The organism is Streptomyces sp. NPDC041122 (assembly GCF_055592445.1).
This window is the reverse complement of sequence record NZ_JBVIYQ010000001.1, coordinates 947,190-1,004,860: the sequence shown is the minus strand read 5'-3', so window position 1 is coordinate 1,004,860 and position 57,671 is coordinate 947,190. Positions and strand designations below refer to the sequence as shown.

At 73.7% G+C, this 57,671-nt stretch carries 41 protein-coding genes; 15 read left to right on the top strand and 26 right to left on the bottom strand.

Features of this window, described 5'->3' with window-relative positions; all coding sequences use genetic code 11:
* Window positions 1-28 precede the first annotated feature (28 nt).
* A complete protein-coding gene (locus tag ACZ6B8_RS04350) occupies window positions 29-793 on the top strand; it encodes a SigE family RNA polymerase sigma factor (protein WP_471606233.1) in 765 nt (254 codons plus the stop codon).
* A gap of 142 nt (window positions 794-935) precedes the next feature.
* Here ACZ6B8_RS04350 and ACZ6B8_RS04345 read toward each other — a convergent pair whose 3' ends face one another.
* Window positions 936-1,574 carry a uridine kinase family protein gene (locus ACZ6B8_RS04345; protein WP_471084995.1) on the bottom strand — a complete coding sequence of 213 codons (639 nt, stop codon included), beginning with the start codon at window positions 1,572-1,574 and terminating at the stop codon, window positions 936-938.
* A 224-nt stretch (window positions 1,575-1,798) separates the two neighbouring features.
* Between ACZ6B8_RS04345 and ACZ6B8_RS04340 the strand changes: the two genes are divergently transcribed.
* Both ACZ6B8_RS04340 and ACZ6B8_RS04335 read left to right on the top strand, forming a co-directional pair.
* On the top strand, window positions 1,799-2,212 hold the full coding sequence (locus ACZ6B8_RS04340; RefSeq protein ID WP_471084998.1) for a hypothetical protein: 414 nt from the start codon (window positions 1,799-1,801) through the stop codon (window positions 2,210-2,212).
* A 242-nt stretch (window positions 2,213-2,454) separates the two neighbouring features.
* On the top strand, window positions 2,455-2,784 hold the full coding sequence (locus ACZ6B8_RS04335) for a hypothetical protein (protein ID WP_471085001.1): 330 nt from the start codon (window positions 2,455-2,457) through the stop codon (window positions 2,782-2,784).
* Here ACZ6B8_RS04335 and ACZ6B8_RS04330 read toward each other — a convergent pair.
* From ACZ6B8_RS04330 to deoC, 3 genes are read right to left on the bottom strand one after another with little or no spacing between them, the layout of a single operon-like run.
* Window positions 2,778-3,665: an aldehyde dehydrogenase family protein gene (locus ACZ6B8_RS04330; protein WP_471085004.1), complete on the bottom strand. Its 888-nt coding sequence runs from the start codon at window positions 3,663-3,665 to the stop codon at window positions 2,778-2,780. The genes ACZ6B8_RS04335 and ACZ6B8_RS04330 overlap by 7 nt on opposite strands.
* On the bottom strand, window positions 3,658-5,097 hold the full coding sequence (locus ACZ6B8_RS04325) for an aldehyde dehydrogenase family protein (protein ID WP_471085007.1): 1,440 nt from the start codon (window positions 5,095-5,097) through the stop codon (window positions 3,658-3,660). Before ACZ6B8_RS04325 ends, ACZ6B8_RS04330 begins: the two co-directional genes overlap by 8 nt.
* A 4-nt stretch (window positions 5,098-5,101) precedes the next feature.
* The gene (gene deoC, locus ACZ6B8_RS04320) at window positions 5,102-6,040 is read right to left on the bottom strand and encodes a deoxyribose-phosphate aldolase (protein ID WP_471606466.1); all 939 of its coding nucleotides are present in this window, start codon (window positions 6,038-6,040) and stop codon (window positions 5,102-5,104) included.
* Between the two features lie 226 nt (window positions 6,041-6,266).
* On the opposite strand from deoC, the gene ACZ6B8_RS04315 reads away from it, so the two are divergent.
* Window positions 6,267-6,905: a PH domain-containing protein gene (locus ACZ6B8_RS04315; protein WP_471606232.1), complete on the top strand. Its 639-nt coding sequence runs from the start codon at window positions 6,267-6,269 to the stop codon at window positions 6,903-6,905.
* Between the two features lie 105 nt (window positions 6,906-7,010).
* Here the strand turns inward: ACZ6B8_RS04315 and ACZ6B8_RS04310 are convergent, their stop codons facing one another.
* From ACZ6B8_RS04310 to ACZ6B8_RS04295, 4 genes are all read right to left on the bottom strand, one after another.
* Window positions 7,011-8,369, bottom strand: coding sequence for a hypothetical protein (locus ACZ6B8_RS04310; protein ID WP_471606231.1), 1,359 nt, complete (start codon window positions 8,367-8,369; stop codon window positions 7,011-7,013).
* A 268-nt stretch (window positions 8,370-8,637) separates the two neighbouring features.
* Window positions 8,638-10,290 (bottom strand): phospho-sugar mutase, encoded by a 1,653-nt coding sequence (locus ACZ6B8_RS04305; protein WP_471606230.1) that lies wholly within the window; start codon window positions 10,288-10,290, stop codon window positions 8,638-8,640.
* Between the two features lie 879 nt (window positions 10,291-11,169).
* A complete protein-coding gene (locus tag ACZ6B8_RS04300) occupies window positions 11,170-11,994 on the bottom strand; it encodes a purine-nucleoside phosphorylase (RefSeq protein ID WP_471088800.1) in 825 nt (274 codons plus the stop codon).
* Between the two features lie 126 nt (window positions 11,995-12,120).
* On the bottom strand, window positions 12,121-12,558 hold the full coding sequence (locus ACZ6B8_RS04295) for a gamma-glutamylcyclotransferase family protein (RefSeq protein WP_355803494.1): 438 nt from the start codon (window positions 12,556-12,558) through the stop codon (window positions 12,121-12,123).
* 120 nt (window positions 12,559-12,678) lie between these two features.
* Here ACZ6B8_RS04295 and ACZ6B8_RS04290 point away from each other — a divergent pair, with 120 nt between their 5' ends.
* Both ACZ6B8_RS04290 and ACZ6B8_RS04285 read left to right on the top strand, forming a co-directional pair.
* Window positions 12,679-14,127: an NAD(P)H-quinone dehydrogenase gene (locus tag ACZ6B8_RS04290; RefSeq protein WP_471088803.1), complete on the top strand. Its 1,449-nt coding sequence runs from the start codon at window positions 12,679-12,681 to the stop codon at window positions 14,125-14,127.
* 213 nt (window positions 14,128-14,340) lie between these two features.
* Window positions 14,341-15,285, top strand: coding sequence for a DeoR/GlpR family DNA-binding transcription regulator (locus ACZ6B8_RS04285; protein WP_471089174.1), 945 nt, complete (start codon window positions 14,341-14,343; stop codon window positions 15,283-15,285).
* Between the two features lie 173 nt (window positions 15,286-15,458).
* On the opposite strand, the gene ACZ6B8_RS04280 is transcribed toward ACZ6B8_RS04285, so the two are convergent.
* Window positions 15,459-16,022: a TetR/AcrR family transcriptional regulator gene (locus ACZ6B8_RS04280; protein ID WP_471606465.1), complete on the bottom strand. Its 564-nt coding sequence runs from the start codon at window positions 16,020-16,022 to the stop codon at window positions 15,459-15,461.
* Between the two features lie 303 nt (window positions 16,023-16,325).
* Window positions 16,326-18,098, bottom strand: a complete 1,773-nt coding sequence (locus ACZ6B8_RS04275) for an acetyl/propionyl/methylcrotonyl-CoA carboxylase subunit alpha (protein ID WP_471606229.1) — start codon at window positions 18,096-18,098, stop codon at window positions 16,326-16,328.
* Between the two features lie 387 nt (window positions 18,099-18,485).
* Here ACZ6B8_RS04275 and ACZ6B8_RS04270 point away from each other — a divergent pair, with 387 nt between their 5' ends.
* Window positions 18,486-18,941 carry a hypothetical protein gene (locus ACZ6B8_RS04270; protein WP_471088807.1) on the top strand — a complete coding sequence of 152 codons (456 nt, stop codon included), beginning with the start codon at window positions 18,486-18,488 and terminating at the stop codon, window positions 18,939-18,941.
* A 13-nt stretch (window positions 18,942-18,954) separates the two neighbouring features.
* Here ACZ6B8_RS04270 and ACZ6B8_RS04265 read toward each other — a convergent pair whose 3' ends face one another.
* The 4 genes from ACZ6B8_RS04265 to ACZ6B8_RS04250 all read right to left on the bottom strand — a co-directional run bounded on the left by ACZ6B8_RS04265 (window position 18,955) and on the right by ACZ6B8_RS04250 (window position 21,723).
* Window positions 18,955-19,563, bottom strand: coding sequence for a nucleoside triphosphate pyrophosphatase (locus ACZ6B8_RS04265; RefSeq protein ID WP_471088809.1), 609 nt, complete (start codon window positions 19,561-19,563; stop codon window positions 18,955-18,957).
* A gap of 94 nt (window positions 19,564-19,657) precedes the next feature.
* The gene (gene mmpB / locus ACZ6B8_RS04260; protein WP_471088811.1) at window positions 19,658-19,786 is read right to left on the bottom strand and encodes a morphogenic membrane protein MmpB; all 129 of its coding nucleotides are present in this window, start codon (window positions 19,784-19,786) and stop codon (window positions 19,658-19,660) included.
* A 71-nt stretch (window positions 19,787-19,857) separates the two neighbouring features.
* Window positions 19,858-20,064, bottom strand: a complete 207-nt coding sequence (locus ACZ6B8_RS04255; RefSeq protein WP_471088812.1) for an acyl-CoA carboxylase epsilon subunit — start codon at window positions 20,062-20,064, stop codon at window positions 19,858-19,860.
* Window positions 20,065-20,088: 24 nt separating this feature from the next.
* The gene (locus tag ACZ6B8_RS04250; RefSeq protein ID WP_471088813.1) at window positions 20,089-21,723 is read right to left on the bottom strand and encodes an acyl-CoA carboxylase subunit beta; all 1,635 of its coding nucleotides are present in this window, start codon (window positions 21,721-21,723) and stop codon (window positions 20,089-20,091) included.
* A 127-nt stretch (window positions 21,724-21,850) separates the two neighbouring features.
* Here ACZ6B8_RS04250 and ACZ6B8_RS04245 point away from each other — a divergent pair, with 127 nt between their 5' ends.
* The 5 genes from ACZ6B8_RS04245 to hutH all read left to right on the top strand — a co-directional run bounded on the left by ACZ6B8_RS04245 (window position 21,851) and on the right by hutH (window position 27,795).
* On the top strand, window positions 21,851-22,714 hold the full coding sequence (locus ACZ6B8_RS04245) for a biotin--[acetyl-CoA-carboxylase] ligase (RefSeq protein WP_471606228.1): 864 nt from the start codon (window positions 21,851-21,853) through the stop codon (window positions 22,712-22,714).
* Window positions 22,715-22,856: 142 nt separating this feature from the next.
* On the top strand, window positions 22,857-24,059 hold the full coding sequence (locus ACZ6B8_RS04240) for an adenylate/guanylate cyclase domain-containing protein (RefSeq protein ID WP_471088817.1): 1,203 nt from the start codon (window positions 22,857-22,859) through the stop codon (window positions 24,057-24,059).
* 90 nt (window positions 24,060-24,149) lie between these two features.
* Window positions 24,150-24,947 carry an enoyl-CoA hydratase/isomerase family protein gene (locus ACZ6B8_RS04235; protein WP_471606227.1) on the top strand — a complete coding sequence of 266 codons (798 nt, stop codon included), beginning with the start codon at window positions 24,150-24,152 and terminating at the stop codon, window positions 24,945-24,947.
* A 63-nt stretch (window positions 24,948-25,010) separates the two neighbouring features.
* A complete protein-coding gene (locus ACZ6B8_RS04230) occupies window positions 25,011-26,183 on the top strand; it encodes a GGDEF domain-containing protein (RefSeq protein WP_471606226.1) in 1,173 nt (390 codons plus the stop codon).
* A gap of 73 nt (window positions 26,184-26,256) precedes the next feature.
* Window positions 26,257-27,795, top strand: coding sequence for a histidine ammonia-lyase (gene hutH, locus ACZ6B8_RS04225; RefSeq protein ID WP_471606464.1), 1,539 nt, complete (start codon window positions 26,257-26,259; stop codon window positions 27,793-27,795).
* A 79-nt stretch (window positions 27,796-27,874) separates the two neighbouring features.
* On the opposite strand, the gene ACZ6B8_RS04220 is transcribed toward hutH, so the two are convergent.
* The 5 genes from ACZ6B8_RS04220 to ACZ6B8_RS04200 form a co-directional block, all read right to left on the bottom strand.
* Window positions 27,875-28,669 (bottom strand): PepSY domain-containing protein, encoded by a 795-nt coding sequence (locus ACZ6B8_RS04220; protein ID WP_471606225.1) that lies wholly within the window; start codon window positions 28,667-28,669, stop codon window positions 27,875-27,877.
* Window positions 28,670-29,831: 1,162 nt separating this feature from the next.
* Window positions 29,832-30,815, bottom strand: coding sequence for a UDP-glucose 4-epimerase GalE (gene galE, locus ACZ6B8_RS04215; protein WP_471606224.1), 984 nt, complete (start codon window positions 30,813-30,815; stop codon window positions 29,832-29,834).
* Between the two features lie 74 nt (window positions 30,816-30,889).
* Window positions 30,890-32,554 (bottom strand): glycosyltransferase family 2 protein, encoded by a 1,665-nt coding sequence (locus ACZ6B8_RS04210; RefSeq protein WP_471606223.1) that lies wholly within the window; start codon window positions 32,552-32,554, stop codon window positions 30,890-30,892.
* A 77-nt stretch (window positions 32,555-32,631) separates the two neighbouring features.
* Entirely contained in the window at window positions 32,632-34,173 is a 1,542-nt protein-coding gene (locus ACZ6B8_RS04205; protein WP_471606222.1) for a hypothetical protein, read from the bottom strand.
* A complete protein-coding gene (locus ACZ6B8_RS04200; RefSeq protein WP_471606221.1) occupies window positions 34,170-37,718 on the bottom strand; it encodes a bifunctional glycosyltransferase/CDP-glycerol:glycerophosphate glycerophosphotransferase in 3,549 nt (1,182 codons plus the stop codon). Before ACZ6B8_RS04200 ends, ACZ6B8_RS04205 begins: the two co-directional genes overlap by 4 nt.
* Window positions 37,719-37,885: 167 nt before the next feature.
* On the opposite strand from ACZ6B8_RS04200, the gene ACZ6B8_RS04195 reads away from it, so the two are divergent.
* On the top strand, window positions 37,886-40,006 hold the full coding sequence (locus ACZ6B8_RS04195; RefSeq protein WP_471606220.1) for a bifunctional glycosyltransferase/CDP-glycerol:glycerophosphate glycerophosphotransferase: 2,121 nt from the start codon (window positions 37,886-37,888) through the stop codon (window positions 40,004-40,006).
* On the opposite strand, the gene ACZ6B8_RS04190 is transcribed toward ACZ6B8_RS04195, so the two are convergent.
* From ACZ6B8_RS04190 to ACZ6B8_RS04160, 7 genes are all read right to left on the bottom strand, one after another.
* Window positions 39,973-42,810, bottom strand: a complete 2,838-nt coding sequence (locus ACZ6B8_RS04190) for a stealth conserved region 3 domain-containing protein (protein WP_471606219.1) — start codon at window positions 42,808-42,810, stop codon at window positions 39,973-39,975. The genes ACZ6B8_RS04195 and ACZ6B8_RS04190 overlap by 34 nt on opposite strands.
* A complete protein-coding gene (locus ACZ6B8_RS04185) occupies window positions 42,807-43,847 on the bottom strand; it encodes a hypothetical protein (RefSeq protein ID WP_471606218.1) in 1,041 nt (346 codons plus the stop codon). Before ACZ6B8_RS04185 ends, ACZ6B8_RS04190 begins: the two co-directional genes overlap by 4 nt.
* A 113-nt stretch (window positions 43,848-43,960) precedes the next feature.
* Window positions 43,961-46,213 carry a bifunctional glycosyltransferase/CDP-glycerol:glycerophosphate glycerophosphotransferase gene (locus ACZ6B8_RS04180; protein WP_471606217.1) on the bottom strand — a complete coding sequence of 751 codons (2,253 nt, stop codon included), beginning with the start codon at window positions 46,211-46,213 and terminating at the stop codon, window positions 43,961-43,963.
* A gap of 169 nt (window positions 46,214-46,382) precedes the next feature.
* The gene (locus ACZ6B8_RS04175) at window positions 46,383-47,264 is read right to left on the bottom strand and encodes a carbohydrate ABC transporter permease (protein WP_471088842.1); all 882 of its coding nucleotides are present in this window, start codon (window positions 47,262-47,264) and stop codon (window positions 46,383-46,385) included.
* On the bottom strand, window positions 47,261-48,541 hold the full coding sequence (locus tag ACZ6B8_RS04170; RefSeq protein WP_471606463.1) for a carbohydrate ABC transporter permease: 1,281 nt from the start codon (window positions 48,539-48,541) through the stop codon (window positions 47,261-47,263). The genes ACZ6B8_RS04175 and ACZ6B8_RS04170 overlap by 4 nt, the downstream gene beginning before the upstream one ends.
* Before the next feature lie 70 nt (window positions 48,542-48,611).
* On the bottom strand, window positions 48,612-50,006 hold the full coding sequence (locus ACZ6B8_RS04165) for an ABC transporter substrate-binding protein (RefSeq protein WP_471606216.1): 1,395 nt from the start codon (window positions 50,004-50,006) through the stop codon (window positions 48,612-48,614).
* A gap of 282 nt (window positions 50,007-50,288) precedes the next feature.
* Entirely contained in the window at window positions 50,289-53,855 is a 3,567-nt protein-coding gene (locus ACZ6B8_RS04160; RefSeq protein ID WP_471606215.1) for an FHA domain-containing protein, read from the bottom strand.
* A 437-nt stretch (window positions 53,856-54,292) separates the two neighbouring features.
* Between ACZ6B8_RS04160 and ACZ6B8_RS04155 the strand changes: the two genes are divergently transcribed.
* Both ACZ6B8_RS04155 and ACZ6B8_RS04150 read left to right on the top strand, forming a co-directional pair.
* A complete protein-coding gene (locus ACZ6B8_RS04155) occupies window positions 54,293-55,969 on the top strand; it encodes a serine/threonine-protein kinase (protein WP_471606214.1) in 1,677 nt (558 codons plus the stop codon).
* A 163-nt stretch (window positions 55,970-56,132) separates the two neighbouring features.
* Window positions 56,133-57,368, top strand: coding sequence for a serine/threonine-protein kinase (locus ACZ6B8_RS04150; RefSeq protein WP_471088850.1), 1,236 nt, complete (start codon window positions 56,133-56,135; stop codon window positions 57,366-57,368).
* The last annotated feature ends 303 nt before the right edge of the window (window positions 57,369-57,671 follow it).

Below are 57,671 nucleotides of genomic sequence, written 5' to 3'. Positions count from 1 at the left end.
GCCGGACTCCACCGACGGGGGGCGCGAGATGAACACGCTGCACAGCACCAGCTCGAGCGCAGTTGTCACGCGTCTCCACGACGTCGGGAGGGGCTCTGAGAAGTCCGGTGCCGTGAGCGGGCGGGGGTGCGCTCGCGGCGCCGGGCGTCAGCACACCGGGTTCATGACGGTGGTCGACACGTTCCAGCAGAGCCACGGGGGACACGCGGCTCACGGGGGAACGGACGGGGGAGCGTCGTACGGGGAGGGTTCGGGGGAGCGGAAGTCCCTGTCGGAGGCGGAGTTCACCGCCTACGTCCAGGAGCGCCGCACCTCCCTGTACGCGACCGCCTACCACCTGACCGGTGACCGCTTCGAGGCCGAGGACCTGCTGCAGAGCGCCCTCTTCTCGACGTACCGGGCCTGGGACAGGATCAGCGACAAGGCCGCGGTCGGGGGCTATCTCCGCCGCACCATGACCAATCTGCACATCAGCGCGTGGCGCCGCCGCAAGCTGAACGAGTACCCGACCGAGGAGCTGCCGGAGACGGTGGGCGACACGGACGCGATGCGTGGCACCGAGCTGCGCGCCGTGCTGTGGCAGGCCCTGGCCCGGCTGCCCGAACTCCAGCGCACGATGCTGGTCCTGCGCTACTACGAGGGCCGCACCGACCCGGAGATCGCGGACATCCTCGACATCAGCGTGGGCACGGTGAAGTCCAGCATCTGGCGGTCGCTCCGCCGGCTGCGCGAGGACGAGGTCCTCAGCTTCGGCCGTGACCAGGAGGAATCCTTCGGCGAGTTGGTCGCCTGAGGATCGGGGGAACACGGGGGCGCCGCTCCGGGGGGATGCGGCGGGCACGGGGGAAAGCACGGGGGGCACCAAGTGGCGGGACCGGAAGGCCGGGGGGTCTTTCCGGTCCTTCTGCTTTTCGCCACGCGCTCTCCCGCCTCGGCTAAGCGGCCTCCGCGCGGGCCTTCACGCAGCGGCCCGCCGCCGCGGCGGCCACCCGCCCCAGCGCCTCCTCCTTGCCGCAGGCGTGCGCTCCCAGCGCCGTGTGCCGGGCCACGATGGCGCGCTCGGCGCGCATCAGCCGCCAGCCGCGCCGCAGCAGGAACGGCACGGACTTGCGGCCCTCCCGCAGATCCCGCAGCAGCCGCCGCCGGAACGTGGTCGAGGGCCGGCCGCGCAGGCAGAGCGCGTCGGCGAGCACGCCGAGCTCCCGGCACCGCCGCACGATGTCCGCCGCGAAGATGCCCTCCGCGATGAAGAGCGGGGTGCGCTCGATGTCCAGCGTCTCCTGGCCGACACGGGCGCTGGTCGCGATGTCGTACACGGGGACGTTCGTGCGGCCCGTACGGCAGAGCTCCTCGATCGCGGCGACCGCCACGTCCGCGTCCCAGGAGTCGGCGGAGTCCCAGTCGATGTCCGAACTGCCCGGGACCTGCGGGAGCGTGGGGTCGCCGGCCTCCTTGTAGAAGTCGTCCAGGCACAGGACGGGCAGCCCGGAGCGGGCGGCGAAGGACGACTTGCCCGAGCCGGAGGGGCCCGCGAGCAGCACGACGCGGGTCGGTATCGGGGAGTGGGAGCTCAATTCCGGGCCTTTTCACCAGGGGTGGACCGCATCTCCCGACACGGCTCGTCAGCGTGGACGGGAGCCATTATCAACCGAGTCGCCCGGGGTGCCCAGCCCGGCGTACCGATGTGATGCGGCGTCAGCTCCCGGCCTGGCGAGTCGGCCTTTGGTCCCCGCGTCTCCCCTCAACTACGCTACGTGCTCGCTCGGTCACCCACTACGCACGGATATGGGCGGTACCCATGGCACGACACACAGCAACCTCGTCACCCCGGCCCGCCGCGCGCGCACTGCTGCGCGCGGGTCTCACCGTCACCGCCGCGGGCGCCGCCCTCGGCGTGGGCGGTGTGGGTGCCGCCGCGGCGGTGGAGCCCGCCCCCGCCGCGCCGCTTGAGGCCGTCGACCCGGGGATGCCGGTGCAGGCCCTCACGACGGCCCTGCACCACTCGACGGCGGGCGGCATCGGCGCGGTCAAGAAGCTCCAGCTCGACCCGCTGGCGAACACCACCGCCGACCCGCTCGACAACACGCTCGGCACCCAGGTCGCGGACTTCAAGCCGGTCAGCACGGCGTTCGCCACCGGGCCGCTCACCGAGGGCGGCTCCCTCACCGATCTGCCCGCGGTGGGCGGGGTGACCGACATCCTGCCGGGTTAGGGCCGGTCCGCCCCGTCGGTCGCGTTCGCCGCGCTCGCCGTGGTCGGGTGTGTGCGCAGTGCGGGGGACAGCTGGTGGCCGTGCGTGGGGCGCTCGCCGCCCGGGGCCGAGCCGGTCCGCGAGGGTGTCGGTCGTGCGGCCGGTGTGGACGGAGCCGAGTACCGCGACGCCGAGGGCTTCGCCGCCGTCACCATGCGCCGCCTCGCCTCGCCTCGCCTCGCCACGAGCTGGGCGCCGCGCCCGTGGCCGCGTACCGCCACGTCTGCGGCAAGGACGACCTGGGGGCGCCGATGGCGGACCGGGTGGCCGCCGAGACCGCCGTGCCGGAGGAGCTGACCGGCCGGCGCGAGGTGCTGCGCACGTACGCCGTGGCAATGGCCGCCGACTGGTGCCGGCGCACCTGGCTCGCCCGGCTCCCCACGCCGCACCTCGCCCCGGCGCCGAACCGGATGGCCGTGGCCGCACGCCAGGTGGTGACACGCGTCGCGGCGCGCACCCCGGACATGACGGAGCCCCGGCCCTTCCTGGACGGAGGAGGGCCGGGGCTTCGCCGTGCGGAGGCGGCTCAGTAGGCCGAACCGGAGGCGCCCAGCGAACCGGTGGGGTGCCAGACGGTCTTGGTCTCCAGGAAGGCCGTCAGGCGGTGCGTGCCGGGGTCGGCGGCGAAGTCCACAGGCTGTGGACGCAGCACGCGCTTGAGGTTGTCGGCAGCCGCGACCTCCAGTTCCCGCGCCAGGTCGGCCTCCGCGCCCGTCAGATCGATCGCGTTGACGTCCTGGTGGGCGGCGAGCGGGGCCGCGAGCTCGGCGGTCCTCCCGCTGAGGATGTTGACCACGCCGCCCGGCACGTCGGAGGTCGCGAGGACCTCGCCCAGCGACAGCGCGGGCAGCGGCGACGCCTGGGAGGCGATCACGACGGCCGTGTTGCCCGTCGCGATCACCGGGGCGAGCACCGAGACCAGGCCGAGGAGCGAGGACTCCTGGGGCGCGACGACGGCGACCACGCCCGTCGGCTCCGGCGTCGACAGGTTGAAGAACGGGCCCGCGACCGGGTTGGCCCCGCCCGCGATCTGGGCGATCTTGTCGGTCCAGCCCGCGTACCAGACCCAGCGGTCGATCGCCGCGTCGACCTGGACGGCGGCCTTGGCCTTGGAGACACCCTCCGCGTCCGCCACCTCCCGCACGAACTGGTCCCTGCGGCCCTCCAGCATCTCCGCGACGCGGTAGAGCACCTGGCCCCGGTTGTACGCGGTCGCGCCCGACCAGCCGCCGAACGCCTTGCGCGCGGCCACGACCGCGTCACGGGCGTCCTTGCGGGAGGAGAGGGGCGCGTTCGCCAGCCACTTGTCCTTCGAGTCCGTCACCTCGTACACCCGGCCGCTCTCGCTGCGGGGGAACTTGCCCCCCACGTACAGCTTGTAGGTCTTGAAGACGTCAAGTCGTGCGTCAGACATCGAGGTACGCCTCCAGACCGTGACGGCCGCCCTCGCGGCCGAAGCCCGACTCCTTGTAGCCGCCGAACGGCGAGGTCGGGTCGAACTTGTTGAACGTGTTGGCCCAGACGACGCCCGCGCGGAGCTTGTTCGCGACCGCGAGGATGCGCGAGCCCTTCTCCGTCCAGATGCCGGCGGAGAGCCCGTACTGGGTGTTGTTGGCCTTGGCGACCGCCTCGTCCGGCGTACGGAACGACAGGACCGAGAGGACCGGGCCGAAGATCTCGTCGCGGGCGACGGTGTGCGCCTGCGTGACGTTGGTGAAGAGCGTCGGCGCGAACCAGTAGCCGGAGGTGGGCAGTTCGCAGGCGGGCGACCAGCGCTCGGCGCCCTCCGCCTCACCGGTGTCGGCGAGGGCGGTGATCCGGGCCAGCTGCTCGGCGGAGTTGATGGCGCCGATGTCGGTGTTCTTGTCCAGCGGGTCGCCGAGGCGCAGCGTGGAGAGCCGCCGCTTCAGGCTGTCGAGCAGCTCCTCCTGGATCGACTCCTGCACGAGCAGGCGCGAACCGGCGCAGCAGACCTGGCCCTGGTTGAAGAAGATGCCGGTGACGATGCCCTCGACCGCCTGCTCGACGGGGGCGTCGTCGAAGACGATGTTCGCGCCCTTGCCGCCCAGTTCGAGCGTGACCTTCTTGTCGGTGCCCGCGACCTGGCGGGCGATCTGCTTGCCGACGGCGGTGGAGCCGGTGAAGGCCACCTTGTTCACGTCGGGGTGCGCGGTGAGCGCCGCGCCCGCGTCGCCGTATCCGGGAAGGATGTTGACGACGCCCTTGGGCAGGCCCGCCTGGCGGCAGATGTCCGCGAAGAAGAGCGCGGAGAGCGGGGTGGTCTCGGCGGGCTTCAGGACGACCGTGTTGCCGGTCGCGAGCGCCGGGGCGATCTTCCACGCGAGCATCAGGAGCGGGAAGTTCCACGGGATGACCTGGCCGGCGACGCCCAGGGGGCGCGGGTTCGCGCCGTACCCCGCGTGGTCGAGCTTGTCGGCCCAGCCCGCGTAGTAGAAGAAGTGCGCGGCGACGAGGGGGAGGTCGGCGTCCCGCGTCTCCTTGATGGGCTTTCCGTTGTCGAGGGTCTCCAGGACGGCCAGTTCGCGGCTGCGCTCCTGGATGATCCGCGCGATGCGGAAGAGGTACTTGGCGCGCTCGGCGCCCGGCAGCGCCGACCACTTCTCGAAGGCCGCGCGCGCGGCGCGCACCGCGCGGTCGACGTCCTCGGAGGAGGCCTGCGCGACCTCCGAGAGGACCTCTTCGGTCGAGGGCGAGACGGTCTTGAAGACCTTGCCGTCGGCCGCCTCGACGAACTCGCCGTCGATGAACAGGCCGTACGACGGCGCGATGTCCACGACGGAGCGGGACTCCGGTGCGGGTGCGTACTCAAAAGGCGAGGAAGTCATGGGTTCAGTCCACCGTGACGTAGTCGGGGCCGGAGTAGCGTCCTGTGGCCAGCTTCTGGCGCTGCATCAGCAGATCGTTGAGGAGCGACGAGGCGCCGAAGCGGAACCAGTGGTTGTCGAGCCAGTCGGGGCCCGCCGTCTCGTTCACCAGGACCAGGAACTTCACCGCGTCCTTGGTGGAGCGGATGCCGCCCGCGGGCTTCACGCCGATCTGCACCCCGGTCTGCGCGCGGAAGTCGCGGACGGCCTCCAGCATGAGCAGGGTGTTGGCCGGGGTGGCGTTGACGCCGACCTTGCCGGTCGAGGTCTTGATGAAGTCGGCGCCCGCGATCATGCCGATCCAGCTGGCGCGCTTGATGTTGTCGTACGTCGAGAGCTCACCGGTCTCGAAGATGACCTTCAGGCGGGCGGTGCCGCAGGCCTCCTTCACGGCGCGGATCTGCTCGAACACCGTCATGTAGTCCCCGGCGAGGAAGGCACCCCGGTCGATGACCATGTCGATCTCGTCGGCGCCGGCGGCGACCGCCTCGCGCACGTCACCGAGCTTCACGTCGATGGCGGCGCGGCCCGCGGGGAAGGCGGTCGCGACGGACGCGACCTTGACGCCGCTGCCCGCGACGGCCTCCTTGGCGGTGGCGACCATGTCCGGATAGACACAGACGGCGGCGGTGCGCGGGGTGCCGCGGTCGGTCGGGTCCGGGTGCACGGCCTTGGCGCCGAGCGCCCGGACCTTGCCCGGGGTGTCGGCGCCTTCCAGCGTCGTCAGGTCGATCATCGAGATGGCCAGGTCGATGGCGTACGCCTTCGCCGTGGTCTTGATCGAACGGGTACCGAGCGAGGCGGCACGCGCCTCCAGGCCGACCGTGTCGACGCCGGGCAGCCCGTGAAGGAAGCGGCGGAGCGTGCTGTCGGACGCGGTCACGTCAGCGAATGCAGTGGGCATGGTCACGAGGGGAGCATATCTACGCGCGTAGCTGCTGTACAGGGGCGGGTCCCGGAGCCTGGGGGCGGGACCGGGTCGGGGTGGGGCTGCGCGTTGGGGTGCTGTTGTCCGGGGCTCTGTGCGCGGTTCCTCGTGCCCCTGGTGGGTTGCTGGAGCCGTTCAGGGGTCCTGGTGGGTTTGCCGGAGCCGTTTCAGGGGGTCCGTGGGCGTCAGGCAGAATCAGGGTATGAGTGACCCCCAGAACCCCGTGGCGGAGCCCGCGTACAAGGACCGCACCTTCCGGTCCCCCGCCGGCATCGCCGGTGGCGTCCTGCTGCTCGGCCTGGGCGCCTGGCTCGGCATCGACGCGGTCGTCCGGGGTGAGGGCCGCACCCCGTGGCTCGCCCTCGCCGGGCTGCTCTTCGCGGTGCCGCTCGTCGTCGCGTACACCGTGCGGCCCGTCGTGTACGCCAACGACGACCGGCTCCGGATCCGCAACCCGTTCCGGACCATCACGCTGCCGTGGGGGTCCGTCGCGACGCTCCGCTCCGGGTACTCCAACGAGGTGCTGACCAACGCCGGCGCCAAGTTCCAGCTCTGGGCCATCCCCGTCTCGCTGCGCGGCCGCAAGAAGGCGTCGCGCCGGCGGGCGCAGGCCGCCGCGTCCGGCGACCCGACGAGCGGCGGCCGCCCCTTCCTCGACCCCACCACGACGCCGACGCGTGCCGCGGGCGACCAGTCCATGGACGAGCTGCGCAGCCTCGCCGAACGGCAGGCCACGGAGGAGTCCGCGCAGGGCGAGCCGGTGGTGCGCTGGGCGTACGAGGTCGTCGTCCCGTGTGTGGCGGGCGCGGTGCTGCTCGGGGTGCTGCTCGCGGTGACGTGAGGCGTGATGTGCGGGGCGACGTGAGACGTGACGTGCGGGGCGACGTGAGGCGTGACGTGCGGGGCGGGTCGGCCGTACGAGCCGGGGCTCCGGGTCCGGCTTCGGTCACGGCGGGCCGTGCCAGCCGAGGAGCATGTGACCGCCGCACACGGCCGAGCCGAAGGCCGCCGCGGTCAGGACCGTGACCATCACCCGTGTCCTCGCCCGCGCGAGCGCCACGGCGAGCGGCAGCAGCAGCGGGAAGCCCGGCAGCAGGAAGCGCGCCCGCGGGAAGTAGACCCCGCTGCTGCCCAGGACGATCAGCAGCAGCAGCCCGCTGAAGACCAGCAGCGGCAGGGGCTGGCGGTCACACGCGGAGAGTACGTAGAGGACCACCGCGCCCAGCAGCGTCGCGGTCACCATCGCCAGGAACAGCGGCGGACGCTCCGTCAGGAACAGGTCGCGCATGCGGCGCAGCGTCTCCACACCGCCGTCCCACTCGTTGCGCCACAGCTTCTGCACGGCGAAGTAGCCGTCCCACCGGCCCAGGCGCAGGCCCACCCACCCGACGTACGCGAGCCAGCCGAGCGGGGCGAGCAGGGCGCCCAGGAGGGGGCGCGGGGGAAGGGTGGGGAGGGTGGCCCCGCCTTCGAGCGTGGCCCTGCCTTCGAGGGTGGGGCCGGAGGGCCTGTCTCCGGGGGTGGGGCCGGAGGGCGTGCTCTTGAGGATGAGGGCGGTCGCCCGGCCTCTCAGGGTGAGCAGGGCCGTCAGCGAGACCGCCGCCGCGAGGGCGACGCCGGTGGGGCGGGTGAGTCCCGCCAGTGAGGCGAGGGAGCCCGCCCAGAGCCAGCGGCCGGTGAGCACGGCGTACAGGGCCCACGCGGTGAGCGCCGTGAACAGCGACTCCGTGTAGCCCATCCACTGGACGAGGGCGACGGGCAGACTGCCCCAGAGGAACGCGAGGACGACCCCGGCCCGGCGGCCGTACAGCCGGTCGCCCACCGCGAAGATGCCCCACGCCGCGAGGAACGAGCAGACCAGCGTGATCCCCAGGCCCGCCGCGCCGCGCGGCAGCCAGGGGAGCAGGGTGTCGGCGGCTCGGACGAGGGCGGGGAACAGCGGGAAGAACGCCAGGTTGTTGGCGTCGACCTGGGTGCCCAGGGTGTGCGTGTACCCGTGGTCGGCGATCCGCAGGTACCAGTCGCAGTCCCAGGACCGCATCAGCAGATGCCGCACCCCGAGGCGCCCGCGCGACCCGGGCCCGCGGTGCGCCCACTCCGTGAGGACCAGCAGGCCCAGGGTGCGCACGGCCGCGTACGCGAGGAGGGCGGGGGCCGCGTGGCGCAGGGCCCGGGTCAGGCGGTCGCCGAGGTCCCGGAGGCCCCGGAGGCCGTGGGGCGGGTGCGGGGGCCTGTCGGGGGTCCTGGACGCGGGTACGCGGGAGGGCGGGGCGGCGGTCGAGGGCTCGGAGATTCCGTACGGCACTGCGGCAGCTCCCGGAACGTGGTCGTGCGCTACCGGTCCTCCCTTCCTGGGGGACCGGCAGCGCACCGGGCCGCTGCGGCATGTGCGGGAGCGGAACCACTCTTACGGGTGCGGGACCACTCCTACGGAGGGTGTGTGGGGGTGCGGGTGCCTGTGGGTGTGGGTGTGGGTGTGGGTGTGGGTGTGCGAGCCGGGCGGTTCGGGGTGGGCCCGCGCGGGGGTGGCTCTGCTTTTCGCGTGCCCGCGCGGGCCGGGTGCTCCGTGCTGTTCAGATGCCCGCTGCCGCCGACAGGTCCCGCTTGATCGTCGCCAGCGTTTCGGTCGCCTGCGTACGGGCCTGCGGGAGGTCCGCCCTGGACGCCACCGGGACCACCACCTCCAGGTAGCACTTCAGCTTCGGCTCCGTGCCGCTCGGGCGGACGATCACCCGGGCGCCGTCGAGCGTGTAGCGCAGGCCGTCGGTGGGCGGCAGGGACTCCGTGCCCCGCGTCAGGTCCTCCGCCTTGGTCACCGGCAGGCCCGCGAGCTCCGTCGGCGGCTGCTCGCGCAGGCGGCGCATCGCGTCCGCGATCAGGGACAGGTCCTCCACACGGACCGACAACTGGTCGGTGGCGTGCAGGCCGTGCTCCAGGGCGAGGTCGTCGAGGAGGTCCAGGAAGGTGCGGCCCTGCTCCTTCAGCTCGGACGCGAGTTCGGCCAGGAGGAGGGCGGCGGTGATGCCGTCCTTGTCGCGTACGCCCTCGGGGTCCACGCAGTAACCGAGCGCCTCCTCGTAGCCGTACCGCAGGCCGTCCACACGGGCGATCCACTTGAACCCGGTCAGCGTCTCCTCGTACGGGAGGCCCGCCTTCTCGGCGATCCGGCCCAGGAGGGACGACGACACGATCGACTCGGCGAAGGTGCCGCGGGCGCCGCGGGCGACCAGGTGCGCGGCGAGCAGGGCGCCGACCTCGTCGCCCCGGAGCATCCGCCAGTCCGCGCCGTCCTTGACGGCGGCGGCGCAGCGGTCGGCGTCCGGGTCGTTGGCGATGATCAGGTCGGGGGCGGGGGTGGTACGGGCCGCCGTCGCGAAGGCCAGGTCCATCGCGCCCGGCTCCTCCGGGTTCGGGAACGCGACCGTCGGGAAGTCCGGGTCCGGCTCGGCCTGCTCGGCGACGAGGGTGGGCGCGGGGAAGCCGGCGCGGTCGAAGGCGGCGAGGAGGGTGTCCTTGCCGACGCCGTGCATGGCCGTGTAGACGGCGCGGGCGGTGCGGGGGGAGCCGGGGGCCAGGACGGCGTCCGTACGGGCCAGGTAGGCCGCCAGGACGTCGTCGTCCAGGGTTTCCCAGCCGCTCTCGGGGCGGGGCACGTCGTCGAGGCCGCCGATCGCGTCGATCTCGGCGGCGATCTCCGCGTCGGCGGGCGGGACGATCTGGGAACCGTCGCCGAGGTAGACCTTGTAGCCGTTGTCGCGCGGGGGGTTGTGGCTGGCGGTGACCTCCACGCCCGCGACCGCGCCGAGGTGCCTTATGGCGAAGGCGAGGACCGGGGTGGGGAGGGGGCGCGGGAGGACGGCGGCGCGCAGGCCGGCGCCGGTCATGACGGCGGCGGTGTCGCGGGCGAAGTCGGCGGACTTGTGGCGGGCGTCGTAGCCGATGACGACGGGGCCGTCGGTCCGGCCCTTGGCCTTCAGGTACGCGGCGAGGCCGGCGGCGGCGCGGATGACCACGGCGCGGTTCATGCGCATGGGGCCGGCGCCGAGTTCGCCGCGGAGGCCGGCGGTGCCGAACTGGAGGGTGCCGGCGAAACGTGCGGTCAGCTCGGCGGTGTCCTCGGCGTCGATGAGCTTGGCGAGCTCTTCGCGGGTGTCGGGGTCCGGGTCCTCGGCGAGCCAGGTCTGGGCGCGCGCGATGAGTTCGGAGGTGTCCTGCGCGGTCTGCACGGTTTCTTCAGCCTCTCCTGGGCGGATGGGGTGGGTCTGCGTATTTGGTCGGTGGTGGGGTGCGGGGTGCGGGTGTGCTTTGGGCTGGGGTCTGCGCCTTGGGTTCGGTGGTGGGTGCGGGGCCGTGGGGGTATGTGCGTACTCGCCATCCCTGCGGCGCTGCCTCGCGGACAATGTTGCTAGAGCGTGCTCGGTGCTCCGTGCGCACATACCCCCACGTCCCCTCCCGTCTCGTACGCGGGTGCGGTCCGGCCCGGCAGTCGCTGGGGGCGGCGACGACACGAGCTCGACGCGGGCCGCGCGGCCCCAACTCCTTGTCCCGCGCCAAGCCCCGACGCAAACGCCCGGGCCCCCTGGCAAGGCCCCGCTCCTGGTCCGGTACGACGCGAGGCCCCCTCCCGGTCCGGTACGACGCGAGGCCCCCTCCCGGTCCGGTACGACGCGAGGCAAGGCCCACCCCTTGGTCCGGCGTGTAACGCGAGGTGTACCCCACCCACCCCCCGCCCGAGTCGCCGGGCGACGAGTCCCACCCGCTCCTACCCCCGCCGTGCGTCGCGGGGTGAACGGGTGGGTGGGTGGGATACATCCGCCGCGGAGCGGCGGGCCTGTTCGTGCGGGGCGAGGCGGCGCGGGGCAACAGACCCTTACGCAGCCGGAGCAGAGGCGCCGGGCCACAGACGGTTCCGTACCCGCACGGCGGCACGGGGCCACCGACGGCGCGGGCACGGGCCCAGCCCCGGCGCCGGGACCCAGGACCCACGGGGCCGACCCCGGCACCGGCAAGGTCACCGCTCGAGGCGCCCCCGCCAGGCGAGGTCACCGTTCGAGGCGCCCCCGCCAGGCAAGGTCACCGCTCAGGGCGCCCCCGTCAGCGCACCGTCACACCCGGTCCAGCACCTTCTCCAGCAGCTCGCCCATGCGCGTCGCGCTGTCGCGGCCCGCCTGGAGGACCTCCTCGTGGTTCAGCGGCTCACCCGTCATGCCCGCGGCGAGGTTCGTGACCAGGGAGATGCCGAGCACCTCCGCGCCCGCCTCGCGCGCGGCGATCGCCTCGAGGACCGTGGACATGCCGACCAGGTCCGCGCCGATCGTGCGGGCCATGCGGATCTCCGCCGGCGTCTCGTAGTGCGGGCCGGGGAACTGCGCGTAGACGCCCTCCTCGAGCGAGGGGTCGACCTCCTTGCAGAGGGCGCGCAGCCGCGGCGAGTAGAGGTCCGTCAGGTCGACGAAGTTCGCGCCGACGATCGGCGACGTCGCCGTCAGGTTCAGGTGGTCGCTGATCAGCACCGGCTGGCCGGGCCGCATGCCCTCGCGCAGGCCACCGCAGCCGTTGGTCAGCACGATGGTCTTGCAGCCGGCGGCGACGGCGGTTCGCACGCCGTGCGCGACGGCGGCGACGCCGCGGCCCTCGTAGTAGTGGGTGCGGCCCAGGAAGACCAGCGCGCGCTTGTCGCCGACCTTGAAGGAGCGGATGCGGCCCCCGTGGCCCTCGACGGCCGGCGGCGGGAAGCCCGGCAGCTCGGTGACGGGGAACTCGGCCTCGGGGGCGCCGAGCGCCTCGACGGCCGGCGCCCAGCCGGAGCCCATCACGAGGGCGACGTCGTGGGTCTCGGCGCCCGTCAGCTCACGCAGGCGCGCGGCGGCGGCGTCGGCGGCGGCGTAGGGGTCGCCCTGGATGCTGTCCGGAATAACTGAAGCGTTCACGCGGACGAGAGTAGCCGTTTATGGCCTACGCGCGTAGATGACGATGCTCACGGGATTCCGATCGTTGTCTTGTCGTTTCCGACGAGAGCGTGACCGGGTTCCGGCGCGAGCGCGATCGGGCCGTGTTCAGCAGGGGCGCTTGCGCAGTTCCATCACGTAGTCGTGGGGTGCCCCGGCCGACTCCGCGGCGTCCGCGAGCTCGCCCAGATAACGCGCCGAGGGCAGCCCGCCCTCGTACCCGTTCAGCACGTACACCCAGGCCGGTTCCTCGGCCTCCAGCGTGTGCACCCGCACCCGCATGCGCCGGTAGATGTCCATGCCGACGCCCTCCCACCGGTCCATGGACTCCTCGTCCATGGGAGCGATGTCGTAGAGCGTGACGAAGACCTGCGAACGGGGGGCCTCCACGATCGTGGCGAGGGCCCCCTCCCATCCCATGTGCTCGCCGCCGAAGGTGAGCCGCCAGCCGTTCAGCCAGCCGGTCGCGCGCAGCGGTGAGTGCGGGGCGCGGCGTGACATGAGCCGCGGATCCAGATTGCCGGCGTACGCGGCGTAGAGCGACATGTGGTCGAGGGTACGGCAGCAATCACGTGTGCCCCTCACGCAATGGGAGGACCGCCCGGACGAGGGCCGTTCCACGGACGGCGGGCCCCGGCGCGTGACCACCTTGAAGCGTGCGGGACAATGGAGTACGTGACTCGGATCGTGATCATTGGCGGCGGACCCGGCGGATACGAGGCGGCTCTTGTGGCCGCCCAGCTCGGCGCGGAGGTGACCGTCGTCGACTGCGACGGTCTGGGCGGGGCATCGGTGCTCACCGACTGCGTCCCCTCGAAGACCCTCATCGCGACGGCCGAGGTGATGACCACCTTCGACTCGTCGTACGAAGAGCTGGGGATCATCGTCGCCGACGACACCCCGCACATCGACACCCCCGCGCGGGTCGTCGGCGTGGACCTGGGGAAGGTCAACCGCCGTGTGAAGCGGCTCGCCCTCGCGCAGTCCCACGACATCACCGCCTCCGTCACGCGTGCGGGCGCGCGCGTGCTGCGCGGCCGGGGCCGTCTCGAGGGCCAGCAGGACACCGACGGCTCGCGCAAGGTGGTCGTGCGGGCCGCCGACGGCAGCGAGGAGACCCTCGTCGCCGACGCCGTGCTGCTCGCGACCGGCGGTCACCCCCGCGAGGTCCCGGACGCCCAGCCCGACGGCGAGCGGATCCTGAACTGGACGCAGGTGTACGACCTCGACGAGCTGCCCGAGGAGCTCATCGTGGTCGGCTCGGGTGTGACGGGTGCCGAGTTCGCCGGCGCCTACCAGGCGCTCGGCTCCAACGTCACCCTCGTCTCCAGCCGCGACCGCGTGCTGCCGGGCGAGGACCCGGACGCCGCCGCCGTCCTGGAGGACGTCTTCCGCCGCCGCGGCATGAACGTCATGTCCCGCTCCCGCGCCGCGTCCGCCAAGCGTGTCGGCGACCGCGTCGAGGTCACCCTCGACGACGGCCGCGTCATCACCGGCTCGCACTGCCTGATGGCCGTCGGCGCCATCCCCAACAGCAGCGGCATGGGCCTGGAGGAAGCCGGGGTCAGGCTCAAGGACTCCGGGCACATCTGGACCGACAAGGTCTCGCGCACCTCGGCCCCCGGTGTCTACGCCGCCGGTGACGTGACCGGGATCTTCGCCCTCGCCTCCGTCGCCGCCATGCAGGGGCGCATCGCGATGTACCACTTCCTGGGCGACGCGGTGCAGCCGCTGAACCTGAAGGCCGTCTCCGCGAACGTCTTCACCGACCCGGAGATCGCGACCGTCGGCTACAGCCAGTCCGACGTCGACGCCGGAAAGATCGACGCCCGCGTCGTCAAGCTTCCGCTGCTGCGCAATCCGCGCGCGAAGATGCAGGGCATCCGCGACGGTTTCGTCAAGATCTTCTGCCGCCCCGGCACCGGAATCGTGGTCGGCGGTGTGGTCGTCGCACCGCGCGCCTCGGAACTGATCCACCCCATCTCGATCGCGGTCGACAACAATCTGACGGTCGAGCAGATCGCGAATGCGTTCACCGTGTACCCGTCGCTTTCGGGGTCGATCGCGGAGGTCGCGCGGCAGCTCCACACGCGCAAGACGGCGGGCGAGGCCTGACCCGGTACGGCGGCCGGGAACAACTCCCCGCAGGTCACGCACTGTTGTCGCTCATTCGCGCGGCATAGGCGGGGAGAGTAGGCACCTATACCACTTCCCACCCAGTCGTGCGAACAACTTCTGTAATTCGGCGCAAACTGCTGAAAGCAGACGGTCGTTGGGGTTACTGTCAGTTTCGTGTTCGCTGCAGAACGTCGCCAATTGATCCTCGAAATGGTGCGGGCCAACGGTGCGGTATCGCTCCGTGAGCTCGCCCGCGTCGTCCAGACCTCCGAAGTGACCGTACGGCGGGACGTGCGCGCGCTGGAGGCAGAAGGACTCCTCGACCGCCGACATGGCGGTGCGGTATTGCCGGGCGGATTCACGCGGGAGTCCGGCTTTCCGCAGAAATCACATCTCGCGACCGCCGAGAAGACGGCCATCGCCGATCTCGCGGCGGGCCTCGTCGAAGAGGGCGAAGCCATCGTCGTCGGGGCGGGTACGACCACGCAGGAGCTGGCCCGACGGCTCGCGCGGGTACCCGGCCTGACCGTCGTCACCAACTCCCTGCTGGTGGCACAGGCGTTGGCACACGCCAACCGGGTCGAAGTCGTCATGACCGGCGGCACCCTGCGCGGCTCGAACTACGCGCTCGTGGGCAGCGGTGCCGAACAGTCCCTCCAGGGGCTGCGGGTGACGCGCGCCTTCCTGTCGGGCAGTGGTCTGACCGCCGAGCGCGGCCTCTCCACGTCCAACATGCTCTCCGCGAGCGTGGACCGCGCGCTGGTCCAGGCGGCGGCCGAGGTCGTGGTCCTCGCGGACCACACCAAGCTCGGCACCGACACGATGTTCCAGACGGTGCCGACGGACGTCATCACCCGGCTCGTCACGGACGAGCCGCCGGGTCACGACGACCGGGCGGCCACCGAACTGCAGGCCCTGGCCGATCAGGGCGTGCAGATCACGGTGGCGGGCGGTGCCGCCGCCCCGGGCACGGCTCCTGGTGCCGAGCCCGCCCAGGCGGCGCGCCAGCAGCCGCGCAGGGAGCGGGACGTGCCCCTGCCGGGCCAGCGCCGCAACCACGGGGCGGGCCCGGGCCAGCAACTGCGCAGCGCACTTCTCGGGGAGCAGCCGCCCGGGGAGCGGGCCGCGCGCGTCGCCGACCTGCGCCGCCGCTGAACCGGGCGGCCGCGGGACCGCAGAGCGCGGACCCGCGGCCGCGACGATCAGGGACCCGTGACGGTCAGGGACCCGTGACGGTCAGGGACCCGTGACGGTCAGGGACCCGTGACGGTCAGGGACCCGTGACGGTCAGGGACCCGTGACGAGGGAATCGGCCGGGCGGTACGGTGCTACGACGCCGCCTGCCCGTCGGCCTTCAGGCCCCGCAGCGTCAGCATGAGCAGCCGGTCGGCCAACTCCGGGTCGTCCGGGGTCTCCTCGGCCGCCAGCGAGATCGCGTTGGTCAGCTGCAACAGGTCGGAGATGGAGACGTCGGGGCGGATCGCCCCCGCCTCCTGCGCGCGGGCGAGCAGCGCCGCGCCCGCCTCGCGCATCGGCATGCTGCACCGCGCCAGGGCCGAAGTGGCGTCGTGCGACGCCGACATGAGCGCGCTCGACAGGCCGCGGTACTCACCCGCATGAGTGATGATGGCGCGCAGCCACGCCACCATCGCGGCGCAGGGCTGCGGGTCGTCGAGCAGGGCGTGCGAGCGGGCGAGCAGATCGCTCACCGCGTCCTCCCAGACCGCGCTCATCAGCGCGTGCCGGTTGGGGAAGTGCCGGTAGAGCGTGCCGATGCCGACGCCCGCGCGGCGCGCCACGTCCTCCAGGGACGTGCCCGTGCCGTGCTCCGCGAAGGCCGAGCGGGCCTCGGCGAGCAGGCGGTCGTAGTTGCGGCGGGCGTCGGCCCGCATGGTCCGCGCCGACTGTGCCGTCTGCTGCGGCGCCTTCGCCTGCTGGCCCATGCCGGTCGTCATCCCCGCACCTTTCGTGGACGTACGCGTACCTCAAGGATGCCACTGCCGGGGCCGGCGGCCTGAGCGAGGCGGGGCCCGGTCGGCGCCGGGGCTCGGTCGGTCACCGGCTTCGCCGAGTTCGTCCTCAAACGCCGGACGGGCTTTATTTTCCGCCGGACGCGCCGGATTTCCGTCGGAACGCGGTGGAATGCCGCCGGGGCCCCGCTGGAACGTCCAGCGGGGCCCCGGCGGTCTCGTGCGTCAGTCCTTGATCTCGCAGATCACCGCGCCGGAGGTCAGGCTCGCGCCCACCTCCGCGGTGAGGCCCTTGATCGTGCCCGAGCGGTGCGCGTTCAGGGGCTGCTCCATCTTCATGGCCTCCAGGACGACGATGAGGTCGCCCTCGTTGACCTCCTGGCCCTCCTCGACCGCGACCTTGACGATCGTGCCCTGCATGGGCGAGGCGAGGGTGTCGCCGGAGGCGGCCGGGCCGGACTTCTTGGCCGCGCGGCGCTTGGGACGGGCGCCGCCCGCCGCCGCGGTGCGCGCGATCGTCATGCCGAGGGAGGACGGCAGCGAGACCTCGAGCCGCTTGCCGCCGACCTCGACGACGACCGTCTCGCGGCCCGGCTCCTCGTCCGTCTCGGCGTCCGCGGAGGCCGTGAACGGGGGGATCTCGTTGACGAACTCCGTCTCGATCCACCGGGTGTGGACCGTGAACGGGTCGCTGGAGCCGGTCAGTTCGGGCCCGAACGCCGGGTCCTTGACGACCGCGCGGTGGAAGGGGATGGCCGTGGCCATGCCCTCGACGGTGAACTCGTCCAGCGCGCGGGCGGCACGCTGCAGCGCCTGCTCACGGGTGGCGCCGGTGACGATCAGCTTGGCGAGGAGCGAGTCCCATGCCGGGCCGATGACCGAGCCGGACTCCACGCCCGCGTCCAGGCGGACGCCGGGGCCCGACGGCGGGGCGAACGTGGTGACGGTGCCGGGCGCGGGCAGGAAGCCCCGGCCCGGGTCCTCGCCGTTGATGCGGAACTCGAAGGAGTGACCGCGCAGTTCGGGGTCACCGTACCCGAGCTCCTCGCCGTCGGCGATGCGGAACATCTCGCGCACCAGGTCGATGCCGGAGACCTCCTCGGTGACCGGGTGCTCCACCTGCAGACGGGTGTTGACCTCCAGGAAGGAGATCGTGCCGTCGACGCCGACGAGGAACTCCACGGTGCCCGCGCCGACATAGCCGGCTTCCTTGAGGATCGCCTTGGAGGCGGCGTACAGCTCGGCGTTCTGCTCGGCGGTCAGGAACGGCGCGGGCGCCTCCTCGACGAGCTTCTGGTGGCGGCGCTGCAGCGAGCAGTCACGGGTCGAGACGACGACCACGTTGCCGTGCTTGTCCGCCAGGCACTGGGTCTCCACGTGCCGCGGCTTGTCGAGGTAGCGCTCGACGAAGCACTCGCCGCGGCCGAAGGCCGCCACGGCCTCGCGCACCGCGGAGTCGTACAGCTCCGGGACCTCGTCGAGGGTGCGGGCCACCTTCAGACCGCGGCCGCCACCGCCGAACGCCGCCTTGATCGCGATGGGCAGGCCGTTGGCCTCGGCGAAGGCGACGACCTCGTCGGCGCCCGACACCGGGTCCGGCGTGCCCGCGACCAGCGGGGCGCCGGCGCGCTGCGCGATGTGCCGCGCGGCGACCTTGTCACCCAGGTCGCGGATGGCCTGCGGCGGCGGGCCGATCCAGTTCAGGCCCGCGTCGATGACGGCCTGCGCGAAGTCGGCGTTCTCCGAAAGGAAGCCGTATCCGGGGTGGATGGCGTCCGCCCCCGCGTCCTTGGCCGCGGCCAGCACCTTGGAGATGTCCAGGTAGCTGGTGGCCGGAGTGTCACCGCCCAGCGCGAACGCCTCATCGGCTGCCCGTACATGCAGAGCGTCCCGGTCCGGGTCTGCGTAGACGGCTACGCTCGCGATCCCTGCGTCCCGGCATGCCCGGGCAACGCGGACAGCGATTTCGCCACGGTTGGCGATGAGCACCTTGCGCACGATGGCTCCCTCCTTGAAACAAGCCGAGTTTAGGGACTGCCGACACGGGCTTACGACCCGTCCCCAATGGTGAGCTTGCCCACACGGAGTGTGACTCGAGGTTGGCTAGGTCCGCGAAATCCCTTGTCGTACCGCGGTACACAGGGTCCCTCCACCGCAGCGTAGCCCTCCGATGTGGTCAAGGTCTCTGTGAGTCAGCGCTGCGGACGCGCGGCTTTCTTTGTGGAGTCCCTACGAATGGCCCAATGATTCTTTGCCCGCGGCACAGCTCTTGTCCCCGGGTTTACCGTCCCCCGAGCTCTTGATGAGCAGGGGGCGCCCCCATGTAGCGTGCGGGTGGCTCGGAACGTACTAGGGGTAACAGCAGCGGAGAGTGGGTGGGGCGCCGTGGCGCGCAGACCGGTGGCCTGGCTGGGAGCGGTCGTTCTTCTCGCGGAGGCGGTCGGCATCGCGCTCCTCAACTGGTTCCTCGGCCTCGTCGTCGACAAGCAGGACATGTCCCTGGCCGGACTCGACCCGCACGCGATGACCGTCTCGACCTGGATCGCCGGCCTCCTCTTTGGCGGCTACCTCGCGCTGTGCGCCCTCGTCCTGGCCCGCACCGCCGCCCGCGACCGCGCCCCCGGCACCTTCGGGCGGGTGCTCCTGATCAGCTGCGCCGTCGTGCACGGGCTGCTCGGCGCGTTCTGCGTCGGCCTGGTGGGCTGGGCCGCCTTCGTCTTCATGATGGTCGTGCTCGGCCTGATCGTGCTCCCGCTCGTGGCCTACGAGAAGAAGGCGCAGCGCGAGGGCGCGGCGGAGGGCGACGGGGCGCCCGGGAGCGGGGCGCCACAGCCCGCCTGAGTCGGCGCGCGCCCTACGGCGCCCACAACTGCGTGATGCTGACGCCCAGTTCCGCCAGCAGGCGGCGCAGCAGGGGCAGCGAGAGGCCGATGACGTTGCCGTGGTCGCCCTCGATGCCCTCGACGAACGGCGCCGAGCGGCCGTCCAGGGTGAACGCCCCCGCCACGTGCAGCGGTTCGCCGCTCGCGACGTACGCGGCGACCTCGGCGTCGGAGGGTTCGCCGAACCGCACCACGGTCGACGCCGTCGCCGACACGTACCGCCCGGAGGCGGTGTCGTGGACGCAGTGGCCCGTCTGCAGCACGCCCGCGCGGCCGCGCATGGCCTTCCAGCGGGCGGTGGCCTCCTCGGCGTCGGCCGGCTTGCCGAGCGCCTGACCGTCCAGCTCCAGGACCGAGTCGCAGCCGACCACGAGCGCGCCCTTGACGTCCGGCCGCGCGGCGACCACGGAGGCCTTGGCCTCGGCCAGCGCGAGGGCGAGCTCGGCGGGGGTGGGCGCGGACACCTTGTCCTCGTCGACGCCGCTGACGATCACCTCGGGGGCGAGTCCCGCCTGGCGGAGCAGGCCGAGCCGGGCGGGGGACTGGGAGGCGAGGACGAGACGGCGGGGCTGATCAGTCATGCGGATCAGCGTAGGCGCTGTGCCGGGCGGTGTGTTGCGCGTCCGCGGGTACGCGGTGGCTGTTCGCGCGGTTCCCCGCGCCCCTTCAGGGCGCTCAGTGGATGCCCAGCACGAACATCGCGATCACCATCGCCAGGGCGAGGACGAGGCCCGCGCGGCGCATCCTCGCCTGCAGGTCACGCATGTCCTTGGGCGGGTCGTTCTCCGGGTCGGACCACAGCATGCCCTCGATACTGTGACCGGCCGGGCCGGGGCGCCTGAGTACGCGTACTCAAGTTCCCCGGCCCGCCCTGCCTAGCCGGGCCAGTACGTGCGGCCCCACGCCGTCGGTGCGGGCGCGGGCAGCCGGTGGCGGGCCACCCGCGCGGGGTCGGCCCACGCGGCGGGCGGCTCGGGCGCACCGGACGTGCCGCCGGCCATCGCCGCGGCGCGCGCCTGGACCACCGCGAGGGCGGCGGCGAGCTCCTCCGGGGTCGGGTTCCCGCGGACGACCTTGATCATGAGGGCTCCTTACGTGATCGCGCCTTACAGGGGGATGTTGCCGTGCTTCTTCGGAGGCAGAGATTCCCGCTTCGTGCGCAGCTGACGCAGGCCGCGTACGAGATGGGACCGGGTCTCCGACGGCATGATCACCGCGTCCACGTAGCCGCGCTCGGCCGCCGTGTACGGGTTGAGCAGGGCGTCCTCGTACTCCCGGATCAGCCGGGCCCGGGTCTCCTCCTGGGCCGCCTCGTCGCCGGCCGCGGCGATGGTGCGGCGGTGCAGCACGTTCACCGCGCCCTGCGCGCCCATCACCGCGATCTGCGCGGTCGGCCACGCCAGGTTCAGGTCGGCGCCCAGGTGCTTGGAGCCCATCACGTCGTACGCGCCGCCGAAGGCCTTGCGCGTGATGACCGTGATCAGCGGGACGGTGGCCTCCGCGTACGCGTAGATGAGCTTCGCGCCGCGGCGGATGATGCCGGTGTGCTCCTGCTCGACGCCCGGCAGGAAGCCCGGCACGTCCACGAACGTGATGACCGGGACGTTGAACGCGTCGCAGGTGCGGACGAAGCGGGCGCCCTTCTCGGACGCGTCGATGTTCAGACAGCCGGCGAACTGCGTCGGCTGGTTGGCGACGATGCCCACCGGCCGCCCCTCGATCCGGCCGAAGCCGGTGAGGATGTTCGGTGCGAACAGCGGCTGCGTCTCGAAGAACTCGCCGTCGTCCAGGACGTGTTCGATGACGCCGTGCATGTCGTACGGCTGGTTGGCGCTGTCCGGGATCAGCGTGTCCAGCGCCAGGTCCTCGTCCGTGGGCGCCAGGTCGGCCTCCTCGGGGAAGGCCGGCGGCTCGCTGAGGTTGTTCGACGGCAGGTACGACAGCAGGGACTTGACGTACTCGATCGCGTCCTTCTCGTCGCCCGCCATGTGGTGGGCCACGCCCGACGCCGAGTTGTGGGTGCGCGCGCCGCCCAGCTCCTCGAAGCCGACGTCCTCGCCGGTGACGGTCTTGATGACGTCGGGTCCGGTGATGAACATGTGCGAGGTCTGGTCGACCATGACCGTGAAGTCGGTGATCGCCGGGGAGTAGACGGCGCCGCCCGCGCAGGGGCCGACGACCAGGCTGATCTGCGGGATCACACCGGAGGCGTGGGTGTTGCGGCGGAAGATCTCGCCGTACATGCCGAGGGCCATGACGCCCTCCTGGATGCGGGCGCCGCCGGAGTCGTTGATGCCGATGACCGGACAGCCGGTCTTCAGCGCGAAGTCCATCACCTTCACGATCTTCTGGCCGAAGACCTCGCCGAGCGCGCCGCCGAAGACGGTGAAGTCCTGCGAGAACACGGCGACCGGGCGGCCGTCGACCGTGCCGTAACCGGTCACCACGCCGTCGCCGTAGGGCCGGTTCTTCTCCAGGCCGAAGTTGGTCGAGCGGTGCTGCGCGAACTCGTCGAGCTCGACGAAGGAGCCCTCGTCGAGCAGGAGTTCAATGCGCTCGCGGGCCGTCAGCTTTCCCTTGGCATGCTGCTTCTCGACCGCGCGGGCCGAACCCGCGTGCTTGGCCTCCTCGATGCGGCGCTGCAGGTCGGCGAGCTTTCCCGCGGTCGTATGGATGTCGATGGCGCCGTCGTCGGCGCTGCGGTCTTGCGCGGGCACGTTGGGCTCTTCCGGCTCGGACATCGGGATGCGGCTCCCTGCCTGCTCAAAGGGGCTTGTCTAACGGCTGTGCGGCTGGCTACTGACCCGTAGCGTATCGGCGCCGATACGGTTCGGCAGTGCGGCGTTTACCACACCTAAGGTGGCTTGCATGACGCCGTCAGATGCTGAAGACAGCCGCTGGTCCGACCTGGACCGGCCGCCGCTGAACGCCGCTTCCCTGCGCAGGACCCTGCTGCGGGAGGGCGGCCTGTGGTCCTCCCTGGACGTGGTGGCCGCCACCGGTTCCACCAACTCCGACCTCGCGGCGCGGGCCGACGAGCTCCCCGAGGGCGCCGTACTCGTCGCCGAGGAGCAGAGCGCGGCCCGCGGCCGCCTGGACCGGCGGTGGTCGGCGCCGGCCCGCTCCGGGCTCTTCTTCTCGGTGCTGCTCAAGCCCGACGAGGTGCCCGTCGAGCGGTGGGGCTGGCTGCCGCTGCTCACCGGCGTCGCCGTCGCCACGGGGCTGTCCCGGGTGGCCGGCGTGGACACCGCACTCAAGTGGCCCAACGACCTCCTGGTGACCGTCGACGAGCAGGAGCGCAAGGCCGGCGGCATCCTCGTCGAGCGGGCCGGGGCGGTCGACGGCGGGGGTGTCGTGGTCGGCGTCGGCATCAACGTCACGCTGCGCGAGGAGGAGCTGCCGGTGCCCACGGCCGGCTCCCTCGCCCTGGCCGGCGCGGGCACCACGGACCGCGACCCGCTGCTGCGGGCCGTGCTGCGCTCCCTGGAGCGGTGGTACGGGGACTGGCGCGACGCGGGAGGCGACCCGGCGGCCTCGCGGCTCCAGGAGACCTACGCCGCCGGCTGCGCCACGCTCGGCCGCCGGGTGCGCGCCGAGCTCCCCGGCGACCGGTCGGTCGTGGGCGAGGCCGTCGCGGTGGACGGTGACGGACGGCTGGTCCTCGCCACGGAGGAGGGAATGCAGCAGCCGGTCGGCGCGGGTGACATCGTGCACCTGAGGGCCGCGGGGTGAGCCTCGTGCGGCGGGCGTGATCCACGGAGTTCCGGTGGGGTCAATAAGCCGGTCGCGGGAGTCGGACGTGAGCTGCGGCACACCTGCCGTAAAGTTGACGCCGGTCGATACCTGACCGCGGCAGATCGGAAGGGCAGCAGGCGTGACCGTCGACGACACGGGCTCCGGCACGGGCGCACACCCCGCTCCCGACGGCGGGTCCGGCCGTACCGCCGGGTCCTCCGGGGCCGGGGGCTCCGCATCGAGAGAGTTCGACGTGGACGACAAGGGCGACGGCGAGGCGGAGAAGGACCCGCTCGCCCTCCGTCTCGAACAGCTCATCCTCGGCGCCGACCGCCGCTACACCCCCTTCCAGGCGGCGCGCAGCGCGGGCGTCTCGATGGAGCTGGCGTCCCGCTTCTGGCGGGCCATGGGCTTCCCCGACATCGGCCAGGCCAAGGCGCTGACCGAGGCGGACGTGCTCGCCCTGCGCCGGCTCGCCGGTCTCGTCGAGGCCGGCCTGCTCAGCGAGGCGATGGCCGTACAAGTGGCGCGGTCCACGGGCCAGACCACCGCCCGGCTCGCCGAGTGGCAGATCGACTCCTTCCTGGAGGGGCTCACCGAGCCGCCCGAGCCCGGCATGACCCGCACCGAGGTCACGTATCCGCTGATAGAGCTGCTCCTGCCCGAGCTGGAGGAGTTCCTCGTCTATGTGTGGCGGCGCCAGCTCGCCGCCGCCACCGGCCGCGTGGTGCAGGCCGCGGACGACGAGGAGATGGTCGACCGGCGGCTCGCCGTCGGCTTCGCCGACCTGGTCGGCTTCACCCGGCTGACCCGGCGCATGGAGGAGGAGGAGCTCGGCGAGCTCGTCGAGGCCTTCGAGACCACCGCGGCCGACCTGGTCGCCGCGCACGGCGGCCGGCTCATCAAGACCCTCGGCGACGAGGTGCTCTACGCCGCGGACGACGCCGGCGTCGCCGCGGAGATCGCGCTGCGCCTCATCGAGACCATGGCCAACGACGAGACCATGCCGGAGCTGCGCGTCGGCATCGCCTTCGGCACGGTCACCACACGCATGGGCGACGTCTTCGGCACGACCGTGAACCTCGCGAGCCGGCTCACCTCGATAGCGCCCCGGGACGCGGTCCTCGTCGACGGCGCGCTCGCCGAGGAGCTCACGCGGACGGGCGAGGCGCCCGCCTCCGAGGCGCAGGCCGCCGAGGAGGCGGCGCGTGCGGAGAAGGACGGCGAGGAGCCGCCCACGTACCGCTTCGCGCTGCAGCCGATGTGGCAGCGGCCGGTGCGTGGTCTCGGCGTCGTCGAGCCGTGGCTGCTGGCGCGCCGGAGCGCTTCCCCCGCGCCCTGAGCGGACGCCGGGCCGGACGCCCTTCCCGCGGCCGGGTCCGGCTGACATGATCCCCGGGTAACGGTCGTTAACCGGAGGTGGAGGAGCGTCATGGGTGACGAGCAGCGGTACGGGGAGTACGTGGCGGTCCGGCGGCACGGCCACGTCGTCGAGCTCGTCCTGGACCGCCCCAAGGCGATGAACGCCGTCTCCACGGAGATGGCCCGCTCCCTCTCGGCCGCCTGCGCCGCCCTCACCGAGGACGCGGAGGCCCGCGTGGTCGTCCTGACCTCCACCCATGAGCGGGCCTTCTGCGTGGGCGCCGACCTGAAGGAGCGCAACTCCTTCAGCGACGCCGACCTGCGCCGCCAGCGCCCCACCACGCGCGCCTCCTACACCGGCGTCCTGGAACTGCCCATGCCCACCGTCGCGGCCGTGCACGGCTTCGCGCTCGGCGGTGGCTTCGAGCTCGCGCTCTCCTGCGACCTGATCGTCGCCGACCCGACCGCCGTGGTCGGGCTCCCCGAGGTCTCCGTCGGCGTCATCCCCGGCGGTGGCGGCACCCAGCTCCTGCCGCGCCGCGTGGGCGCCGCCCGCGCCGCCGAGCTGATCTTCTCGGCGCGCCGCGTGGCGGCGCCGGAGGCCCGGGAGCTGGGCCTGGTGGACCTCCTCGTGGGGGAGGGCGAGGCGCGTACGGAGGCGCTCGCGCTCGGCGCCCGCATCGCGGCCAACTCGCCCGTCGGGCTGCGCGCCGCCAAGCGTGCCCTGCGGCTCGGGCACGGGCTCGACCTGCGGGCCGGCCTGGAGGTCGAGGACGCGGCGTGGCGGACGGTGGCGTTCTCGGCGGACCGGGCGGAGGGTGTGGCGGCGTTCAACGAGAAGCGGAAGCCGCAGTGGCCGGGGGAGTGAGGGCCTGGCCCGGCTTCTTCGGGCTGAGGTTCCAAAACCCCCCAAACCTCCTAATCTGGGGAAATGGGTGAGGACGTCCGGCTGCGGGCCGTGGTGGAGCTGGCGCAGGGAATGGCCGCCGCGCGCACTCCGCGCGAGTCCTGGCGGGCCGCCGCCGCGGGGACCTGCCGCGCGCTGAACGGGAGCTTCGCGGCGCTGTCCGTGTGGGAGCGGGACATGGGCCGGCTGCGGGTGCTGGTGAACGCGGGGCAGCGCGTCCGGGGCGAGGAGGAGTTCCCGGAGAACGAGGCGTACCCCGTCCATCAGTTCCCGGAGATCACCGAGTTCCTGCACGAGCACTGGGCGGGCGGCGGGGAGCCGCATGCCTGGGTGGAGACCGCGGAGGGCCCGGCGGGCACCCGCGTGGCCGGCTACTGCCACCAGCGGGTGGCCGCGCTGCGGCGCCGGGGCCGGGGCTGCTGTGTGATCGCGCCGGTCGTGCTGCACGGGCGGGCCTGGGGCGAGCTGTACGTGGCGCGCGCGCCGGGCGTGCCGGTGTTCGACCGGGGTGACGCGGACTTCGCGACGGTCCTCGCGGCGGTGGTGGCCGCCGGGATCGCGCAGACCGAGCGGCTGGAGGAGGCCCGCAGGCTGGCCTTCACCGACGCGCTCACGGGCCTCGCCAATCGCCGCGCGGTCGACCTCAGGCTCGACGAGGCGGTGGAGCGGCATCTGGCCGACGGGTCCGTGGTCAGCCTGGTCGTCTGCGACGTGAACGGCCTGAAGCGGGTCAACGACACCCAGGGCCACGCGGTCGGCGACCGCCTCCTGGAGCGCTTCGGCTCGGTCCTCTCGCTCTGCGGCGCGATGCTGCCGGGGGCGGTGGCGGCCCGGCTGGGCGGCGACGAGTTCTGCCTCCTCTCGCTGGGCCCGACGGCCGACGAGGTGGTGCGGATCGCGGACGAACTCTGCGTACGGGCGACGGAGCTGGAGCTCGGCGACGGGGTGGCGTGCGGGGTGGCCTCGACGGGTGACCCGATCGGCCCGGTCCGCTCGGCCCGCCGCCTCTTCCGCCTCGCGGACGCGGCCCAGTACCGGGCGAAGGCGGCCCGCGCCCCCAAGCCGGTGGTGGCGGGCCGCGAGGGGGGCAGGGGCGGGCAGGATCCGGTGATCACTCTGGCCGACGCCCCGGAGGGCACGTCCGCGGCGGGGGAGCGCCGGAAGTTCCGGGGGAGGGGGCCGGGTCCGGGGCGGTAAGTGGTCCGTACCGAATCCGACCGTGACACCCGGCGATTCAATCCGTACGCTGCTGAATATGGATATGCACACCGTGGGCACCGTGGCCCTGGGCCCCACAGGGACAACCGCGGCGGACGTCATCGCCGTCGCGCGCGACAACGCCCGGATCGAACTGACGGACGACGCACGGGCCGCGCTCGCCGCCGCCCGCGAGACCGTCGACGCGCTCGCCGCCAAGCCCGACCCCGTCTACGGCGTCTCGACCGGCTTCGGCGCCCTGGCCAGCCGCCACATCGGCCCCGACCTCCGCGCCCAGCTCCAGCGCAACATCGTCCGCTCGCACGCGGCCGGGATGGGCCCGCGCGTGGAGCGCGAGGTGGTCCGCGCGCTGATGTTCCTGCGCCTGAAGACGGTCTGCTCCGGCCACACCGGCGTACGCCCCGAGGTCGCGCAGACCATGGCCGACGTGCTCAACGCCGGCATCACCCCGGTCGTCCACGAGTACGGCTCGCTGGGCTGCTCCGGCGACCTCGCCCCGCTCAGCCACTGCGCGCTGACGCTGATGGGCGAGGGCGACGCCGAGGGCCCCGACGGCGAGGTGCGGCCCGCCGGCGAACTGCTCGCCGCGCACGGCATCACCCCCGTACAGCTCCGCGAGAAGGAGGGCCTCGCCCTCCTCAACGGCACCGACGGCATGCTCGGCATGCTGATCATGGCCCTCGCCGACCTGGAGAACCTCTACAAGTCGGCCGACGTCACCGCGGCCCTCACGCTGGAGGCGCTGCTCGGCACGGACAAGGTGCTCGCCCCCGAGCTGCACGCCATCCGCCCGCACCCGGGCCAGGCCGCCTCCGCCGCCAACATGCTCGCCGTCCTCGCGGGTTCGGGCCTCACCGGCCACCACCAGGACGACGCGCCGCGCGTGCAGGACGCGTACTCGGTGCGGTGCGCCCCGCAGGTCGCGGGCGCCGGGCGGGACACGATGGCGCACGCCCGCCTCGTCGCCGACCGCGAGCTGGCGGCCGCCGTCGACAACCCCGTGGTCCTGCCCGACGGACGGGTCGAGTCCAACGGCAACTTCCACGGCGCCCCGGTCGCGTACGTCCTGGACTTTCTCGCCATCGCCGCCGCCGATCTCGGCTCGATCGCCGAGCGCCGCACCGACCGGCTGCTCGACAAGAACCGCTCGCACGGCCTGCCGCCGTTCCTCGCGGACGACGCGGGCGTCGACTCGGGCCTGATGATCGCCCAGTACACGCAGGCGGCGCTGGTCAGCGAGATGAAGCGGCTCGCCGTCCCGGCGTCGGCCGACTCGATCCCCTCCTCCGCCATGCAGGAGGACCACGTGTCGATGGGCTGGTCGGCGGCGCGCAAGCTCCGTACGGCGGTCGACAACCTGACCCGCATCGTGGCGATCGAGCTGTACGCCGCCACCCGCGCGGTCGAGCTGCGCGAGGGCCTCACCCCGGCGCCCGCGACGCGCGCGGTCATCGAGGCGGTCCGCAAGGCGGGCGTCGAGGGCCCGGGCCCGGACCGCTTCCTCGCGCCGGATCTCGCGGCGGCGGACGCGTTCGTACGGGCCGGGGCGCTGGTCGCGGCGGTGGAGCCGGTCACCGGGGCGCTGGCCTAGGCGACCGCCGTACCGCACGCATGACAGAGGGTGCCGTCACGGGCTGACGGCACCCTCCGTGCGTGCGGGTGACGGCACGTCAGTCGCGGTCGACGTGCTCGCGGGTGATGTCGCCCTTGACCGCGTCGACGTCGAAGTCGGTCTTGTTCCAGTCGTCGGTGACGACGTCGACGGACCAGACGAGGGAGCCGCTGTCGTTGTCGTCCAGGCTGACCGAGGTGACGGTGCCCTTCTTCTTGGCCGTGGCCGTCTTGGCGGCGTCCTGCGGCGTCTTCTTCGCCTTGGCGAGCCAGTCGGCCAGCTCGCGCTTGTCGTCCGCGTCCTGGTCCTTGTCCGGGTCGGAGCTGATCACCTTGCCGGAGACCGCGTCGATGTGGACCTTGTGGACGGTGCCGTCCTTCTCGGCGACTTCGGCGACCCACTGAGGGTTGCCGGAGCGGGCGCTGGCGCTGGCACTGGCGCTCGGGCTTCCGCTGGCACTGGCGCTGGGGCTCGCGCTGGCGTCGTCGTCCCGGCCGTCGCGGTCGTCGTCGTCCACGCCCTCCAGGTCCAGCTCGGTCAGCTTGCCGCCCGAGACCTTGGCCAGCGCCGTGTCGGCGGCCTTGTCGTAGGTGACCTTGGTGACGCCGAGCAGTTTCTTCCGCTCCTGCTGGTCCTCCGTGAGGGACGCGCTGCCGGAGGGGCTGTCCGACGGGTCGGCCTTCTCCTTGGGGACGGACGCGCCGGAGGCCGAGGAGGCGGACGTGTTGCTGTCGTTGCCCCCGCACCCAGTGAGGAGGGCGGCCGAGGCGACGAGGGCGCACACGGTGCCGGCGATGCGGATGCGGCGGGCACGGGAGGTGCCGGAGTTCTTCTGGCGGAGCTCGTTACTCATATCCGCATGATGAGCCGAGGCCCACCCCATTCGGCCGCCCCACGCGCGAGGGTCACCCGATCGAACCGCAGCGTGGCTCCTGGGGGCGGTCCGGGTTGTCGTGGGGGCTCTGTGTCTTCGGTGGGCCGGCGCCTTCGATTCCTACCGGGGCCGCCCGGGTGTTTGCGGAGTGTGGCGCTTCCGGGCCGGGAGTAAAGGGCGCTCCGCTGCGCTACGCGTCGGCTTCGCCGATTGCGCTGCGCTCCACCCTTGACTCCCGTCCCTCCAGCGCACGTTGACGTTCGACCCGGACGGCCAGGGGTGAGGCGGCGGACCTAGCCGGTCGGGTCATCAGCTTTCGCGGCCGGGTGCGGACCGGCCCATCGTGGGCGCGGGCCTCGGTGCGTGCTCGGCCAGCAGCCCGGCCACGCCGCTCGGGCCAGCCGCTTTCGTCGCCGGGTGCGGACCGGCCCATCGTGAGCCGACGCCACGGTGCGCGCTCGGCCAGCCGCCCGGCATCCCCGCTCGGTTACCTACTTTGGGAAAGTTGCGAAGCAGACCGTCGCGCGCCCCCTGCCCACTACCCGAGCGCCGTCGCGGACGGGGGCGCATTCGGTGTGGTGGCAGGGGCGCGCGGCGTCTGGATTCGCAACTTTCCCAAAGTAGGTGCCAGACCGCCCTGCGGGCAGTCCATCGGAGGTGGGGTCCGCCGACGATGGGCCGGTCCGCACCCGGCGACGAGAGGTGATGGCCCGAGCGGCGATGCCGCGTGGCTGGCCGAGCCCGGACCCTGACGTCGGCTCACGATGGGCCGGACCGCACCCGGCGACGCGAGGTGATGACCCGAGCGGCGTGGCCGTGTGGGTGGCCGAGCGCGCACCGTGGCGTCGGCTCGCGATGGGCCGGTCGGCACCCGGCAGCGAAAGGTGATGACCCATCCCAGCCGAGCCCGCCGCCATCCCCTGGCCGGCCGGGTCGGACGTTTCGCTGCGGTGGAGGGACGGGAGTCAAGGGTGGAGCGCAGCGGAATCGGCGAAGCCGACGCGTAGCGCAGCGGAGCGCCCTTTACTCCCGGCCCGGAGCCGCCACACTCCGCAAAAACCCGGGCGGCCCCGGTACGAATCAACGTCCCCGGCCCACCGAAGACACAGGGTCACAGAGGGCGCCGGACCACCGAAGGTGCCTAACTCCGCCCCGCCCCGGGATGCAACCGCACCCACCCCTCCCACGCCGACACAACCATCTCCCGCACATCCCGCTTCGCGGCCCAGCCGAGCTCCGTCGCGACGCGGTCCGCCGAGGCGACCACGCGGGCCGGGTCGCCGGGGCGGCGGGCCGTCACCTCGGCGGGGGTGTCGTGGCCCGTGACCTCGTTGATCAGGTCCGTCATCTCGCGGACCGACACGCCCTCACCGCGGCCGATGTTGAGCGTGAGCGCCGTGCCGGGCGCCGCGGACGCCAGGGTGCGGGCCGTCGCCACGTGCGCCTCGGCCAGGTCGACGACGTGGATGTAGTCCCGTACACACGTGCCGTCGGGGGTGGGGTAGTCGTCGCCGAAGATGCGCGGCGCCTCGCCGTCCGTCAGCTTCTCGAAGACCATCGGGACGAGGTTGAAGACGCCGGTGTCGGCGAGCTCGGGCGACGCCGCGCCCGCCACGTTGAAGTAGCGCAGGGACGCCGTCGCCAGACCGTGCGCGCGGCCCGCCGCCGCGACCAGCCACTCGCCGGCCAGCTTCGTCTCGCCGTACGGGCTCATCGGCAGGCACGGCGTCTCCTCGGTGACGAGGTCGACGTCGGGCATGCCGTACACCGAGGCGGAGGAGGAGAAGACGACGTGGGCGACGCCCGAGGCGACGGCCGCGTCCAGGAGGGCGCGCAGGCCCTCCACGTTCTCCCGGTAGTAGTGCAGCGGGCGCTCCACCGACTCGCCGACCTGCTTCTTGCCGGCCAGGTGCACGATGCCGGTGACCGCGTGCTCGGCGAAGGTGCGGGCGAGGAGCTCCTCGTCGAGGACCGAGCCGACCACGAGCGGCACCCCGTCGGGGACGCGCTCGGCGATGCCGGTGGACAGGTCGTCGTAGACCACGGCCCGCTCGCCCGCCTCCGTCATGGCGCGGACGACGTGCGCCCCGATGTATCCGGCGCCGCCGGTGATCAGCCAGGTCATGGTCGTCTTGTCCCGTCTTGTCGCGAGTGTGGTGCGTGGAGGTGCAGTGTCGCAGAGGCCTTGTCGGGGCCGTGTCAGCGGCCTGCCGTACCCCGGACGGACCCCAGCAGCCTGGTCAGACGGCGCCGGGCGACGCCGGCCACACCCCGTATGCCGGGGGCGAGGCGTACCGAGAGGTTCCCCGCCTGGGTGGCGTACGGCTGGACGAGCAGCACCCCGCGCCGCCGGCTCGGCACCACCGTGCGGCGCAGCAGCCCGGGCCCCGCGACGGCGCTCGCGGTCGTGTCACGGGCCGTCCCGTCGTCGAAGTGGAGCCGCAGCCGCAGGTCCCAGACCCCGTCGTCCAGCGAGCCGAGGTCCAGCAGGGCGGTGGCGACCCAGGTCTCGCCGGGGCGCTCGGCGCGGAACGCCGCCGTCCTGCGCAGCCCCGGCAGATCGCCCTGCCGGTGCACCAGCTCGACGTCGACCGTGGCGGGCCCCGCGTCCGCCACCCGCCCGTACAGCTCGCGCAGCCGCAGCGTGAGCCGCGACCCGCCCGCGGCCGGGCGCAGCTCGCCGTCGACCGCGATGGGCAGCAGCCGCACCGGCCGTACGAGCAGGTGCTCCAGGGTGACCTGGGGGAGGTCGTCGGCCCAGACGGGCGTGGCGTCGGCCGCCCGCGGATAGGGCGGCGCGAGGCGCGCCGGACGCGCCGCCACCTGCTTCAGACGGGTCAGGTCGCGCGGCTCCTCGGAGGCGAGGACGACGCGCGCGATGACGCGGCCCGGCGCGGGCGCCGCGTCCAGGTCGGCGGCGTCGAACGTCGCCAGGTACGCGCGGGTGAGCGCCCACCACTCGCGCTGGTAGGCCGCGCCGCGCGCGGTGAGTTCGCGGGTGTACATGCGCAGGCTGTGGTCGAGGAACTTGGTGCGGGCCGCCCGCGCGAGCCGCTTGCCGCCGGTGCCGCGCGCGTCCCGGAGGATCTCCACGGACTGGCGGTGGGCCTCTATGCGGGCCTGCCAGTTGGCGACCCCGGAGCGGTCCAGGGAGATCGACAGCTGGGCGGCGGCGCGCCGCACGTGCCAGACGTAGACGGTGTCGGGGACGAGCGCGATGCGCGGCGCGGCGGCCAGCATCCGCGCGGTGAAGACGAAGTCCTCGTAGATGAAGCGGCCTTCGGGGAAGCGGATGGCGTGCTCGCGCAGGAAATCCGTGCGGTAGAGCTTGTTGACGCAGAGCGTGTCGTGGACCAGGCGGGGGCGCAGCTCGGGGCGGACGACGAGCTGCGCCTTGCGGTAGAGGTCGGGCTGCCAGGGCACCTCGCGCCCGCCCGGCAGCTCGCGGCGCACGCACAGCCCGGAGGCGACCTCGGCGCCGTGCCGGTGGGCGGCGGCGAGCAGCGCGTCGGCGGCGCCGGGCGGCAGCACGTCGTCGCTGTCGAGGAACATCAGGTACGGGGCTTCGGCGGCGTCGATCCCGTCGTTGCGGGGGGTGCCGCAGCCGCCGCTGTTGGACTCGCGCCGGATCACCCGCACGCGCGGGTCGGCGCGGGTGAGCGCGGCGAGGACGCCGGGGCTGCCGTCCGTCGAGCAGTCGTCGACGGCGACGACCTCGCGGACCACGGGGCCCTGGGCGAGCGCGGAGCGCACGGCGTCGGCGACGTGGGCAGCGTCGTTGTAGCCGATCACGACGACGGAGACCTGGGCGGCGCGGGACGCCTGATAGGGGGCGGGCGACGGTTGAGGCAGGGTGCGTTCCACGGGGGAAATGTTAGGGGCTTCTGGTAATTATCCGATTAAGAGGGCTTTCGCGGGCGGGGCAAGCCGCCCGCCCGGTGTCATTTCCGGCTCGGCACCCTGGCCAGTACTTCCCCGGTTCGCCGGCTCCAGTCCACGACGACGGCCTCCGGCGGGACCTTCTGGTCCGGGGCGAGCAGCAGCCACCGCACGCCGTAGCGGCGCACGATCGCGGCGCGTTCGGCGCGGGTGGAGTCGGGGGAGAGGTAGGCGCGCACGGCTTCGAGGCGGCGGTTGCGCACGCTCTCGGCGAGGGAGGCGTCCGGCCAGGCGGGCGCGACGAGGTTGGCGCCGTAGCCGGGCACGGAGCGGGTGGGCCGGTAGGAGTCGGTCAGGACGACATCGCCCCGGTGCAGATGGCCGACCGCCCATCCGTACCCCGGCCAGCGCGGCGGCTGGTCGAAGCCGACCGGGTCCAGGGCGCGCGGCACGACGGCGCCCGCCTGGATCTGGAAGAACCCGACACAGACGCCGAGCGCGGCGGCCCCGGCGAGCGCCCCGCGCCGCCACCCCCAGGGGCGCGGCGCCGCGAGCTCGATGGCGAGGGAGAACTGCAGGGGCACCAGGGTCAGCCCGAGGATCCGCCCGTAGGTGTAGTGCCCGCTGACCCAGCCGTACGCGACGACGGCGCACTCCAGGGCGAACATGAGGACCAGCGGGTCCCTGCGGTCCCTGCGGAAGCGCAGCCACAGGGCGGGCAGCCCCAGCAGGGCCAGCCAGAACCGCTGTGGCATCTCGGTGTAGAGCTGGCGGTGGATCCAGTCCACGGAGGCGTCCCCGACCAGGGAGAACACGCTGTAGTACGGCCAGATCGCCGCGACCACCGCCGCCGTGAGGGCCGTCGCCGCCCACGGCCACGCCCGGCGCCAGGAGGGCCGGCGCCCGGACGCCGCGAAGGCGACGACGCCGATCACCGCCGCCACCGACGAGATCGGGTGGATGAGCAGGATCAGCCCGCACAGCGCGCCGAGCCCCACATGGGCCCACGGCCCGCGCCCCGCCCCGTGCTCGGCCCCGCGCACCAGCGCCCCGGCCCACGCCCACGCCCAGAAGGCCAGGCCGATCGCGAACGTCGACGGGTAGCCGAGGTTGCCGGTCATCGACATCAGGCCCAGATAGCCGCTCCACCAGGCCATCCGCGTGCCCCACAGCAGCACCATCGCGCCCAGCGCGAGCACCGGCGCCCACCGAAGCGGCGTCAGGACGCGCACGAACCGGCCGATGCCGGTGAGCAGGACGATCAGGTTCAGCGGCCCGGAGATCTTCACGACCTGCCAGCCGGGCAGCCCGGTGACCTTCGCGAACAGGCCCTGCGCCACGGCGTAGGGCGAGTAGTACGCGCTGCCCTGTCCCGGCAGGTCCGCCATCGGGTGCGCGGGGTGCAGGAGGTCGTCCTTCAGCCGTTCGACGACGGCCGCGTGCTGGCCGAAGTCGCAGCAGATCGGGACCCGCCAGAACGCCAGCGACATGACCAGCCAGAACAGCGTGCCGAAGAGGAGGTACGGGGAGGGCCGCCGGCGCGGGCGGCCGCCCATCGCCGTCGCGCCGTGGCACACCCGGCGGGTCAGCAGCGCGCCGCTCACCGCATCAGCCTCTCCGCGACCCGGGCCGCCGCCCCGCCGTCGTCCAGATCGCAGTAGGACTCGCGGAACGCCGCGTACGCCTCCGCGTGCCGGGCCGCGATCGCGTCCAGGTCGCTGAGCGCCTCGACGACCTCGCCGGTGGAGGCGAGCAGCGGGCCGGGGGCGTGCGTCTCGAAGTCGAGGTAGAAGCCGCGCACCGTGTCGCGGTAGTGCTCCAGGTCGTAGGCGTGGAAGAGCATCGGGCGCCCGGTGTGCGCGAAGTCGAACATCAGCGAGGAGTAGTCCGTCACCAGCACGTCGGCCAGCAGCAGGAGTTCGGCCGCGCGCGGGTGGGCGGAGACGTCCCGGACGAAGGGGGCACGGGCCCCCGGGAGGCGGCCCGCCGTCAGCGGATGCTTGCGCACCAGCAGCACGTGGTCGTCGCCGAGCGCGGCCTCGGCGGCGCGGAAGTCGAGCGCGGGTTCGTAGCGGAACCTGCCCGGGGAGTACGCGAGATGGTCCCGGTACGTCGGCGCGTACAGCACGATCCGCTTGTCCGGCGCGATGTCGAGTTCGCGGCGGACCCGGTCGGCGACCTTGCGGCGGTCCTCGGCGAACAGCACGTCGTTGCGGGGCGAGCCGGCCTCCAGGACCTCCCCGTCGTAGGCGAGGGCGCGCCCCAGGTGGGGGGTGGAGAAGCGGTTCGGGGAGACGAGCACGTCCCACTGGCGGGAGAGCCGGGGCAGCGCGTCGAGGTGGCCGTGGTCGGCGTAGAGGGTGTCGGTCAGGTCGGTGCCGATGCGCTTGAGCGGGGCGCCGTTCCAGGTCTGGACGACGGTCTGGCCCGCGCGGCGCTCGAAGAAGTCCGGCAGGTGGCCCGCGGTGACGATGCGACGGCAGCGGGCCAGCGCCTCGTACCAGTCGGCGCTGTGCTCCTCGACGCCCTTCGCGCCGGGCGGCACGTGGGTCTGCTGGTCGTGGGTGACCCACAGGTGCTCGACGTCGGCGCCGCGCCGCACCAGCTCCTCGTGGACGGCGCGCGGCGAGTCCCCGTCGAAGTACAGGACGGCGTCGGTCAGCGGCAGCGCGCGGCGGCTCGGGTAGTGCACGGTACGCAGCCGGTGGCGCCGGTACGCGCCGCGCTCGGAGCGCGGGAGGACGGAGCCGGCGGTGAGCAGCAGCCGGTCGCCGAAGCGCCGGTCGACGGTGAACTCCCGCCCCTGCACGGTCCGGTGGAGCGGCAGCGTGACGGACGCGGCGGCGAGCAGCCGTACGGGCATCCCGTCCTCGGCGCGCGCGGCCCCCGCACCGCCCTCGGCCCGCGCGGCCCCGGCGCCCCCGTCGGCCTCCCGCAGGAAGACGTACCAGCGCCCCTCCCGCAGCACCCCGCCGCCCGGCGCGACGACCGCGCGGAACCGGTCGCCGTCCCGGGTGACCGGCACCGTCAGCTCCTCGTCGCGGCCGCTGTGCCGCAGCACCAGCTCGGCCGCGCCCCAACTGGCCGCCGTCAGCGTGCCCGCCACGGTCAGCGTGCCGTCGGCGTCCCACGTGACCCGGTCGGCGATCGGCTGCCGGGTCAGCTCGACGACCAGGCCGCCCCGGTCGTTGGCGGTGGCGCACAGCTCCCGGCCCGCACGGGAGGCGTACCGGCCCGGCGGCAGGTCGAGGGTGGCGGCGAGGGACTTCAGGGTGCCGTCGGGCAGGACGAGGTTGGCCTGCCAGCGGTCGCCGTGCGGGGGCTCGACCTCCTTGGGCGCGCGGTGCGGGGTGGGCGGCACGCGCTCCAGGCCGGCGAGGGGGACCCGCACCTCGAAGCGGTCGCCGTCGATCCGCACCGGGTGGTCGAGGTCCGTCGCCGTGGGCGCGTGGGTGAGGCGCAGGGCGGTGGGGCGGGCGCGGCCCGGCAGGGAGCCGGTCAGCACCACGTCGTCCCCGTCGAGTCGGTGGGCGTCCACCCGGGCGGCGTACTCCTGGACGCGCAGCACCAGCCGGCCCTTGCTGAAGCCGAGGACGAGCCGCAGCCCGTCGCCCAGCTCCCGCACCACCGACTGCGCGGACGCCCCCTCCGAGGCCCGCACCGCCGAGCGCCGCACGGTGCCGTGGCCCGCGACGACCACGCCGAACAGCCAGTTGCCGGGCCGCCAGCGGCCGCCGGTCTTCAGCTGCTCGGGGTCGACGGTCATCTCGAAGCCGGACAGGTCGTAGCAGTGCAGCTGCTGCCGCGACCGCTCGGTGGCCAGCGGCGCCGCGACGGTCCTGGTCGGCACCCGGCGGATCTGGCGTCTGCTGTGCGCCGCCCTGAGCAGGCCCGCCTTGATCGAGTGGCCGGGCCGGGTCGCCGCCAGATTGCGCACGTAGGCGTAACCGCTGATCCGCAGCTTGCCGTCGTCGCCCCACCGGGCCTCGTCCACCCGCGCCACGACGGGCAGTTCGCCCCGGCCCACCCGCGCGAGCTTCTCGGGGAGCTGGCCGACCCCGGGGTAGGCGGCGCTGCGCCGCACCGTGCCGCGGACGTGGAAGGCGGTGCCGTTGGCCCGCTCGAAGGAGAGCAGCTCGATGAGTTCGGCGGTGCGCGACTCGCGTACGAGCTGCCACTTGATGCGCAGGTCGACGGGGAGCCGGGTGAGGACGGCCGGGTCGGCGCGGCGCAGGAACGCGGCGGTGTCCGCCATGAACGCCGCGCGGTACTCCGGGCCGCCCATCGGCAGCCCCTCCAGGAAGTACACGAAGTCGTCGCGCAGACAGGACGCGTCGTACGTCTTCTTCATCTCCGGCGCGTGCTGGGCGAGGAAGGCGCTGACGTGCGCGCAGGCCGCGATCCGGTCGCGCACGCCCTTGACGTCGGTGCGCCGCCGGGTGATCGAACCCTCGCGCACCCGCCAGTAGTAGACGTGGTCGTCGAGCACGTCCACGGACCCGGCGAGGAAGTGCGCCGGGATCATCACGGGCGTGTCCTCGTAGAGTTTGCCCTCGGGGAAGGCGAAGCGGTGCCGGTCCCAGAAGGAGCGCCGGAACACCTTGTTCCAGGCGACCCGGTCGGAGAGCAGGTCCAGGTCGCGGGAGATGTGGGTGCGGGTGCGCGACTCGGTCAGCCACTTGTACTGCCAGGCCTGGGAGCGGCCGCGCTCGGTGAGCCGCCAGACGTTGCCGCTCGCGAAGTCGGAGCCGGTCTCGTCCAGGCTGGCGATCATCCGCGCGTAGGCGTCGTGCGGCACGACGTCGTCGCTGTCGACGAAGGTCAGGAACTCGGCGGTGGGGGAGGCCTTGCGCACCCCGGTGTTGCGGGCGGCGCTCAGCCCGGCGTTGCGCTGCCGGACGTAGACGAAGCGGGGGTCCCTGGCGGCGAACTCGCGGGCGATGCTGGGGCTGCCGTCCGTCGAACCGTCGTCGACGAGGATGCACTCCAGGCCGCCGCGCCCGCGCGGGCCGCCGTGGGGTCCTGGCCCGCCCGGACCGTCCGGCCCGCCGGGACCCTCAAGGGTCTGCCCTGCGATCGACTCCAGGCACTCCTCCAGGAACTCCTCGACGTTGTAGATGGGTACGACGACGCTGAGACGGGGCTGCACGGCGACCGGCCTTTCGTGGGGATAAGGGCATATTTATCCCCTCTGCCCGTCCGGGGCCCCGCACGGCCGTCCCGTTCGTCCTCCTCCACCCCAACGAGTGACGAACGGTCTTCGACAGGCGGTGTCCTGACGGCCGCGCGGTGTCCGGCTGGCTACCGTCGGTCCCCATGACGCGCTTCTCGGTTGTCGTCCCCGCCCGTCGCGTCCAGGGATATCTGCGCGAATGCCTGGACTCGGTGCTCACCCAGACCTGTGGCGACCTGGAGCTCGTCGTCGTCGACGACGCCTCGCCGGACGGCTGCGCCGCCATCGCCGCGGAGTACGCGGAGCGCGACCCGCGCACCCAGGTGGTCCGCGTCCCCGACCGCGCGGGCCCCGGCCCCGCCCGCAACATCGGCGCCGACCGCGCCACCGGCGACCACCTCCTCTTCCTCGACGGCGACGACCTGCTGCTGCCGGGCGCGCTGGCCGCCGCCGACGCCGCGCTCACGGCCGCGGGCGAGCCGGACGTGCTGCTCTGCGCGCACGACCGCGTCGACTGGTGGGAGCAGGTGCGCCCCGGCGGCGACGACCTCACCGGCGACCCGCTGGCCGTCACCCCGGCCGCCTGGAACCGCTTCTTCCGGCGCGGCTTCTGGCACGATCAGCGGCTCGCCTTCAGCGACGGGGCGTACGAGGACGTGGTGCCGGTGCAGACCGCGACGCTGCGCGCGGGCGAGCGGCTCGCCGTCCTGGACCGGCCGTGCGTGCGCTGGCGCGAGCGCCGCGCCGGCAGCTTCGCCACCACACCGGGGCGCGCCCACCTCGCCGTCGTCGAGCGGTACGAGCAACTGCTCGCCGCGGCCGGGCCCGCCGAGCGCGCCCGGCTGCTGCCGCCCGCGGCCGCCCACCTCCTCGCCGTCCTCGCCGACCCCGGCCGCGTCGAGGAGCGCGACCGGCGCGACTTCTTCCGCGCGGCGGCCGGCCTGTACCGCGCGTACGCCCCGCCGGGCACCGCGCCCCGCACCGCCGAGGAGAAGGCGCTCGCGGCCGGCTCGTACACCGCGTACGAGCGGCTGCGGAAGGCCGAGACACGGCGGCTGCGCGTCGCCCGGCAGCTCAGGCGGCAGAAGAAGAAGCTGCGGGCCCGCGCCATGCGCGCCGCCTACCGCGGCGACCTGCGCCGCTCCCTCGACCCCCACCTCGCGGTCTACGGCGCCTACTGGAACCGCGGCGTCTCCTGCAACCCGGCCGCCATCCACGCCAAGGCCCGCGAACTCGCCCCGCACATCCGGGGCGTGTGGGTGGTCTCCAGCCGCAACAGGCACCGGGTGCCGCCCGGCGTCGAGTACGTCATCGAGGGCTCCCGGCGCTACTGGCAGACCATGGCGAGGGCCACCTACCTGGTCAACAACTCCAGCTTCCCCGGCGGCTTCACCAAGCGCCCCGGCCAGGTCTACCTCCAGACCCACCACGGCACGCCGCTGAAGACGATGGGCCTGGACCAGCGCCGCTACCCGGCCGGCACGCACGGCATCAGCTTCCAGAAGGTCCTCGACCACACCGACCAGTGGGACCTCAGCCTCTCCTCCAACCCGCACTCCACGGAGGTCTGGGAGCGCGTCTACCCGTCCGGGGCCTACCGCGCCCTGGAAGCCGGATATCCGCGCAACGACGTGTACTTCTCGGCGGACGCGGACGAAGTGGCGCGCGTACGGGGACAGTTGGGTGTCGACGACGGGCGGACCGTGCTCCTGTACGCGCCCACCCACCGCGACTACCAGAAGGGCTTCCTGCCCCGCCTCGACCTCGGGCGCTTCGCCGAACGGCTCGGCCCCGGCTTCGTCGTGCTGGTGCGCGCCCACTACTTCTACGGCGCCGACGCGGGCCTGGAGAGCCACCCGCAGCTCGTCGACGTCACCGGGCACCCGCGCGTGGAGGAGCTCTGCCTGGCCGCCGACGCGCTCGTCACGGACTACTCGTCGCTGATGTTCGACTACGCCTGCCTGGACCGCCCGATCGTCACGTACGCCCCGGACTGGCAGGCCTACCGGCTGGCCCGCGGTACCTACTTCGACCTGCTCTCCGGCCGCCCCGGCGAGACCCCGGGCGCGGTGGCCACCACCGAGGACGAGCTGGCCGGGCTGTTCCGGCTCGGCGGCTGGGACACGGCCGAGACGACGGCGCTGCGGGCGGCGTTCCGGGACCGCTTCTGCCCCTTCGACGACGGGAAGGCCGCCGAACGCGTGGTCCGGCGGCTCTTCCTGCCCGGCGGTCAGCCCGCCGGGGCCGTCCCGCGCAGCTCGTAGGGCGAGCGCACCGGGAAGTACGCCGTCAGGAACGACCGGATGGCCAGCGCCATCTCCTCGTCCGTGACCCCGCCGTCCGGGGACTCCCCGATGCAGAACGCCGTCCGGTCGCGGTTCTGCAGCAGCCGCCCGAGCCGCGCGTGGTCGGCGCGGTCGCCGATGTCCACGAAGTCGTACGAGATGCCGCCGGGCACGGCACGCCCGGTCAGGTACGCGTAGTGCTGGTACAGCGACGAGACGAGCGCGATGTCGGTGCGCGAGCGGAACCGGCTGCGGGCCGTGGCGGCCAGCTCGTCGGGGAAGCGCTCGGTGATCTCCGCCAGGATGCTGCGCCGCAGGGCGTACGGGACGTGGAAGAAGCTGTGCGTCGTCGTCCTGCCGAACGCGCCGCGCAGCAGCTCGCGGTTGTTCTTCGCCGCCGCGAGATACCCCTCGTCGTCCTCCGTCACCGGCAGCGCGGGCACGGACGCCGAGGACCAGAAGAAGCGGGCGAGCCCGTTGCCGAGGAAGAAGGTGTCCGGGGTGGTGGGGCGGCCGAGGAACATGTCGTCGTTGAAGTAGAGGAAGTGCTCCGACAGGCCCTCGATGCGGTGCAGTTGGGACTCGATGGAGTGCGAGTTGAACGTCGGCAGGCACGCGTCCGGGTCGGCGAAGAGGTCGCGGTGGTCGACGACCGTCACGCCCGGGTGGTCCCGGTCGAGCCAGGCCGGGACCTGGCCGGCCGTGACGAGGTACACGTGCCGGATCCACGGCGCGTACATCGCCAGCGAGCGCAGGCTGAAGCGGAGTTCGTCGCGGTTGCGGAAGCGCACCGCCCCGTCGTCGGCGGAGGTGTCGCCGCCGCCGCGCGTCGCGTCGCGCCGGGCGCGCCACTCGGGGTCGGAGTCGTCGACCCAGGTGTAGACGGCGTCGATGGGGAAGTCGACGTCCTTGACGAGGAGCTGGGTGAACACGTCGAGGGTCGGGACGTCGCGCCCGGCCACCCGCAGGGTCGCCGACGGGGTGAGCGAGGGCAGTTCCACACCGGCGAGCGTCGAGCCGAACGGGGCGTGCAGGGTGCCCTCGGCCGTCCGCGTCCAGAACGCCACCGTGCAGGCGAGACCCGCGCCGTGCCGCAGGGACAGCGTGGTCGTGGTGACCGGCTTGAAGACCTTGACGCCCGCCAGCTCCCCGATGGTGTCGAGGCGTTCGGCGAGCACCGTGCCCGGCGGCGCGTCGCGCGGGTTGACCAGCTCGGCGTAGACGGGCTGCCCCCTGAGCGCCCCGGCCAGCGCCTTCAGCGCGCGGCTGCGGTCGTCCTCGGCCACCGCGAGGGTGTGGGCGGTGCCGCCCTGGGTGCGCACCAGGACGTAGGGGACGTCCTGCGCGTCCAAGGCGTCGGCGGTGATCTCCAGGTTCCGGTCCGCCATCCGCGGCGCCAGGACGTCGTCGCGCCGCTCGGCGAGCCGGCCCACCGAGCGGATCAGCCGGCCGGTGGTGTCGGCGGCGAGGATCTCCTCCTCGCGGGCGTGCTCGTCCGCGCCGGCCGCCGCGTCGAAGGTGTGCGGGGCGGTGGGCCTGAAGCCGCTGCCGCCGGACGCGACACCGAGCGCCACCCGGTCGGCCCGGTCCCGGAGCCGCTCCGGCCGGTCCCGCCCCGCCACGAGCCGGGTGTACAGCTCCTCCCAGCGCGCGGTGACACCTGCCGAGGAGAAGCGGGCGTACACGCCCTCGCGGGCCGCCCGCGCGAAACCGCGGCGCAGCGCGTCGTCGCTCATCAACTCGTCCATGGCGAGGGCGAGTTCCTTCACCTCACCGGGCGGCACGAGCAGCCCGTCGACGCGGTGCCGGACGATCTCGGCGGGCCCGGTCAGCACGTCGTACGCGACGACGGGCACCCCGGCGGCCAGCGCTTCGAGCAGCACCAGCGGGAACGCCTCGTTGTGCCCCGCGGTCATCAGGCTCAGTCCGGCCTTGGCCCACTCGGCGGCCATGTCCTGGCAGGGGCCGAGGAGTTCGACCCGGTCGTGCAGGCCGAACCCGTCGACCAGACGGCGCAGATGGCGTTCGCGGTGGCCGCTGCCGAAGATCCGCAGCGTCCACTCCGGGTGCGCGTCGGCGACCTCGGCGAACGCCCGTACGGCGTGGTCCACGCGCTTCTCGCCGGTCAGCCGGGCCGCCATCACGATGACCTTGCCCTCACCGTCCGCGCGCGGCCGGAAGCCGTCGGGCACGGCGTTGGGGATGACGGCGAGCTCGGGGGCGGTGGCGCCCAGCGACTCGGCGATCCAGTCGCGGGTCCGGCCGGTCAGGGTGACGAGGGCGTCCAGGCGCGGCGCGTGCAGCAGCAGCGGCTCGCCGGACGGGCCGCGCCGCTGGGTGGGCCGGTGCTCCTGGTGGACGGTGACGACCCGGGCGGGCACCAGCGCCACGGCGGCGGCGAGCAGCGCCGGGGTGGTGGTGACGAGCACGTCGGTGTCGAGGGTGCCGAGCGCGGCGGTCATCTCGATGTCGGAGAGCCGGTCGAAGGCGTCCTCCCAGGCCGGCTTGATCAGCTCGCTGGGCAGCGCGGCGAGGGTGCGGCACGCGGCGTCGTCCAACTCGGTCTCGCGCAGGGGCCGTTCCGGCGTGACGGTGCGGTCCACCAGGTGCCGTACGGGCAGGTCGCGGGCCTCGGCGAAGAACGGATCGGCGCGGGTCCGGAAGACCGAGACGATCTCGACCTCGACGCCCGGACGCTCGGCGAGGTGCCGGGCCTGGGTGTACGTGGCGAGCTCGGTGCCGCCCATCTCGTCGCCCCAGCCGAGCAGATACGTGATCTTCATGAGCTCTCCTCCGTGACGGCGGTGATGTCCCAGCACGTGACCGCGAAGGCGCCGGACGCGGTGAAGTGGGCGTGGGCCCGCACCAGTGCGCCACCGGGCAGCGCGAAGACGCGGAAGGGGGTCGGGTAGGCGGCGGACGGGTCGCGCACGTCCGACAGCCACCGGCCCAGCGGATGCGACCCCACCCGGAAGTCCCACACCCACTGCCCGGGCCCCGCCCCGGCCATCGCCCCGAGCGGCACCCGCAGCGTGAACGCCTCGCCCTGCCACGCCACTTCGGCCGTCACGACGACACCGTCGCGCCGCCGCACGGCGTGCGCCCGCCCCGTCCCGGCGCCCGCGGCGCCCGCGACGAGCCGTCCGTGCACCGTGATGCCGTCGGCGGCCGGCACGAACCGCACGAGCTCCGCACGCGGCAGCGACCGGGTCGCCTGCAGCACGGCCCGCCCGGTGCGGCTGCGCACGACCCGCACCAGGGTGCCGGTCAGCGGGTCGGGCGCGTGCGGCGCGGTGGGCGTCGCGGGCGGCGCGCCGGTCTCGGCGGTGGTGAGCCCGGCCCGCCGTACCCGCCCGTCCGCGCCCCGCGCCTCGACGGTGAGCCGCCACACGCCGTCCCGCAGGTCCCGCAGGGTGGCCGTGGCGGTGAGCAGCGGCGTGCCGCCGGTGTGCGGCTCGTGGACGAGGGGGACGGCGATCCTGCGGCGGCCGCGGGTGAGCAGCAGCCGGGCCCGGCCGGGCCCGTCGAGGACGGCCCCGGCGGCGAGGGCGAGGTTGAGCGTGCGGCTGTCGCGCAGGGAGAGGTGCACAGGGGTCAGGAGCGGAGGATTGCCCCGCCCGGCCCCCGCCCCGGCCCCGGCGCCGCGCACCCGCCCGGCGACCTCCCCGAGCACCCGCCCGGCGACCTCCCCGCGCACCCGCCCGGCCACGGCCCTCTCCAGCCGGAAGCGCGAGCTCCGCGCGGTGGCGCGCAGCCGCCGGACGAGAGGCGGCGGCGGTGGTCCGGGGCGGCGGGGCGGAGTGAACCACATCTGGTGCATCTGTCCACTTTGACCGGTCGCGCCCGGGAGCTCTCGCGCAGCTACGCCATTCTTGCCGGACCCGCCCGCGGAGCCTGTTCGCAGCACGGGTCAGCCCCGCCGTTCGGGGCGGCTCACCGCTGCGGGGATCGCTGGAGGCCCTGGTACGGCACCCGGTCGGGCCGGGGCCCGGCCGCGGGCGCCGGACACCGCTCGGTCTGCGGCACCACGGCAGGCTGCCCGCCCGTCTCGCCGAGCACCACATGGCGTACGACACGCTCCGCCGCGCCCCCGTCGTCGTACGGGCAGAACCGCTCGCGGAACGCCCGCCGCAGCTGCGCCGAGCGGGAGCCCGCCCAGTGCCCGGTGACGAAGATGTCGGCCAGCTCCTCCTCGCTGCGCGCGACCGCGCCCGGCGGGAACTCCCGGACGTCGAAATAGGTGCCGCGGGCCGCCTCGTAGGCCTCCCAGTCCTCGACGTGCAGCACGATGGGCCGGTCGAGGCCCGCGTAGTCGAACATCAGGGACGAATAGTCGGTGACCAGCGCGTCGGAGGCGAGGCAGAGCGACTCGACGCTCGGGTGGTCCGACACGTCGATGAGACGGCCCGTCGGGTCGCCGGTGGTCATCGGCGCGTCGTAGCGGTGGTGCGCGCGGGTCAGGATCACGAAGCGCGGGCCCAGCGCGTGCAGCATCCGCTCCAGGTCGAGGGCGTCCCGCCGGCCGCGCAGATGGTCGCGGTGGGTCGGCGCGTACAGCACGGCGACCGCGCCGTGCGGGATGCCGAGGCTCGCCCGCAACCGGGTGACCTCGCCCGGCGTCGCGCGCTGGAAGCGGTCGTTGCGCGGGGAGCCGTACTCCAGGGTCGTGTACCCGGCGGGGAACACCCGTTCCCACACCAGGGTGGAGTGGCGGTTGGCCGACACCACGTAGTCCCACTGGTCGGCGTTCCTCAGCAGGAGGTCGAAGTCCGTGTCGCGGGCCGCCGCCGGACGCTCCCGCAGGTCCAGGCCCATGTGCTTGAGGGGGGTGCCGTGCTGGGTCTGCACGAGGACCTGGCCGCGGCGCTTGACCAGCCCGCGGTCGAAGTCGACGTTGGTCACCAGGTACTTGGAGCGGGCCAGGGCGGTCCAGTGCGCGGCTGTGCCGGGCCGCAGCCTGCGCGTCCCGGCCGGAATCGTGTGGTGGTAGCGGGGGTGGGCGGTCCACGCGGTCCTGATCCCCGGCACGAGCTCGCGCATCGCGGTCTCCAGCGCCCCCGGATGGCAGCCGTGCCCGCGCCCCCGGTACGCGCAGAACACCGCGTCGTTCTCGCGCACCGGCAGCCGCAGCTGCACGCGGTAGTGCAGCTGGAGCAGGGCGCCCCGCAGCAGTCGGCGCACGCGGCGGGCGGCCCGTCCGGCGCGCCCGCGCAGCCGCGTCTCCGCCAGCAGGCAGCGGTACGTGCGGTGCGCGCCGAGCCGCACCAGGGCGTGCCGCAGCCGGGCGCCGGCCGGTGGACGGACGCCCGGGGCGCGGTGGCGTCGGCAGCGGGCGCGGGCGGTGCGCAGGAACGCGGCGCGCGCCTCGCGCGGCAGCCTGCCCGGCCGCGCGAAGACCTCCGCGACGTGGCCGACCAGCTGCCGGAACAGCGGCGGGCGCCAGGCGGCGGACAGCTCCGGGTGCGCGTCGAGGAAGGCGAAGACCCGGTCGTACTGCTCGAAGAGGTCGAAGTGGCGGCGGGTCGTGGCGTCCCGGGCGGCACCGTGCCGGCGCAGCCGGTGGCGCACGCAGACCCGGTCGAGGGTGGCGAGGGAGTCCGCCGCCAGCAGGAGCGGGTATGTCCAGGCGACGTCCTCGTACAGGCCGGAGGGGAGGGCGAGGCCGGCGCGTGCCACGAAGTCGCGGCGGCAGGCCTTGTTCCAGACGGCGGGCCGCAGCCGCAGCAGCCCCGGCCGGTCGGCGAGGCGGAAGGGCGCGGCGCCCTCCTCGGTGAGGTGCGGCGCGTGCGGGTCGCGGACGGTCTCGCCCGACCAGTTCGAGCTCACGTGGCCGTAGAGCACGACGTCCGGCTCGCCGGTCTCCTTGGCGCGGTCGGAGAGCGCGTGCAGGGCGCCGGCGGTCAGGGTGTCGTCGCCGTCGAGGAAGACCAGGTAGTCGCCGGTGGCGCGGGCCATGCCCGCGGTGCGGGCCGGGCCGGGACCCGAGTGCTGGGGGAGGCGGACGGCCCTCACGCGCGCGTCCCGCCCGGCGAACTCCTCGACGATCGCGTCGCACCCGTCCGGCGAGCAGTCGTCGACCACGATCAGTTCGAGGTCGGCGAAGGACTGCTCCAGCACGGACTCCAGACACGCGTGCAGCCAGGCCTGCGCCTGGTACACGGGGACGATGACACTGAACCGGGGCACGGCACATCCATGGGTCGGCGCGGGCGGACGGCCCGAGAACGCCGGACGGGGCGCGTCGGTTACGGCCGGTGCGGCAGACGGGGGAAGGGGCGGCCCGGCAGGCGCCGCCCCCTCGATCAGCCGCCGTGGACGGCCACTTCACTCCGCGCCACCGCGTCGCGCGCCGCCGTTACTTCACCGCGCCCGCCATCACGCCGGAGACGAACTGCCGCTGGAACGCGAAGAAGACGGCCAGCGGGATCACCATCGAGATGAACGCGCCGGGCGCCAGGATCTGCACGTTGTCGCCGAAGAACCGCACCTGCTGCTGGAGCGCCACCGTGATCGGCGGGTTCTCCGAGTCCGCGAAGATCAGCGCGATCAGCATGTCGTTCCAGACCCAGAGGAACTGGAAGATGCCGAGCGAGGCGATGGCGGGCGCCCCCAGCGGCATCACCACCCGCAGGAAGAGCCGGAGTTCACCCGCGCCGTCCAGCCGCGCCGCCTCCAGGAGTTCGCGCGGGATCTCCGCGAAGAAGTTCCGCAACAGGAAGATCGCGAACGGCAGCCCGAAGGCCACGTGGAAGACGACCACGCCGATGGTCGTCTCGAAGATCCCGATCTCGCCGAACAGCTTCGACACCGGCAACAGCGCGACCTGCACGGGGACCACGAGCAGCCCCACCACGCCGATGAACCACCAGTCGCGGCCCGGGAAGTCCATCCACGCGAAGGCGTATCCGGCGAGCGCGCCGATCACCACGACCAGCAGCGTCGCCGGGACGGTGATCATGACGCTGGACAGGATCGAGTCGGTGATCGTGTCGTCCTTGAGCAGGGTGGAGTAGTTGTCGAACGTCATCTGCGAGGGTGCGCCGAAGACCTTCCACCAGCCGCTCTCGCTCATGTCGGCGGGCGTGCGCAGCGAGCCGATCAGCAGCCCGATGGTCGGCACCAGCCAGAACAGGCCGACCAGGACGAGGAAGACGCGCAGCGCGGTGCCGCCCAGGGCCCCCGCGATCCGCCCGCCCAGGGACTGCTTGGCCTTGACGATCTCGGTGTGGGCCGTCATCGCCGAGCCTCCCGCCTCATCCTGCGAATGTTGAACAGCATCACGGGGATGACGAGCAGGAAGAGCAGCACCGCGATCGCGCTCGCCACGCCCGCGTCCTGGTCGCCGAACGCCGAGTTGTACAGCTGGACCGCCAGCACGTTCGCCTCGTCCTTCGACGAGCCCGGCGGGATCACGTACACCAGATCGAAGATCTTCAGTACGTTGATCATGAGCGTGACCAGCACCACCGCGAGGACCGGGGCCAGCAGCGGCACCGTCACCCGGCGGAACACCTGCCACTCGTTGGCGCCGTCCACGCGGGCCGCCTCCAGGAGTTCACGCGGCACGCTCGCGAGCCCCGCCGCGATCAGGACCATCGCGAACCCCGCCCACATCCACAGGTAGGAGCCGATGATCGCGGGCGTGATCAGGTTCGGCCCGAGCCACTCCACACCGTTGTAGGCCTCCCGGAAGTTGGAGTCGGGGAAGCGCAGCAGCGCCCCGTCGGCCTCCTTCGGCAGCGTGAACGTGCCGTCCGCCGACGCCGTCGTCGACGCCACCACGTCACCGTTCTTCACCGCCTCGATCTTGATGCCCGCGTAGCCGAACTCGGCGGCGTCCGGGGCGTTCGGCCGCCCCCGGCCCTTGCCGCGCGTGAAGTCCTGCCAGGTCGTGCCGGTCACCTTGGCCGGGTCGGCCGCCGCGGGCACCGCGGACTTCGCGTCGCCCGGCATCTCGCCCGGCGGCACACCGGTCAGCGGCAGCGCCACCGGCGTGCCCGCCCGCACCGGCTCCTTGGTGACGAACGCCCCGCCGCCCGCCGCCTTCAGCGGCGAGTTCATGGCCGGATGCGCCTGCGGGAACGCCGAGGACTCCGCGAACGTGTCGTGCACGCTCACCGCGACCGCGTTGGCCACGCCCCGGTCGGGATCGGACTCGTACACGAGCCGGAAGATGATGCCCGCGGCCAGCATCGAGATCGCCATCGGCATGAAGATGACGAGCTTGAACGCCGTTCCCCAGCGCACCCGTTCGGTCAGAACGGCAAAGATCAGGCCGAGCGCCGTCGCCACCGTGGGCGCCACGACCAGCCAGATCGCGTTGTTCTTGATGGCGGTGCGGATGCCGTCATCGGTGAACATCGTCTCGTAGTTGCCGAAGCCGGTGAAGCCGCCCGACTCGTCGAAGAAGCTGCGGAACAGCGAGTACCCGATGGGGTAGAGGACGAGCGCGCCGAGCAGCACCAGGGCGGGCAGCAGGAACAGCACCGCCACGGTCTTGCGGGTGCCCGTCACACTCTTGCGCGTGGTCGTGACCGGGGGCGCCACCTCGGCGGTGCCCCCGGCGTGTCCGGACGTCACCGCGTCAGTCCTTGTACGCCTTGGCGGCGGCCGTCTCCAGCACCTTCTGCGTGCCCGCCACGTTCTTCGGGTCCTTCAGGAAGTCCTGGAGCGCCTTCCACTCGCCCTTGCCCGGCGTGCCGCCGAACGACTGCGGGGCCTGGTCCGACATGTCGAAGCGGATGTCGTCACCGGCCGCGATCAGCGCCTTGGCGATGTTGCGCTGCACGTCGTTGGGGTACGCCGCCAGGTCCAGGCTCTTGTTGGGCGAGATGAAGCCGCCCGCCTCGGCCCAGATCTTCGCGGAGTCCGGCGAGCCGAGGAACGTCAGGAGCGCCTGCGCGCCCTTGGTGTCCTTCAGCGCGACCGCGGCGTCACCGCCGACCACGGCCGGGGACTCGTCGCCCACCGCGGGGAAGGGGAACACCTTGGCGTCCGTGCCCACCTTGGCCTTGGTCTCCGAGATCGCCAGCGAGACCATGTCGCCCTCGAAGACCATGCCGGCCTTCGGCTGGTCGCCGCCCCGGAAGGTCTGCTTCACCGAGGCGGGGAACTCGGTCTGCAGCGCGCTGCTCGCGCCGCCCGCCACGAAGCCCTTCTTCCCGAACAGCTCACCGAGGGTGGTCAGCGCCTTGCCGACCGACGGGTCCGTCCACTTGATCTTGTGGGCGGCCAGCTGGTCGTACTTCTCCGGGCCCGCCTGCGAGAGGTAGATGTTCTCGAACCAGTCGGTGAGCGTCCACGCCTCGGCGCCCGCCACCGATACCGGCGGCACCCCGGAGTCGTAGACGGTCTGCGCGGTCTTCATGAAGGCGTCCCAGGTCTTGGGCGCGCTCACGCCTGCGTTCTCGAAGACCCGCGTGTTGTACCAGACCAGCGACTTGTTGGCGGCCTTGAAGTACACGCCGTACTGCTTGCCGTCGACGGCCCCGAGGTCCCGCCAGCCCTTGGCGTAGTTCTTGTCGAGCTGCTTCTGCGCCTCAGGGCCGACCGGCTTGGCCCACTTGTTCGCCACGGCCTGGTCGATCGCGCCGACCTGCGGCAGCATCGCGACGTCCGGCGGCTGCCCGCCCGCCACCTTCGACTCCAGGAAGCTGATGATGGGGTCCTGCGCGGGCACGAAGGAGACCTTGGCGCCCGTCCGCTTCTCGAACTCGTCGAGAACCTTCAGGAAGACCTTGCGCTCGGCGCCGCCCCAGACGGCGGCCACGGAGATGTTCTCCCCGTCCAGCTGGGGCAGTTGGAGGGAGGAGCCGGTGTCCTTGCCCCCGCCCTTCTTGCCGCCGTCGTCGTCGTTGTCGTCGTCCCCGCCGCAGGCGGTGACGGTGAACGCGAGCGCGCCCGCGACGACGGCCGAGGCGATCCTGGCGGTGGTACGCCGATGTAGCGGTGCCCTGCGTGTACGAAGAGTGCTGCGCATCACTGCCCCGTTCTCTTCCCTGGCGAGTCCCGTGCGCTCTGGTCTACGCCCGCGCGGGGAGAGGCGGCAAGATGGCCTGCGCTGTCAACTCGTCGATCGTGATGGCGTTGTGACGTGGCGTCATGGCCCGCAAGAGGGCTGCGGCGCCGTCCTCGGCCGGGGTGGATGGGCCGTGGGGCGGCGCGGGAGGGCACCGCCCCCGGCGGCGGAGACGGCGGCGGACACGGCTACGGGCGGCGAAGGGAGCGGCGACGCGAGGCCCCGGCGCCGGCCCGTACGGGCTCACAGCAGCGATGCCACCTCGACCGCCGAGACGGACCGCGCGGCCCGCTCCAACGCGCTGGCCAGCAGGGCGAGGTCGGTCGGGCCGTTCCCCAGCTCGCGCACCGGGCGCCGCGCCGGCGGGTCGCCCATCCGCTCCCACTCCAGCGGCACCACCGTGGGCCGCAGCGTGGCCGTCCGGGGAATGCGCCCCGTCACCCGCCCGGCCTGGAAGGCGGTGGCCCGCCCGTCGGGCGTACGGAGTTCACCGCGGCCCGGCGCCGGCTCCTCGGGGCCCGCGGTCACCGCGTCCAGCACCACCCGCAGCGAGGCCCGCTGGCCCAGCTCGGTCTCCAGGACCCGCTCGCCGCTCGCCGTCGCCGCCACGAGATGCACCCCGAGCCGCTCGCCGTCCCGCGCGACGGCCTCCAGGGCGCGGACCACCGACCCGGCGGCCGGGCGGCCGGGCGAGCCGAGCGCGGGCGAGAGCAGCGCGTCGAAGTCGTCGACGAGGACCACCAGACGGGGCAACGGAGGCCCCGGCTCGGTGCGTCGACGCGCCGCGACCGGCCGCAGCCGCATCGTCGCACTGGGCGGCCCGTCGAGGTCACCGTCGGACAGCTGGGCGGGCAGGGCGGCGCCCGGGGCCACCGCACCCGGACCCGACGCCCTCGGCTCCGGAACCGGCCCACCAGCCGTCCCGCCAGTCCCACCCGGCCCACCGGTCCCACCCGGTCCCGCGGCGTCCGACGGGCCGGCCGGGCCGGACGGCTTGTGTCCCGGCGCGTCCGCCCCGGCCGCCCCCGATCCGGACGCCGCACCGGCCACCGCGGCGGCGGACGCCGACGAGGACGAGGGGGAGCGCTGGGCCACCATCCGGCCGGACACCTCCCGCTGGGTGTGCCACTCGGCGAACCCGAGCCGGCCGAGCAGTTCGGAACGGCGCTTCAGCTCCGCGGCCAGGGACTGCGCGAACTCCCGCATCCGGACCGGGTCGTTGGCCACCAGATGCGTGGTCACGTGCGGCAGGTCCGTACAGGCACCGAGCCCGCCGCCCTGCCGCGCCGCACCCGAGCCGACGCCGTCCCGGCCGTCGACGAGCACGATGCCGAGCCGGTCGGGCCGCTCTGCGGCGGCCAGGGACGCGGCGACCGACCGCAGCAGCTCGGTGCGCCCGCTGCCCGCGGGGCCTTCGGCGAGCAGATGCGGCCCGTCGGCGACGAGGTCGGCGACGACCGGACCGCGCGGTCCGGCGCCGAGCACCGCGAGGGCCCGGCCGCCGAGCGCTTCGGGGTCGTCGGCCGCCGCCGCCCAGCGCGCCATCAGCGAGGCGGGGGTGGCCCTGGCGAGCCCCAGTTCGTCGAGGAGCCGGGCGGCCTGGGGCAGCGGCGCGGACACGCGCGCGTGCCCCTCGCCGGCCGTGCCGTCCGTGCGGAGCGGGGCGAGGGCCCGCGCGAACCGCTCGGCCCAGGCCGCGGAGACGGCGTCCACGGCCGCCAGGGTGCCGTGCCCGGCGGGGCGTCCGCCGGCCGTCCGCAGCAGCCGCACCGCGGTCGCCACGTCGCCGCTGAGCAGCGCGGCGGCGCCGCACGCGCGGAAGGGCGGGGTGACCGCGCAGGCCGCCTCGTACGTGTCGAGGACCGGGGAGGCGGGGGAGGCGGAGGCCGTCTCGGCGAGGCACACCACGTGGATCCCGGCCCGCGCGCCGTCGGCGGCGAGCCGGACGACGGCCTCGCGCAGTCCGGCGGACCCAGGGTCGCCGTCGACCACGACGACCGTGCGGGCACCGGGTCCCGCGCCGTCCGCGCCGCCGTCGGCGATGCGGTCGTCGAGGCGGCGGATCAGCTCGTCCGTGCGGGCGGCGGCCTGGTCGCGGTCGTGGGCGAGGAGGAGCCGGCAGTCCTGGCCGTGGGTGGGCCGCAGATGGGGGAGCCAGCCGAGCCAGGCCCACGCGGCGGTGCGCTCGGCCACGGGACGCGCGCGGTCCGTGCTGATCAGCACGATCTCCAGGGTGTCCGGGGAGTGCAGCGCGGCGAGCTGCGCGACGACCGCCCTGGCCAGTCCGGCCAGCCGCTCCCGGGGCCCGGCGAGGCCCAGCGAGCCGGCCTCCCGCAGGCCGACCGTGACCGGCACGGCGGGCAGCAGCCCGCGGGGTCCTTCGGGGGCGGGCAGGGTCCGGTCGACCGTGCCGAGGCGGACCGCGAGCGCCTCCGGGTGGTCGGGGCCGCGCTCCCAGAGACGGGGGCCCGGGCCGAGCGCGGTGAGCAGCAGGGCGGCGGGATCCGGCCACGACTCGGGGGTGCGCGCGGCCGCGGCGACGGCGAGCTCCTCCGGGGAGGGGCCCGCCGGAACCGGTCCGCCGTCGGCGCCGGCGCCGGTGTCCGCGTACGCCGTGTGCGGGCCGTCGGGGCCCTCGGGGCCCTCGTGTCCGTCCTGGTCGTAGGCGTCGTAGACCTGGTACGCGCCGTCGCCCTGGCCGCCGTCGCGGCCCCCGGTCAGACGCCTGGCCCACGCCGTCAGGCCGCCGCGCCTGCGCACCCCGCGCGGCACCGACGTGCCCCGCGGGGGCGTGCCGAGGCGGGTCCGCTCGGCGTCGGGCACCCCGCCCTGCTGCGGCACCACGGGCCCCTCACCGGCCGGACCGCCGTACGCCGCGTGGCCTGCGGGCGTCGGCTGATTTCCGTACCCCTGATACCCCTCGTATCCCTCGTATCCCTCGTATCCCGCATATCCCTCTTGCGTCCCGTGCGCTCCCGCGTTCCCGTGCGCTTCCGCGCCGCCGTACGCCGGGTCGCCGCCGGTGCCGCCCGCGGCGCCCCAGCCCGCCGAGCCGTACGCGTGATGGGTGCGGCCGTTCTCCGCGTGCACGCCGGCCGGGGCGGAGGCGGGCGGTGTGGTCGCGGCGGGCCGCCGCACGCGCACGTGCCCCTCGCCGTCCGGGGCGGTCGGGAGCGCGCCGCCGGCGCCGGAGGACGGGCTGCCCGCGCCGTCGGTGAGCCGGAGCGCGGACTCGCCGATGCGCAGCAGGGCGCCGGGGGAGAGCCGCGAGGGGCGGTCGGTGATCTCCCGGCCGTCCACCGACGTGCCGTTCGTCGACCCCAGGTCCGTGACCGTGACGCGGCCGTCCGGGGCGAGCTCGACCGCGCAGTGCAGCCGGGAGACGTCCGGGTCGTCCAGCGGGACGTCCGCGTCGGCGGAGCGGCCGACCTGGACGCGGCCGCCGTGCAGCAGATGCACACCGCCCGCGTCGGGACCCGCCACCACATGCAACTGGGCGGCCGCACCGGTCAGTTCGGGACCCGGCTCGGCGGGGGCGCCCAGCGAGAGCACCGCACCGTCGATCAACGGGGGCTCGCCGAGCGTGCAGCGCTGGGCGTCGAGGCGCTCCGGGCCCGCGTACAGCACCAGGGGAGCCTCGCCGCCCGCCACGGCGGTGGCGAGACCGGAGACCACCGCGGCCAGCGCGGTGCCCGCGGGGGCGGTGATCAGGACGTCGCAGGAGCCGGCGGCCCCGGTCGACGCCGCGGGGCGGCCTTGCTGCTCGGTCCGGCCGCTGCGCGGCCCGAGGACGGTCAGCCGGATCTGCATCGCCGTCAGCGGTCCCTTCTGCGCTGGGCGCCCGGCACGGGGACACGCGCTGTGATTCCCCCCACCGCACACGGGCACGTCGGCCAGTACTGGAGGCATCCTCGCACCTGCCACCGACAACACGCCCGGCGGCCACCCGTAAGTGATCTTGATTGGTCGGCTCTGCTCGGAAAAGTGCCTGGTTGGACCATTGGGGATTGGAGTGCCGGATATCCGTCGCGGGTCAATTCGGGGTCACTCGGCAACCAAGGGCCACGGTCGCGCGTCTTTCCATCGAACAGTGATCCGGAATGCCCCGGAAAGAAAAGACCGGGCGGAATCCGACCCGCCGACGCCCTGTTCGGCGGCATTACAGTGGGTCGGAACACCTTCGGACAGACCCCCGGACAGAACCAGCGTCCGGACGGGACCAGCCAGACCAGCAGGGAGCGCATGACGTGCGGCCGGTAGGCAGCAAGTACCTGCTCGAGGAGCCGCTCGGGCGCGGCGCCACGGGCACCGTCTGGCGAGCCCGCCAGCGGGAGACCGCGGGCGCCGAGGCGGCCGTTCCCGGCCAGCCCGGCGAGACCGTCGCGATCAAGGTCCTCAAGGAAGAGCTCGCCAACGACGCGGACGTCGTGATGCGCTTCCTCAGAGAGCGGTCCGTGCTGCTCAGGCTCACGCACGAGAACATCGTCCGCACCCGCGACCTGGTCGTCGAGGGCGATCTCCTCGCTCTGGTCATGGACCTCGTCGACGGCCCCGACCTGCACCGCTACCTCCGCGAGAACGGCCCCTTCACGCCGGTCGCCGCGGCCCTGCTGACCGCCCAGATCGCCGACGCGCTGGCCGCGAGCCACGCCGACGGCGTCGTGCACCGCGACCTGAAGCCCGCGAACGTCCTGCTCAAGCAGGACGCCCAGGGCATGCACCCGATGCTCACCGACTTCGGCATCGCCCGCCTCGCGGACTCCCCGGGCCTGACCCGCACCCACGAGTTCGTCGGCACGCCCGCGTACGTGGCGCCGGAGTCCGCCGAGGGCCGTCCGCAGACCAGCGCCGTGGACATCTACGGCGCGGGCATCCTGCTGTACGAGCTGGTCACCGGCCGCCCGCCGTTCTCCGGCGGCTCCGCCCTGGAAGTCCTGCACCAGCACCTCAGTGCCGAGCCGCGCCGCCCCTCGACCGTCCCCGACCCGCTGTGGACGGTCATCGAGCGCTGTCTCGACAAGAACCCCGACCGCAGGCCCAGCGCCGAGAACCTCGCCCGCGGCCTGCGCGCCGTCGCCGAGGGCGTCGGCGTGCACTCCACGCCGGCCCAGATCGCCGCCGCGGAGGGCGTGGGCGCCCTGCTCATGCCGGACCCCTCGCCGGCCCAGGTGCCCGAGGCCCCCGGCGCTGCCGACCCCACCCAGGTGCTGCCGAGCAACGCGGGCTCGTACGACCCGAGCGCGCCCACCAGCGTCATGCGGAACACCGGCGGCCACGGAGCGGGCTCCCCGGACGCCGATGCGACGTCCGTGCTCCCGAGCGGCCCCGGCGCCGCCGACCCGACCGCGGTCATGCCGCCGGTCCCGCAGAACGGCCCCGGCGGCCCGAACGACCCGCACCCCTGGCAGAGCCAGATGGCCGCGGCCCGCGACCGCAACGAACAGACCCAGTACCAGGCGCACCTGGACCCGAACGACGACCCGCTGCGCCGCCGCCCCCAGCGCCAGGTGGCCCGCCCCCAGCAGCCGCCGCAGCAGCAGCGCCCCCAGCAGTACGCGCCGCAGCAGCCGCGCGGGCAGCGTCAGCAGCAGTACGCCCCCGCACCGCAGCAGCAGCACCAGCCCCAGCACCAACCGCAGCACCAGCCCCAGCAGTACGCGCCGCCCCCGCAGCCGGCCGAGCCGCGCCCGGCGCGCGAGCCGCGTCAGCCCCGGCAGCGCAGCGCCAACCCGATGAAGATCCCGGGTCTCGGCTGCCTCAAGGGCTGTCTGTTCACGATCCTCATCCTCTTCGTCGCGAGCTGGCTGGTCTGGGAGTTCAGCCCGCTCCAGGACTGGATCGGCACGACGAAGGGGTACTGGGAGCAGCTGACGGACTGGTACCACACGGTCAGCGGCTGGATGAGCAAGGTGGGCGGCAACTGACTCCCCACGGGCGCGCGCCCGCACCGGCGCGGTGCCCGCACCGGCAATCCCCGGACGACTTCGGGGATTTGTCGACATCTGCAGGGTGATTTCCGCTCCCGGAGTGAAGGTTGGCGGCAAGGCCGCGTAGTTTTGTCGCCAACACGCATCCGTAGGAGCAGTCTTGACGCGCAAGATCGGCAGCCGGTACACCGCCCACCAGATCCTGGGCCGTGGCAGCGCCGGCACGGTGTGGCTCGGCGACGGACCCGAGGGCCCGGTCGCCATCAAGCTGCTGCGCGAGGACCTGGCGTCCGACCAGGAACTCGTCGGCCGCTTCGTCCAGGAGCGCACGGCGCTGCTCAGCCTCGACCACCCGCGCGTGGTGGGCGTCCACGACCTGGTGGTCGACGGCAACGACCTCGCCCTGGTCATGGACCTCGTGCGCGGCACGGACCTGCGCACCCGCCTCGACCGCGAGCGGCGCATGGCCCCCGAGGCCGCGGTCGCCATCGTCGCGGACGTCGCCGACGCCCTCGCCGCCGCGCACGCCGCGGGCATCGTGCACCGCGACGTGAAGCCCGAGAACGTCCTCCTCGACATGCAGGGCCCGCTCGGCCCCGGCGGCGCGCACCCGGCCCTCCTCACCGACTTCGGCGTCGCCAAGCTGATCGACTCCCCGCGCCGCACCCGCGCGACGAAGATCATCGGCACCCCCGACTACCTCGCCCCCGAGATCATCGAGGGCCTGCCGCCGCGCGCCGCCGTCGACATCTACGCGCTCGCCACGGTCCTGTACGAACTCCTCGCGGGCTTCACGCCGTTCGGCGGCGGCCACCCCGGGGCGGTCCTGCGCCGCCATGTCACCGAGACGGTGGTCCCGCTCCCCGGCATCCCCGAGGAGCTCTGGCAGCTCCTGGTCCAGTGCCTGGCCAAGGCCCCCGCCTCCCGGCTGCGCGCCTCCGAGCTGGCCGCCCGCCTGCGCGAGCTGCTGCCGCTGGTCGCCGGGATGCCGCCGCTGGACGTCGACGAGCCGGAGACGGAGTCCGCGCAGGCCGAGGAGGCGTACGAGGACTCCGCCCCCGAGCCGCGGCAGAGCGCCCCCCGGCGGGGTGCGGTCCCCCTCGTCCCGGGCTCCGCCTCCGCCGACTCCAACCGCGACACCCACACCTCGATGCGGGTGCCGGGCCCCGACGAGCTGGCCGGCGGCGCCCGCGGCACGGCCCGCGCGCCCCGCGCGTCGGGCGCGGCCCGCCCCGGCTCCGCCAAGCACCGGGCCTCGGCGCGGCGGCGCAGGATCACCCTCGGGGTGGCGGGGGCGGTGCTGGTCGTGGCGGCGGGCGTGGGCACGTGGGTCGCCACGAGCGGCGACGACGGCGCCCCGTCGGAGCCGGGCAACTCCGCCCCCCGGACCCCCTGACCCACCCTTCGCGTGCGCGACGCGTGTGCGGGTGGGTTGAGGGCTGGCCGCGCAGTTCCCCGCGCCCCTCGGGGTGGTCGTTCGCGTGTTTTGTGTGCGGTGGGTGGGGGCCGGTCGCGCAGTTCCCCGCGCCCCTGGGGAGCCCGTGGCGCCCCGCGCCGGAGAGCGAGCCAGCCTTCGCAGGGCCCCCGGAGGCTCGGCCAGGGGGGCGGGGAACTGCGCGAGCGACCCGGGACGGCCGGCAGGTGACCGGTTAGGGGGCGCGGGGAACTGCGCGAGCGACCCGGGACGGCCGGCAGGTGA

Bases quoted from the DNA above. Each gene is read 5' to 3' on its own strand.
- ACZ6B8_RS04175 (WP_471088842.1), bottom strand. From the start codon at position 47,264: ATGACGGCCCACACCGAGATCGTCAAGGCCAAGCAGTCCCTGGGCGGG.
- ACZ6B8_RS04250 (WP_471088813.1), bottom strand. From the start codon at position 21,723: ATGTCCGAGCCGGAAGAGCCCAACGTGCCCGCGCAAGACCGCAGCGCC.
- ACZ6B8_RS04285 (WP_471089174.1), top strand. From the start codon at position 14,341: ATGGTGCGGGCCAACGGTGCGGTATCGCTCCGTGAGCTCGCCCGCGTC.
- ACZ6B8_RS04255 (WP_471088812.1), bottom strand. From the start codon at position 20,064: ATGATCAAGGTCGTCCGCGGGAACCCGACCCCGGAGGAGCTCGCCGCC.
- ACZ6B8_RS04230 (WP_471606226.1), top strand. From the start codon at position 25,011: ATGGGTGAGGACGTCCGGCTGCGGGCCGTGGTGGAGCTGGCGCAGGGA.
- galE (WP_471606224.1), bottom strand. From the start codon at position 30,815: ATGACCTGGCTGATCACCGGCGGCGCCGGATACATCGGGGCGCACGTC.
- ACZ6B8_RS04340 (WP_471084998.1), top strand. From the start codon at position 1,799: ATGGCACGACACACAGCAACCTCGTCACCCCGGCCCGCCGCGCGCGCA.
- ACZ6B8_RS04325 (WP_471085007.1), bottom strand. From the start codon at position 5,097: ATGACTTCCTCGCCTTTTGAGTACGCACCCGCACCGGAGTCCCGCTCC.
- ACZ6B8_RS04185 (WP_471606218.1), bottom strand. From the start codon at position 43,847: ATGCACCAGATGTGGTTCACTCCGCCCCGCCGCCCCGGACCACCGCCG.
- ACZ6B8_RS04315 (WP_471606232.1), top strand. From the start codon at position 6,267: ATGAGTGACCCCCAGAACCCCGTGGCGGAGCCCGCGTACAAGGACCGC.
- ACZ6B8_RS04190 (WP_471606219.1), bottom strand. From the start codon at position 42,810: ATGAAGATCACGTATCTGCTCGGCTGGGGCGACGAGATGGGCGGCACC.
- deoC (WP_471606466.1), bottom strand. From the start codon at position 6,040: ATGCCCACTGCATTCGCTGACGTGACCGCGTCCGACAGCACGCTCCGC.
- ACZ6B8_RS04195 (WP_471606220.1), top strand. From the start codon at position 37,886: ATGACGCGCTTCTCGGTTGTCGTCCCCGCCCGTCGCGTCCAGGGATAT.
- ACZ6B8_RS04290 (WP_471088803.1), top strand. From the start codon at position 12,679: ATGGAGTACGTGACTCGGATCGTGATCATTGGCGGCGGACCCGGCGGA.
- ACZ6B8_RS04165 (WP_471606216.1), bottom strand. From the start codon at position 50,006: ATGCGCAGCACTCTTCGTACACGCAGGGCACCGCTACATCGGCGTACC.
- ACZ6B8_RS04245 (WP_471606228.1), top strand. From the start codon at position 21,851: ATGACGCCGTCAGATGCTGAAGACAGCCGCTGGTCCGACCTGGACCGG.
- ACZ6B8_RS04350 (WP_471606233.1), top strand. From the start codon at position 29: ATGAACACGCTGCACAGCACCAGCTCGAGCGCAGTTGTCACGCGTCTC.
- mmpB (WP_471088811.1), bottom strand. From the start codon at position 19,786: ATGCTGTGGTCCGACCCGGAGAACGACCCGCCCAAGGACATGCGTGAC.
- ACZ6B8_RS04220 (WP_471606225.1), bottom strand. From the start codon at position 28,669: ATGAGTAACGAGCTCCGCCAGAAGAACTCCGGCACCTCCCGTGCCCGC.
- ACZ6B8_RS04265 (WP_471088809.1), bottom strand. From the start codon at position 19,563: ATGACTGATCAGCCCCGCCGTCTCGTCCTCGCCTCCCAGTCCCCCGCC.
- ACZ6B8_RS04330 (WP_471085004.1), bottom strand. From the start codon at position 3,665: ATGTCTGACGCACGACTTGACGTCTTCAAGACCTACAAGCTGTACGTG.
- ACZ6B8_RS04280 (WP_471606465.1), bottom strand. From the start codon at position 16,022: ATGCGGGCCGACGCCCGCCGCAACTACGACCGCCTGCTCGCCGAGGCC.
- ACZ6B8_RS04235 (WP_471606227.1), top strand. From the start codon at position 24,150: ATGGGTGACGAGCAGCGGTACGGGGAGTACGTGGCGGTCCGGCGGCAC.
- ACZ6B8_RS04295 (WP_355803494.1), bottom strand. From the start codon at position 12,558: ATGTCGCTCTACGCCGCGTACGCCGGCAATCTGGATCCGCGGCTCATG.
- ACZ6B8_RS04160 (WP_471606215.1), bottom strand. From the start codon at position 53,855: ATGCAGATCCGGCTGACCGTCCTCGGGCCGCGCAGCGGCCGGACCGAG.